Below are 56,006 nucleotides of genomic sequence, written 5' to 3'. Positions count from 1 at the left end.
AGCACCAGCATCCGCCGGGACCGCAGCAGCACCAGCCGCTCGGGGAGTTCCATCTTGCGGCGCTGCAGGGCGACCGAGGTCAGTTCCTGGGTCAGGAAGCAGCCGGAGACGCAGAAGCCGAGCGCCGGGACGACGGTCTGGCCGATCACGGGGACGAAGCCGAGCACGAAGAGCCCGATGCCGTACAGCACCACCCGCCCGAGCACCTTCACGCTGTCCCGTGCCGAGATCCACAGCTCCCGCCAGAGCGGCAGGCCGGACTGCGGGACCTCGCCGCCCTCGCTGCGGTCGACCTGCTCCGAGAGGGACTCGTAGAAGGGCTGGCCGATCAGCAGCGTCACGGCGGTGAAGGTGATCACCGCGAGGAAGAGCCCGAGGCCGAGGAAGAGGGCCGTGAGGAAGCCGCGGAAGAGGCCGGTCCAGGGGGCGGACCAGTCGTCGGCGAAGGGGGTCGCCCAGGCGGTCAGGTCGTCGGCGCCGTAGCCGAGCCCGATGAGCGCGCCGGCGTAGAGGGCGAGCGAGACCAGCCCGGGCAGCAGCCCGAAGCCCAGCCATCGCCCGTGTCGCAACACCCATCGCTGTCCGGCCAGCAGGTACCGGAAGCCCCCCGCAAGATCGTGCATGGCGCCAGTCTACGGCGAGGGCCGCACCCCGATCGGGGTGCGGCCCTCGTCGTGCGGCTGCCGGATCAGACGGCGAGCTCGACGGTGATGTTGCCGCGGGTGGCCTTGGAGTACGGGCAGACCTCGTGGGCCTTCTCGATGAGTTCCTTGGCGGTGGCGGCGTCCACGTTCGGGATCACGGCGGAGATCTTGACGATCAGGCCGAAGCCCTCGTCGTTCTTGCCGATGCCGACCTCGGCGGTGACCGTGGAGCCGGAGATGTCGGCGTTCACGTTCTTGGCGACGACGCCCAGGGCGCCCTGGAAGCAGGCGCTGTAGCCGGCGGCGAAGAGCTGCTCCGGGTTGGTGCCGGCGCCGGAGCCACCGAGCTCCTTGGGCGGGTTCACGACGACGTCGAGCTGGCCGTCGTTGGTGGCGACGCGGCCGTCGCGGCCGTTCTCGGCGGTCGCCACGGCGGTGTACGCGACGTCGGACTGCTGGATGGACATGAAGAATGTTCCTCCTGGTAATCGCCGCGACTCGCGCCCACGGTCACGACGGTTGTGGGGTGAGCCTAACCGGTGAAGGAAACGATCATCTTTCCGGTGTTCTCTCCGCGGAGCATGCCGAGGAAGGCGGAGGTCGCGTTCTCGACGCCCTCGACGACCGTCTCGTCGTAGTTCAGCTCGCCGGAGCGCAGCCACCCGGCGACGTCCTGGACGAACTGCTGCTGGAGGCCGGCGTGGTCGCTGACGAGGATGCCCTGCAGGCGCAGGCGCTTGCCGATGACCTGCATGAGGTTGCGCGGGCCGGGGGCGGCCTCGGTGTCGTTGTAGTGGGCGATCGCACCGCAGAGGGTGGCGCGGCCGCCGACGTTCATGGAGGAGATCGCGGCTTCCAGGTGGTCGCCGCCGACGTTGTCGAAGTAGACGTCGACGCCCTCGGGGGCGGCCTCGCGCAGCTGCTCGGCGACGGGGCCGTTCTTGTAGTTGAAGGCGGCGTCGAAGCCGTACTTCTCCGTGAGGAGCTTCACCTTCTCGTCCGAGCCGGCGGAGCCGATCACCCGGGACGCGCCCTTGATCTTCGCGAACTGACCGACGAGGCCGCCGACCGCACCCGCGGCGCCGGAGACGAAGACGGAGTCGCCCTCCTTGAAGGAGGCGACCTCGAAGAGGCCGGCGTAGGCGGTCAGGCCCGGCATGCCGAGGACGCCGAGGTATGCGGAGAGCGGGGCGAGGGAGGCGTCGACCTTGGTGGCGTGCTTCGCGTCGAGCTCCGCGTACTCGCGCCAGCCCAGGCCGTGCAGGACGTGGTCGCCGACGGCGAAGCCCTCGGCGCTGGAGGCGACGACCTCGCCGACCGCGCCGCCGTCCATGGGCCGGTCGAGCTGGAAGGGCGGGACGTAGGACTTCACGTCGTTCATCCGGCCGCGCATGTACGGGTCGACGGACATGTGCAGGTTGCGCACGAGGATCCGGCCGGCCGCGGGCTCGGCGGACAGGGGTACCTCGCGCAGGGCGAAGTCCTCGGCGACGGGCCAGCCCTGCGGGCGACGGACGAGGTGCCACTCGCGGCTCACGGCGGGAATCTCAGACATTGCGGCGCTCCTGGTAAGAACGAAATTGCTTCACTAGGTGAAACAACCATGCGCCTGGATATTTCATGTTGTCAAGTAAACGGGTACGCTGGATCCATGCCCAGTCGTCGTGTAGACCCAGTGACCGTCGAGGTCGTCGAACTCATCGGTGACGTCGTGACGCGGTACCACACGGAGTACGAGCACGCGGCGGCCAGCCAGCAGCTGACCGGCGCCCAGGCCAAGGTGCTGAACCTGCTCTCGATGGAGCCGACGCCCATGCGGCGCATCGCGCAGAAGCTGCGGTGCGAGCCCTCCAACGTGACGGGCATCATCGACCGGCTGGAGGGCCGGGGCCTGGTCGAGCGCCGCCCGGACCCCGCCGACCGGCGGGTGAAGCTGGCCGCCCCCACCGAGGAGGGGCTGCGGACGGCGGAGCGGCTGCGCGAGTCGCTCGACTTCGCGCGCGAACCCCTGGCCGGGCTGTCCCCGGCGGAGCGGGCGGTGCTGCGGGACCTGCTGAAGCGGATGCTCGGCTGATCGGCCGGGTCCGCCCCGCAACCACGGGTCCGCCCTAGGTCCTGTCGTCAAGGTGGCGCCGGTCAGGCCCGCGGTGTCCGGTGCCGTGCATCGCAAGGCGGAGGGGCGCCCGAGTACTGGACGTACGTGGGCGCCCCGACAACGCGGCGAGGTGCGGTGCCGGGCGCCGCGGGCCAGGTGCAACTTTGACGACAGGGCCTAGAACCAGCAGAAGAGCCAGCAGTCCTTCGTCGGCGTAGGAGTGGGGGTGGCGGTCGGGGTCCTGGACTGGGTCGGCGTCGGATTCTGGCTGCCGACGGGCCCGCCCGGTGAGGGTGAGCCGGAACCGCTGCCCTGCACGGACGGCTTCGGACCCGGGCTGCGTGAGGCCCGCCCGGACGTGGTGGGAGCCGGTTCGGGCTCCGCCTCCGTCGGGCCGGGTTCGCCGGCGGCCGTGGGCGCGCCGGTCCCGGACTTCTTCGTGGTCGAGCCGCCCGCCTTCGCGGTGGCCCGGCCGGACCCGGTGGGCGCACCGAGCGTCGGCGCGTCCGGCAGTGGAGCGGGATCCCGGGGCGCGTCGTCGGTCAGGACGACGTCGGAGGCGCGGTCGGTGGTCTCCCCGTCGGCCGCCATGCCGGCCACCGTCACGGAGCCCGCGGCCGCGAGCAGCACGCCGAGCGAGAGGGTCAGCACGGTCCGGCGGCGACGCCGGTTCGTGGCCCGCCGCCGGGCGCCGGCCCTGCGTTCGTCCGGGGCGGAGAGCACCACGAGCGAGTCGGCGAACACATCGGCCAGCACGGCCGGCGGGTCCGCGGCGGGCCCTTCCACGACGGGCGGCCCGGGCGGCCCGGCGGCGGGCGCTGCGGGTATCAGGTACTCGGCAGGCGTTCCGCATCCGGCGCACGCCAGCGCGCCGTTGAGGTGCCTCCGGCAGGCGTGGCAATAGTTCATGGCGCCCGCAGGCTACGCCGTGTGCGGCAACATCCGGATCCCGAGAACGTAAGGATCCTGTGTGGAATCGTTCCCTCCATGACATCTTTCGGGCCGGCCGCGTTCCAGTTGGTGCTGCTGCGGCGGATGGCCGACTTCCAGCCCGACCTGGCCGACGAGGCCCGCCGCCGGCTGGGCGCCTCGCTCGCCGACCAGCGGGAGGCGAACAAGCGCTGGCAGGCGATGGGGCGCTCGCCGCGCGCCCGCGGGGCGCTGTCCCGCTACCGCTCGGTGCTGGGGGCGCCGGAGTCCGCCGAGCCCCGCTCGATCGGCGACCTGGAGTGCGAGGCCCTGCTGTGGCCGCTGCCGCTCTGGCCGGACCTGCGCTTCGAGGTGCTGGCGGCGCCGGACGGGGCGGTGTGGAACGAGTGGCTCGTACGGGCCCCGGGCGCGCGGGGGCCCGTACTGGCGACTGCGGACGACCTGCTGCCCTGGTCGGCGACGGTCGACGAGGTGGCGCGGGCCTTCGCGCCGGTCCGGCCGATGGAGGGCACCGCGCCGACGCGCTGGCGCCTCGCCTTCACCGCGCAGGACCGGCACCACGTGGCCGAGTTCACCTACGGCCTGCTCCAGCGCGTGGCCACGCCCCTGGGAGCGTCCTAGCACCGTGTCCGCGAAGTCCCGCCTGCCGGCGGGCGGCCGGCGCTACTTCGCGGACGCTCCCTGGCGGTAGGCGTTTCGGGCGGTGCGGGTGATCCGCCTGAGCGGGGACAGGGCGTACCCGGCCGTCACGTACCCCGCGCCGGCCGACAGGGGTGCGAGCGCGCCGAGGACCAGCAGTACGGAGGAGCCCAGCGGATCGTGGGACCTCTCCCGCCCGGCGGCGCGGCAGGAGGGCGGCCCGCCGTCCGCCGGTCCCGCGCAGCCGGCGGGCGCCAGGACGACCTGCTTCTCCGGCCCCAATTCGAAGAGGGGGCCGTTCCCCCTGCTCACGGCTTGTTCCGCGAGCAGGAACACGACGGCGAGCAGCGCCGTCCCGGCCATCATGAACACCCCGCCGTAGAGACAGGTGAGGCGCAGGCGGGTGACGGGCCGGCGCCGCGGCGCAGGCCGCCCGCCGGTGTCGCGGGCGCGGACCCGGTCCGGCATCGGCACTTCCCCCCTCGGGCACGACGACCTCCCCACTGTCGCCCGCGCCCCCTAAGCAGCGCGTCAGCACCGGCCGCCGCCACCCCCGGCGGCACGGCCTACGAGGCGAGGAAGGCCCGCACGCCGGCGGAGGTCCCGTCGTCGCCGAGCAGGTCGTTGTGCGCCAGGCAGCCGACCGGGGTGTTGGTGGCACCGGCGAGCGGGACGCTGTCGTCGGGGTTGATCACCTCGTCGCAGTTCGACCAGAACGTCGCGTACTTCACCGCGCCCGGGGTCGGGTCCCCGCCGCCCAGGTTCTTCACGACGTACGAGCCGGGGGTCATGTCCCGGCACGCCTGGTCCCACAGGGCGCAGGCCCAGGCGGTGGAGGTGCCCCGGTTGGGGCCGGCGAGCGAGACCCAGTGGCCGACGGCCGCCGCTCCCCCGCCGAACTTGACGTACCAGCGGCTGACCAGCGAGCCGAAGGAGTGCGCCACGACGTCCACCTTGGCGGCGCCGGTGTCCCGGCGGACCTGCTCGACGTAGGCGGCGAGCCGGCCGGCGAGGACCTCGTTGACGGACTGGTGGGTGTCGTAGCCGAAGGAGAAGAGCTCCGCGTCGGCGTACCCGTCCGCGCGCAGGTCGGCCCTCAGGGACCCCCAGACGCCCGGGTCGGCGTTGTAGCCGTGCACGAAGACCACCGGGCTGCGCGGTGATGCCCGGTCAGGGGTCGGGGCGGACGCCGGCGCCGGACCCCGGCCGGCGGCATGGGCCGCGGCGGGCGCCATGAGCGCCAGGCAGAGCGTCAGGAGCGCGATCAGTCCCTGTCGAGCCGTCAGCATCCGGTCCCCCTTACCTTGTTACGCGCGAGTAGCGCGTGCGGTGCGGGCATGCTGCTGCCTGTCGGTACAGAAATCCACCCCCATGCAGCCGCGACACACCCACGGCCGGAGCATTCCAACGGGCGAAGAGTCCGAAATGCCCGAGATGATAGGACAAGCGACCGGCACTTCCGCCGGTCCTCTTGCGTCAGCGCTCTCGGGAGGTTCTGCCGTGACCGTCAGTCTTGAGCAGTTGCGCCGCTGCCACGTCGCCGTCGACCTGGGGGCGGCCAGGACCCGCGTGTACGTCAAGGGGGCCGGCCTCGTGGTCGACGAACCCAGCGTAGCCGCGGTCAACACGCGCACCGGCGCACTCATCGCCGTCGGAACCTTCGCCGAGCGGATGACCGGCCGCACGCCCGACTACATCAGGGTCGTGCGCCCCGTCTCCGGCGGCACCGTCGTCGACATCGAGATGGCCCAGCGGATGCTGCGCCACCTCCTCGGCGAGAAGCTGCGGCGCGCCCTGCGGCGCAAGCCGCGGCTGCGGGCCGCCGCCTGCACCCCGCACGACGCGGACCCGCTCGCCCAGCGGGCGGCCGTGGAGACCCTGGTCGGACTCGGCGCCCGGCGCGTCGAGCTCGTCGACACCCTGATCGCGGCGGCCGTCGGCTGCGGACTGCCCGTGGAGCAGCCGACCGCGACGATGATCATGGTGTGCGGAGCCGCGGCCACCCAGGTCGCCGTCCTCTCCCTCGGTTCGATCGTCACCGCCCAGCGGATCCCCGTCGGCGGCGAGGCCATCGACCACGCCGTCGTCCAGCACCTGCGGCACGCGCACGAGCTGATGCTCCCCAGCCAGGCCGTCCGGCCGCTCCAGCTGGCGCTGCACGGCAACGGCCTCACCTCCGGCGGGCCCGCCTCCACCCTCATCCACGGCCGGGACGTGGCCACCGGACTGGCACGTTCGGTCCACGTGGACACCGCGGCCGTACGCGACGCCATCCACACGCCGCTGACCGCCGTCCTCGACGGGATCGGCAAGGTCCTGCGGGACTGCCCGCCCGACCTGGTGGCCGACCTGACGGACCGGGGGATCATGATGGTGGGCGGCAGCGCCCTGCTGCCGGGCCTCGACCAGATGCTGCGGGACGCCACCGGCATGCCCGTCGCCATCGCCGAACGGCCCGACGTGTGCGCCGTGATGGGTCTCGGCGCGATGCTCGAAGGGAAGATCGCCCCCATGGTCCTCAACCCGCTGGCCGGATGACGGACGCCGCACGGGAACCGGCCCGGGAACCCGACGGCCCTCCCCACGAGCACAACGAGGACAACGGGGACAACGGGGACAGCGGGGACAGCGGGGACAGCGGGGACGACGCCGACGGCGCCGACGACCCGCACCACGGGGGCCACGGCCGCGGGAACCACGTGGAAGGGCACGTCGCAGGACACGGGAGGCCCGCCGACCCGTCCGACGAGGACGCGGCGAGCCTCCCGGTGCTGCTGGAGGCCGTACTGAGCGTCGGCTCCGAACTGGAACTGCGCGCCACCCTCCAGCACATCGTGGATTCCGCGGCCGAGCTGTGCTCGGCCCGCTACGTCGCGCTCGGGATCGTCGATCCCGAGCGCGTCCTGGTGACCGCCCTGTTCACCGCCGGGCTGACCGAGGAGGAACGGGCGGCCGTCCCCCACCTGCCGGACGGCCGCTCCGGCCTGCTCGGCGTCCTCGTCGAGGACCCCAGGCCGCTGCTCCTGGACGACCTCTCCCAGGACCCGCGGGCCGCAGGCTTCCCGCCCGGCCACCCGCCGATGCGCAGCTTCCTGGGAGTCCCGATCCGGGTGCACAGCGAGGTCTTCGGCAACCTGTACCTCACGGAGAAGCGCGGCGGCGGCTCCTTCACCGAGGACGACCTCGCCCTAGTACGCGTCCTGGCCGCGCAGGCGGGCATAGCGATCGGCAACGCCAGGCTCTACGAGACCGCCCGCCGCCGCGAGCGCTGGATCGACGGGGCCGCCGCCGTGACCACGGCCCTGCTGGCGGGCCGCCCCGCGGCGGACGCCCTGATGTGCGTGGCCGAACGCGCCCGGCTGCTCGCCGACGCCGCCGCCGGGGTGGTGCTCCAGCCGACCCCCGAGGGCGGCATGGAGATCGTCGCCGCCTCCACCCAGGGCGACCCCGGGGACCTGGTCGGGACGGCGATCGCCCCCGGATCACCGGTCCTGGAACAACTCCTCGGCGGCGAACCGGTCTTCATCGACGACTCGGCCACCGACCCGCGCATGACCACCCCCGTCCGGGAACGGTTCGGGCCGAGCATGATGCTGCCGCTCCAGAGCGGCGGCCGGCTGATCGGCACCCTGGCCCTGCCGCGCGCCCGCGGCGGTCCGGCGTACGACGCCGTGGACCGGCTGCTCGCCTCGCAGTTCGCCTCCCAGGCCGCGCTGGCCCTGGTCCTGGCGGACGCCCAGCACGACCGGGAGCAGCTCGCGGTGTACGAGGACCGCGACCGGATCGCGCGCGACCTGCACGACCTGGTCGTCCAGCGGCTGTTCGCCACCGAGATGATGCTGGAGAGCACGCGGCGGCGCGCCGAGAACGCCCCCTCCGGGGACACGGTGGGCGACGAACTCACCCGCGCCGTCGACGAACTGGACTCCACGATCCAGGAGGTCCGCACGGCCATCTTCGCCCTCCAGCAGCCGCCGACCGACGCCCCGACCGCTTTCCGCGGGCGGGTCCTGCGCGAGACGGGCGGCGCGGCGGTGCTGCTCGGCTTCCAGCCGTCGGTGCAGTTCGCCGGCGCGGTGGACGCCCTGATCCCGGCGGCCGTGGCGGGCGACCTGCTCACGGCCCTGCGCGGCGCCCTGGCCGCGGCGCACCGGCGCAGCCGGGTCACCTCGATCGAGGTGCTGGTGGACGCGTCGCCGGAGCGGGTCCGGCTGACCGTGACGGACGACGGCCGCACGGAATCGGGGGCGCGGGGCACGACGGTGACGTGGGAGGCGGCGCTCTGACGCCGGCCCCGCGTCAGAGCGCGCCCGGGCGGCCGGCCGCGCGCAGGGCGATCCGGGTGTTGGACTGGGCCACCCCCGCCTCCCGCTTCAGGCGGCGCAGCAGCCCGTCGAGGGCCGCGGGATCGGCGGCCCGGGCGCGTACGAGGTAGTCGTGCGCGCCGGTCACGTGGACGACCTCGGTGATCCCGGGGAGCTTGTCGACCTGCCGCTCGAACTCCTCGTTGGTGGTGTCCTGGCGCAGGGTGACGTCGATGAAGACGACGAGGCCGCCGGCCGTGTCGGCGGCCGGATCCACCACGACGGTGAACCCGCGGATCACCCCGTCCCGGCGCATCCGCCGCACCCGGTCGGCGGTGGCGTTGGCGCTGAGGCCGACGCGGACGCCGAGGTCGCGGTACGAGATCCGCGCATCCTCCTGCAGGATGCCGAGGATTTCCCTGTCGAGGCGGTCCATACCGCGATTCTCGCAGCCGGAGCCGATATGCGCGTTCGTACCGCGGAGGTGAGGTCCGAGGCTGCCCCCATGAGCGAACTGATGACGCCGGCCCTGGCGGGCGCCGCCGCAGGCCTGGGCGTGGCGATGCCGATGGGTGCGATGAGCGTGCTGCTGCTCCAGGAGGCGATGCGGCACCGCCGGGCGGCCATGGCCGCGGCCACCGGCATCGCCGTGGTCGACCTCGGCTACGCGGCGCTCGCCACGGCCCTCGGCCCCTGGGTGGCTTCGCACGTCTCCCCGATCGAGGCGTGGGTCCGGCTGGCCTCGGCGGCGATCCTGCTGGCCATCGCGGCCCACGGCCTCGCCGGATCCCGGGCGACACCCCCCGACCCGACGACCGGGGCGGACGATCCGGCGCCTCCCGCGGCGGCCGGCTCCGCCGCGGCCGGTCCCGCAGGAGTCGGGCGGACCGTCACCGGCCTCCGCCCCGCCAGGACCTTCGCCCGCTACGTGGCCCTGACCGCGATCAACCCCACCACCGCCCTCTACTTCGCCGCCCTCACCACGGCCCAGGGCGCCACCCTCGGCTCCGGCCCTGCGGGGGCCGCCTTCCTCGTCGGCGTCGGCGTCGCCTCCCTCCTCTGGCAGCACTCCCTCGTCGCGCTCGGCTCGCTGGCGGGCGCCCGCATCTCCGCCACCGCCCGCATCTGGACCTTCCGCCTCGGCTACGGCCTGGTCGCCGCCTACGCGCTGAAGATCGCCTTCCCGCTCCCGTGACCACCCCGCCCTCCGGGCCGGCCACGGGCCGCGGCGATACTCGGTCCCGTGAAGATGGGGATCCAGGGTTTCGAGCCGTCCTTCCTGGTCGGAACCGACACGGTCCGGCAGGCGCACGGAGCGCGGCTGGCGGCACTCGTCGGCCGTCGGCTGACGGGCTTCGCCCTGGTGCGCTTCGCCGAGGACGGGGACCCGTACGCCGACTGCCCGGTGGTGCTGGACTTCGAAGGCGTCCAGGTGGAGATCTGCCACTGGAAGTTCGACGAGCTCTCGATCGGCTGGGACACGATCAGCACGTCCGCCGCGATCGCGGGGTGGGAGGAGTCCGGCCTGACACCCCAGTGGTCCCACCGGGACGAACGGCTCGAACCCTTCGTCGGCCGCGAGCTGTGCGACGTCGCGCTCCTCGAATGGCGGCCGGAAGCGGCACACCGCGACCTGGCCGCCGGGGCGGTCACGGTGGAGTTCGTCTTCGACGCCGGAAGCCTGCGCATCGCCAACGGCATGGACGAGAACAGCATCGAGACCGGTGCGGCCCCGCCGGAGTACGTCCGGCACCGACCGGTTCGCTGAGCGGCCGCGGCCGCGGCCGCGCCGCACGCCGTCCGGTTCCCGCGCGGACCACGGGGGCCGGCCGAAGTACTGTCGCCCGGACATGACTTCGACCGAACCGACCTGGGGTGAACCCGTGACGACGAACCGCCTCTCGGCCCGCGCGGCCATCGCCTCCGTGACCGACACCGGCAGCTTCGCCGAGCTGGCCGCACCATCGCGGGAGTCCCCCGCCGACGGCCCGCTGGGCTGGGCCGGTTACGACGACTCCCGCGCCCGCGCCACCGCACGCACCGGCGAGGACGAGTCCGTCGTCACCGGCACCGCCAGCATCGGCGGGAGCGAAGCCGTCCTCGTCTCCTTCGAGTTCGGTTTCCTCGGCGGTTCGCTGGGGCAGCGCACCGGAGACCGGCTCGAAACCGCGTACGCGCACGCCCGCGAGCGCCGTCTGCCCCTGGTCTCGCTCATCGCCACGGGCGGCTCCCGCATGCAGGAGGGCATGCTCGCGCTCACCCAACTCCAGCGCGTGGCCCGCCAGTCCGTACTGACCAGGGCCGCCGGAATCCCCCAGATCGCCGTCCTGCGCGATCCGACCACCGGCGGCGGCTGGGCCACCCTGGGCGCCGGGGCCGACGTCGTCCTCGCGCTGCCCGGTGCCCAGGTCGGCTTCGCCGGGTCCCGGGTGCGCCCGGCGGACGCCGACCCGGCGGCCTACACCGCCGAGGGGCAGTACGCCGCCGGGCACGTGGACGCCGTGGTGCCCGCCGCGCACCTGCCGGGCACCCTCGCGAACTGGCTGCGCGTCCTCGCCGCGCCCCGCTCCGCCGATCCGGTCGACCCCCCGGCCGCGCCGGCCGACGTACGCCCGCCCGCCACCGGCTGGGACGCGGTACGGCAGGCGCGCGACCCCGGCCGGCCGCACGCCGAGGCGTACCTGGACGCGTACTTCGAGCTGCGCCTGCACCTCTCGGGGGACCGGGCCGGCGGCATCGACCCGGGGACGCTGTGCGGCTTCGGGCTGCGGGAGGGCCGGGCCGTGGCCTACACCGCCCAGTGCGGCACGGCCACCCGCCCGGCCGGATACCGCACGGCCGCCCGCGTGGTCCGGCTCGCGGACCGGCTCGGGATCCCCGTGCTCACCCTGGTGGACACCCCCGGCGCGGCCAACGACGCCGCCGCGGAGCACGCGGGCGCCGGCGCGGCCATCGCCGACACCTTCGCCGCGCTGGCGGCGGCCACCGTCCCCGTCACCACCCTCCTGATCGGCGAGGGCGGTTCGGGCGGCGCCCTCGCGCTGGCCGCGCCGGGCAACACCTGGGTGACCCCGGACAGCTACTTCTCGGTCATCGCCCCGGAACTGGCCGCGGCGATCCTCAAGCGCCCCCCGTCGGCCGCCCCCGCCACGGCGGACCAGCTCCGCATCCGCCCCCAGGACCTGGTGGCCCTGGGCGTCGCCCGCGGCATCGTCGGCCCGGAGGGCCCGCGGGACACCCCCTAGCCCCGGCGGTCGGAGCGGCACGGCAGGCGGCACGGCAGGCGGCGCGGCAGCGGCTACGCCTGCGGGGACCGGGCGTCGTAGCGGGCGAAGTTGCGCCAGCGCAGGGCCAGCAGGCCCACCACCAGCACGCAGGCCAGGCCGCCGCACGTGACGGCGACGGCCGGTGAGGTCAGGTCGGCGGCGCTGCCGGCGAGGAAGTCCCCGAGCCGGGGTCCGCCCGCGACGACCACGATGAAGACGCCCTGGAGGCGCCCGCGCATGTCGTCGGGGGTCGCGGCCTGGAGCATGGTGGTGCGGAACACCATCGAGACGGTGTCCGCGTACCCGGCCAGGGCGAGGAAGAACAGCCCGAGCCACAGGTTCCGCGTGAGGCCGAACACCGCGATGGCCAGCCCCCATCCGGCGACGGCGAGCAGGATCGCCAGCCCGTGCCGCCGGATGCGGGACTGCCAGCCGGAGAACAGCCCGCCGAGCAGCGCCCCGGCGGCGATCGCGGCCACCATCAGGCCGACCGTCTTGGCGTCGTCCCCGTACCAGAGGGCGGCGATGGCGGGGAACAGCGCCTTCGGCTGGGCCAGCACCATCGCGGCCATGTCGGTGAAGAACGTCATCCGGATGTTGGGCCGGGTCCCGAGGAAGCGCAGGCCGTCGGCGACGGAGGCCCTCCCCCGCGCGCCGTCGGCCCGGTCCGGCTTCATCGACGGCAGCCGCCACATCGCGTAGAGCGCGGCGGTGAAGGTGACGGCGTCGACCAGGTACGCCCACTCGTAGCCGCCGACGGCGACGATCAGCCCGCCCAGGGCGGGGCCGACCATCGTGCCGAAGGTCATGGTCACGGAGTTCAGGGCATTGGCCGCGGGCAGCTGTTCCGCGGGCAGCAGGCGCGGGATCATGGCGGACCGGGCCGGTCCGGTCAGTGCCCCGCAGACGGCCTGGAGCGCGACGACGGCGTACAGGAACCAGACCCGGTGGTAGCCGAGCAGGGCCGCCCCGGCGAGCGCGACCGACAGCGCGGCGGCGCCGAGCGAGCTGTAGAGGCCGAGCTTGCGCCGGTCCACGGTGTCGGCGATGGCCCCGCCGTAGAGGCCGAAGACGATCAGCGGGACGAGGGAGAAGAGCCCCACGAGACCGACGGCGAAGCTGGACCGGGTGATGTCGTAGACCTGGAGCGAGATCGCGAGGGCGGTCATCGCCTGGCCGACCCAGGAGATCGTCCCGCCGAACCACAGTCTCCGGTAGTCCGGGGACGTGCGCAGCGGGGTGAGGTCGGCGAATATTCGCCGCCGGGGGCGGGGCGGCGCACTAGTACGAGTCACATCGGATGATAAGCATCAGCCCGGTGGCGTCCCCAGGTCGCCGTCCGCCTTCTTCGCACACCGGCAACAGTCGCCCCACCCTGCTCCGGGCCCCCGGCGCGGGTGGCCCATTACCGGTAACTCGCCACTATCACCGGACATTTGACTGATTAGACGTGCGCTCCTCGCCGCGTGTTCAGCTCATGATGAAAAGACTCGTATGTCCAGGGAGGCGTAGTGATCGAACCTGGCAACAGCACCACGAGCACCGGCACGACGCAGAACACGGTGCGCCCCACCGTGCCCCTCACGGTCGGCGTCGAGGAGGAGTTCCTGCTCGTCGACGCCCGCACGCTCCGGGTGGTCCCCGCCGCCCCGCAGGTCCTGGCGACCGCCGCCGGACTGCCGGGCGAGATGCACCCCGAAGGCACCCGCTACCAGGTGGAGATATCCACCCCGGTCGCGGACTCGGCGGCGTCGCTGCGCGCCGAACTCGTCGCGCTGCGGCGCAACCTCCAGCGGGCGGCCCGCACCCACGGCTGCCGGCTGCTGGCCGCGCCCTCGCCGGTCGTCGCCGTGGAGGGGCCGCTGCACCTGACGGATGACGAGCCGCGCCAGCGCGAGCAGCACCGCCGCTTCGGCGCGCTCACCGACACCCTGGTCAGCTGCGGCCGCCACGTCCACATCGGCACGCTCGACGTGGACACGGCGGTGGCGGTGTCCAACCGGATCAGACCGTGGCTTCCCACGCTGATCGCGCTGGCCGCCAACTCGCCGTTCTGGGGCGGACGTGACACCGGTCACTCCAGCTGGCGGGCGATGGCCTGGTCCGGGTGGCCCTCGGCGGGCCCGCCTCCGCACTTCACGTCCACGGCCCACTTCCGGCGCTCCGTGCAGACCCTGCTCGGTTCGGGGGCGGCCCTGGACACCAAGATGGTCTACTGGGACCTCCGGCCGTCCGGGCACTGGCCGACGCTGGAGTTCCGGGCGCCGGACATGTCCCCGGCCGTCGACTCGGCGGTCCTGCAGGCCGAACTGGCCCGCGCGCTGGTGGCCACGGCGCTGCGCGAGATCCGCGAACAGCGCCCCGAGCCGGCCCTGCGGGACGACGTACTGCGCCTCGCGCGCTGGCGGGCGGCCCACGACGGCCTGGAGGGCTTCGGCCTCGACCCGTACACCGGCGCGGAACTCCCGGCGGCCGACCTGGCGGAGGCCCTGCTGGACCTGGTCGCCCCGGACCTGGCCGCCGCGGGCGACCTGGACCACGCGGCCAAGACCATGGCCGGCCTCCTGCGCGACGGCTCGGGCGCCCACCGCCAACGAGCGGCCTACGCCCGCCGCCAGGACCTGACCGACGTCCTGCGCCACCTCGCGGACGAAACGGAGGACTTCTAACCGGACCGCACCGGCCCACTGGGGCGGCCGGGAGGCAGTCGAGCCGTCGCGGCGGGGCCGGAAACGCCAAAGCCGCAGGTGCGATCGTTTCTGCACCTGCGGCTTGCGGTGGGGCGGGTGGGACTCGAACCCACGGCCGACGGATTATGAGTCCGCTGCTCTAACCGGCTGAGCTACCGCCCCTTCACGGCGTGGCGCGTACACGTGTGCGCGCCGTCTGCCGCAGCATAGCCGCTCATACGATCTCCTGCTTCGGATGCCTCGCATGATCGGCTTCGCCTGTTCAGAGAGACCGCGCTGAGGGCTGCCCGGTTCCCGAAAAGGGCTACAAAGCGAAAAGAGGACCCCGTGGGGTCCTCTTCTCTGCTTTGCTCCCCCGGCTGGACTCGAACCAGCAACCCTCCGGTTAACAGCCGAATGCTCTGCCAATTGAGCTACAGGGGACTGCGCTCCCCCGACTGGACTCGAACCAGTAACCTGCCGGTTAACAGCCGGCTGCTCTGCCAATTGAGCTACAGGGGATTGCTGCGGTGCATCGAACAGCCCACCTCCGGCCTTGCCGGGGGGCGAGCGCTCGCTGCGAGACATAGATTAGCGCAAGCAGGGGGGTGCTCCGCCAATCGGTATCGACAGCAGGCCGGGCACCACACGACGAAGGGTGACAGGCATGCGGTACAAGGTCACGTTCGTGGTCGGACTGGCTCTCGGGTACGTGCTCGGAACGCGGGCCGGACGCGAGCGCTACGAGAAGCTGAAGAAGTCCGCCCGGCAGGTCGCGCAGAACCCCGCGGTGCGCAACGCCGCCGAGACCGCGGGCCACACCGGGCGCGAGTACGCCGGTAAGGCCTTCGCCGTGGTGAGCGACAAGGTCGGCGACGCCGTACCGGAATCGCTCGCCGGACGGGTGCGCGGACTGCGCGGCCGGGCCGGCGGCGGCACCGCCGACGACGAGTGGGGCACCAGCAACACCTGACCCACCACGGGCCACGCCCGGAGCCCCTGGGACCCATGAGGTTTCAGGGGCTCCGGGACGTCGACACCGGCTCCGCGTGCGGCAGAATTCTCCGCATGGGGATAGTCGCCGGGCTGGACAGCTCTTCCGCCTTCACACGCATCGTCGTCTGTGACACCGAGACCGGCGCGGTGCTGCGCCAGGGGTACGCGCCCCATCCGCAGCCCGTGGGCGAACCCGACGGCGCCAGCCCCCACGAGACCGATCCGCAGGCCTGGCTGCTCTCGCTGGGCGAGGCCGCCGGCGGCGGGATCCTGGAGGGGGTCCAGGCCATCGGGGTCTCCGCCCAGCAGCACGGCCTGCTCCCGCTGGACCCGCAGGGCGCCCTGGTGCGCCCGGCTCTCGTCGGCAACGACAAGCGCGGCCAGGTCGCGGCCGCCGACCTCACCGAAGCCCTCGGCGGGCGGCACGCCTGGGCCGAGGCGGTGGGCTCGGTCCCGCATTCCGCGCAGCCGGTCGCGAAACTGGCCTGGCTGGCCCGCACCGAGCCCGAGGCGGCCCGCCGGGTGGCCGTACTGATGTCCCCGCACGACTGGCTGGTCTGGCAGCTGCTGGGCCGGCCGGCGCGGCGGACCACCGACCGCGGCGGCGCCTCCGGCACCGGTTACTGGTCGGCGGCGACCGGAGCCTGGCGGCCCGACCTCGTCGAGCTCGCGCTCGGACACCGGGCGCTGCTGCCCGAGGTGCTCGGCCCGGCCGACGCCGCCGGGACCACGCCCGAGGGCCTGCTGATATCCGCCGGCACCGGCGAGACGATGGCGGCCGCGCTCGGCCTGGGGCTGGGCCCCGGCGACGCGGTGGTCTCCCTCGGTGCCTCCGGCTCGGTGATGGCGGTGCACCACGAGGCGCTGTCGGAGCCGGGCGGGCTGATCACCTCCCTGGCCGACGCCACCGGCATGCACCTGCCCGTGGTGAACACCTCCAACGCCGTACGGGCCCTGCGCGGCACCGCCGAGCTGCTCGGCACGGACCTGGAGGGGCTGTCCGAGCTCGCGCTGAAGTCGACGCCGGGCGCGCACGGCCTCGTACTCCTGCCGTACCTGGAGGGCGAGCGCACGCCGAACCTGCCGCATTCCGCCGGAACCCTCAGCGGTCTTCGCCGGGACTCGATGAAGCCGGAGCACCTGGCCCGGGCGGCCTTCGAAGGCATGCTGTGCGGCCTGGTGGACGCCCTCGACGTGCTGCGCTCGCGCGGGGTCGAGATCCGCCGGGTCTTCCTGCTGGGTGCGGCGGCCGAGCTGCCCGCCGTGCAGGCGGCGGCCCCCGGGCTGTTCGGCACGCAGATCGTCGTACCGGCGCCGGCCGACTACGCCGCGCTGGGCGCGGCCCGCCAGGCCGCATGGGCCCTCGGTGTGGCGCAGGGCACACTGGCCCCGCACACCCCGCCCGTGTGGCCCGCCCCTTCGGCGCAGGTCTTCGAGCCGGACGAGGAGTTCGCGGCCTGGCAGGGCGTCCGCCAGCAGTACGTCGCGACGCGCGAGCAGATCCACCCCGGGGCCTTCTGACGGGGCGGCGGCGGGGGTCGTAGGACCCTCGCGGCGCGGCTGGTCCTTTTGACCGGCCTTTGCGAAATCCGGTGGGGATCACAGGGCCGATTGGCCGAAGATGGGTTGAACCCCTCGATCGTGCCGACCGGAGCCTGCGCGTGCTCATACGACTTCTGCGGACCCACCTGGGTCCGTACCGGAAACCCATCGCGGCGCTGGTCCTGCTGCAACTGCTGCAGACCAGCGCCAGCCTCTACCTGCCCACCCTGAACGCCGACATCATCGACAACGGTGTCGTCAACGGCGACACCGGCTACATCCTGCGCTTCGGCGCACTGATGCTCGGCGTGTCACTCGTCCAGCTCGTCTGCAACGTCGGGGCCGTCTACTTCGGCGCCCGCACGGCCGCGGCCGTCGGCCGTGACGTCCGCGCCGCCGTCTTCGACCGGGTGCAGAGCTTCTCCGCCCGGGAGCTCGGCCACTTCGGCGCCCCGTCCCTGATCACCCGTACGACCAATGACGTCCAGCAGGTCCAGATGCTGGTGCTGATGACCTTCACCCTGATGGTGTCGGCTCCCATCATGTGCGTCGGCGGCATCGCCATGGCCCTCTCGCTGGACGTACAGCTGTCGGGCGTCCTGCTGGCCGTGGTCCCCGTGCTCGGGATCTCGGTCGGCGCCATCGTCTACCGGACACGGCCGCTGTTCCGCCTGATGCAGGACCGCCTGGACACTGTGAACCGGGTACTGCGCGAGCAGATCACCGGCAACCGCGTGATCCGCGCCTTCGTCCGCGACGACTACGAGAAGGACCGCTTCCGCGAGGCCAACGCGGACCTGACGGGCGTGTCGCTGGCCTCGGGCAAGCTGCTGGCCCTGATGTTCCCGACCGTGATCGTCGTCGTGAACATCTCCAGCGTCGCCGTCATCTGGTTCGGTGCGATGCGCGTCGACAGCGGCGGCATGGAGATCGGCCAGCTCACGGCCTTCCTCGCCTATCTGATGCAGATCGTCATGTCCGTGATGATGGCCACCTTCATGTTCATGATGGTGCCGCGCGCCGAGGTCTGCGCGGAGCGCATCCAGGAGGTGCTGGACACCGAGTCCAGCGTCGTCCCGCCCGCCGACCCGGTACGCGCACTCGCCCGCCGCGGGTTCCTGGAGCTGCGCCGCGCCGACTTCGGCTACCCGGGTGCCGAGGCGCCCGTCCTGCGCGGCGTGGACCTGGTGGCCCGCCCCGGCGAGACCACGGCCGTGATCGGCTCCACCGGAAGCGGGAAGTCCACGCTGCTGGGCCTGGTCCCGCGGCTGTTCGACGCGACCGGCGGCGAGGTCCTGGTCGACGGTGAGGACGTACGCCGCCTCGACCCCGCACTGCTGGCGAAGACCGTCGGCATGGTGCCGCAGAAGCCGTACCTGTTCTCGGGCACCATCGCCTCCAACCTGCGCTACGGGCGCCCCGACGCCAGCGACGAAGAGCTGTGGCAGGCCCTGGAAGTCGCCCAGGCCAAGGACTTCGTCTCGGCGCTGGAGGGTGGTCTGGACGCTCCCGTCACCCAGGGCGGAACGAACGTCTCCGGCGGCCAGCGCCAGCGTCTGGCCATCGCCCGGACGCTCGTCCAGCGCCCGGAGATCTACCTCTTCGACGACTCCTTCTCGGCCCTGGACTACGCGACGGACGCGGCGCTGCGCGCGGCGCTCGCCCGCGAGACCGAGGACGCGACCGTGGTCATCGTCGCCCAGCGGGTCGCCACGATCCGCGACGCCGACCGGATCATCGTCCTGGACGAGGGTCAGGTCGTGGGCGAGGGACGCCACCACGAGCTGATGGCCGGCAACGAGACCTACCGGGAGATCGTGCTCTCCCAGCTGACGGAGGCGGAGGCCGCATGAGCGGGCCCGGAGGACGGATGATGATGGGGCCGGCCGCGCGGTCCCTGGACTTCAAGGGATCGGGCAAGCGGCTGCTGGCCCAGCTCGCGCAGGACCGGGCCAAGCTGTGGGGCATGGTCCTCGCCGTCGTCGGCAGCGTGGCCTGCGCCGTCGTCGGCCCGAAGATCCTCGGTGAGGCGACCGACCTGGTCTTCGCGGGGATCGTCGGCCGGCAGATGCCGGCCGGTGTGACCAAGGAGCAGGCTCTGGAGGGGATGCGCGCCCGTGGTGACGAGGGCATGGCGGACATGCTGTCCGGCACCGACTTCACCCCGGGCCAGGGCATCGACTTCGGCGCGGTCGGGGTCGTGGCGATCTGGGCGCTGGTGGTCTTCACCCTGGCCGGCCTGCTGATGCTGGTCGCGACCCGGCTGTCGAACCACGTCATGAACGGCACCCTGTACCGGATGCGCGAGGAGCTGCAGGCGAAGCTGTCGCGGCTGCCGCTGTCGTACTTCGACCAGCAGAAGCGCGGCGAGGTGCTGAGCCGGGCCACCAACGACATAGACAACATCGGCCAGACCCTGCAGCAGACGATGGGTCAGCTGCTGAACTCGCTGCTGACGATCGTCGGCGTGCTGGCGATGATGTTCTGGATCTCGCCGTTGCTGGCGCTGGTCGCGGTGGGCACCGTCCCGGTCTCGGTCTACGTCGCCGCGAAGATCGGCAAGAAGTCGCAGCCGCAGTTCGTGGAGCAGTGGAAGACGACCGGCACGCTCAACGCCCACATCGAGGAGATGTACTCGGGGCACAACCTGGTCAAGGTCTTCGGCCGGCAGGAGGAGTCCGCGGCGGTCTTCGCCGAGCAGAACGAGGCGCTGTACCGGGCCTCGTTCAAGGCCCAGCTGGTCAGCGGCATCATGCAGCCGGTGATGTTCTTCATCTCGAACATCAACTACGTGCTGATCGCGGTGGTCGGCGGCCTCCGGGTCGCCTCCGGCACCCTGTCCATCGGTGACGTGCAGGCCTTCATCCAGTACTCGCGGCAGTTCTCGATGCCGCTGACGCAGGTCGCGTCGATGGCGAACCTCGTGCAGTCCGGCGTCGCCTCGGCGGAGCGGGTCTACGAGCTGCTGGACGCCCCGGAGCAGGAGCGCGACGCGGACGTTCCGGAGCGTCCGCAGGAGCTGCGCGGCCAGGTCACCTTCGACAAGGTGGCCTTCCGCTACGAGCCGGACCGGCCGCTCATCGAGAACCTCTCGCTCTCGGTGGAGCCGGGCCACACGGTCGCGATCGTCGGCCCCACAGGTGCCGGCAAGACGACCCTGGTGAACCTGCTCATGCGGTTCTACGAGGTCACGGGCGGGGAGATCGCCCTGGACGGGGTGGACATCGCCAAGATGACCCGCGAGGAACTGCGCGGCGGCATCGGCATGGTGCTCCAGGACACCTGGCTGTTCGGCGGCACCATCGCGCAGAACATCGCCTACGGTGCCTCGCGCGAGGTCACGCGTGCCGAGATCGAGGAGGCGGCGCGGGCCGCCCACGCGGACCGGTTCATCCGGACCCTGCCGGACGGCTACGACACCGTGCTGGACGACGAGGGCGCGGGCGTCAGCGCGGGCGAGAAGCAGCTGATCACCATCGCCCGGGCGTTCTTGTCGGACCCGGTGATCCTCGTCCTCGACGAGGCGACCAGTTCGGTGGACACCCGTACCGAGGTGCTGATCCAGAAGGCGATGGCCCGGCTCGCGCACGGCCGTACGTCCTTCGTGATCGCGCACCGGCTCTCCACCATCCGTGACGCCGACCTGATCCTGGTGATGGAGAGCGGTTCGATCGTGGAGCAGGGAACGCACGAGGAGCTGCTGGCGTCGGGCGGCGCCTACGCCCGGCTGTATGCGGCGCAGTTCGCCCAGGCGGTCGCGGAGGTCGACTGACCGCGGCACGTGCGGGTGGGGGCGTCCTCCGGGGCGCCCCCTTCCGGTTTGTGCTTCCCCTTCCCTGCGTCAGTCGAGGTAGCCGCGCAGCTGGTCGGCGAAGGCGTGGTCGCGCAGCTTGTTGAGGGTCTTGGACTCGATCTGGCGGATGCGTTCGCGCGTCACGCCGAAGATCCGGCCGATCTCCTCCAGGGTGCGCGGCCTGCCGTCCGCGAGTCCGTACCGCAACTGCACGACCTTGCGCTCGCGTTCGCCGAGGGTCGACAGGACCGCTTCCAGGTGCTCGCGCAGCAGGAAGAAGGCGGCCGACTCCACGGGCGAGGCGGCGTCCCCGTCCTCGATGAGGTCGCCGAGCGCGACGTCGTCCTCCTCGCCGACGGGGGCGTGCAGGGACACCGGCTCCTGGGCGAGGCGCAGCACCTCCAGGACCCGCTCGGGGGTCAGTTCCAGGTGAACGGCGACCTCTTCGGCGGTGGGTTCGTAGCCGCGTTCCTGGAGCATGCGGCGCTGGACGCGCACGACGCGGTTGATCAGCTCGACGACGTGGACGGGCACGCGGATGGTGCGGGCCTGGTCGGCGAGGGCCCGGGACATCGCCTGCCGGATCCACCAGGTGGCGTAGGTGGAGAACTTGTACCCGCGGGCGTAGTCGAACTTCTCAACGGCCCGGATCAGCCCGAGGTTCCCCTCCTGGACCAGATCGAGCATGGTGAGCCCGCGGCCCACGTACCGCTTCGCGACGGAGACGACCAGGCGCAGGTTCGACTCGATGAGACGGCGCTTGGCCATGCGTCCCATCACGACGAGCCGGTCGAGGTCGAGGGCGAGCTGGGAGTCGAGGTCGGGGGTGGTGCCGAGCTTCTCCTCGGCGAACAGCCCGGCTTCGACGCGCCGCGCCAGATCCACCTCCTCCGCGGCGGTGAGCAGCGGGATCCTGCCTATCTCGCGCAGGTACTGGCGGAACAGGTCGGCGGAGGGGCCCGCTCCGCCCCCGTTCTCGCCGCTGTCCCGCCTGCGCTGCACGGGCACCGGCTCGATCAGCTCCAGTACCTCGGGCTCTTCGTCCACGGCTTCGGCCTCCGAGGACTCGCTCGCGTTCACGGTCAGGGTCCGGGTCTGCACGGGGGCGACCTCCAGGGCTCCGAGGACGGGGGCACCGCTTTCAGTGTGGGGTAAGACACATCGCTGCCACGAGGGGCGTGCGAGTACTTTCTGAGTCCGGTGCGTGACCGATGGTTACCCCCGGGCGGGAACGCCGATGCGGATCGGATGCATGTCCGAGCGGATCGGCTCCATGCCCGAGTGCGCGACCCACGGGACGGTGCGCTGCGCGGGCGCGGCAAGCCGCCACGGCTCGATTCCTCTTCGCCGTGCGGGAGTTGGAGCCGCCCCGCAGCGTGCCGGCCGAGAGGGAGCACTGCGCGGCGGAGTGACCGGAGCCGGTCGCCCGCGGTGACGGGGACATTGCGGCCCGGCCGGTGGAGCCCCGCGTCCGGCCTTCGAGGAGGCCCGTAGCGGGACGTCGTGTCGATCAGGCCGGCTCGACGCGGACCGCGCACACCTTGAACTCCGGCATCCGGGAGGTGGGGTCCAGGGCCGGGTTGGTCAGGGTGTTGGCGCGGCCCTCGCCCGGCCAGTGGAAGGGCATGAAGACCGTGTCCGCGCGGATGGCGTCCGTGATGCGCGCCGGGGCCACGGCGCGGCCGCGCCGGGACGTGACCGCGAGGGGGCTCCCGTCGACCGCGCCGATGCGGGCGGCGAGGCGCGGGTGGAGTTCCACGAAGGCGCCGGGGGCGGCCTCGTTGAGCTCGTCCACCCGGCGGGTCTGGGCGCCGGACTGGTACTGGGCGACGACGCGGCCGGTGGTGAGCAGGAGCGGGAACTCCGCGTCGGGGACCTCGGCGGCGTCGCGGTGCGCGACGGGGACGAAACGGGCCCGGCCGTCGTCGGTGGCGAAGCGGTCGAGGAAGAGGCGTTGGGTGCCCGCCGAGCCCTCCGGGCAGGGCCAGAAGACGCCCTGTTCGGACTCGATGCGGTCGTAGGTGATGCCCGAGTAGTCCGCAGGTCCGCCGGCCGAGGCGCGGCGCAGCTCGTCGAAGACCTCCTCGGGGGCGGTGGGGAAGCCCTTCTCGACGCCGAGGCGGGCGGCGAGGCCGTGCAGGACGTCCAGGTCGCTGCGGACCCCCGGGGGCGGGGTCAGGGCGCGGCGCCGGAGCAGGACGCGGCCCTCCAGGTTGGTGGTGGTGCCGGTCTCCTCCGCCCACTGGGTGACGGGGAGGACGACGTCGGCGAGGGCGGCCGTCTCGGAGAGCACGACGTCGGCGACGGCGAGGAAGTCCAGCGAGCGGATCCGGTCCTCGACGTGCGCGGCGCGCGGGGCCGAGACCACGGGGTTGGAGCCCATCAGGAGGAGGGACTTCACGTCGGTGCCGAGGGCGTCGAGGAGTTCGTAGGCGCTGCGGCCGGGCCCGGGGAGGCTGTCGGGGTCGACGCCCCAGACCTCGGCGACGTGCGCCCGCGCCGCCGGGTCGGTCAGCTTGCGGTAGCCGGGGAGCTGGTCGGCCTTCTGGCCGTGCTCGCGTCCGCCCTGGCCGTTGCCCTGGCCGGTGAGACAGCCGTAGCCGGACAGCGGACGGCCGGCCCGGCCGGTGGCCAGGCACAGGTTGATCCAGGCGCCGACGGTGTCGGTGCCCTTGGACTGCTGCTCCGGGCCGCGGGCGGTCAGCACCATCGCGGAGTCCGGGGCGCAGAACAGGCCGACGGCCTCGCGCAGGGCCGGGACCGGAACGCCGGTGATCCGTTCCACCAGCTCGGGCCAGTGGGCCATGGCGGCGGCCCGGGCCTCTTCCCAGCCGGTGGTGCGGGCGGCGATGAACTCCTCGTCGGTGCGGCCGTCGGCGACCACGAGGTGCAGGAGGCCCAGGGCGAGCGCGAGGTCGGTGCCGGGGCGCGGGGCGAGGTGCAGGTCGGCGTGTTCGGCGGTGCGGGTGCGGCGCGGGTCGATGACGATCAGAGTGCCGCCGTTGGCCTTGAGTTCGGTGAGGTAGCGCAGGGCGGGCGGCATGGTTTCGGCCAGGTTCGAGCCGACGAGGATCACGCAGCCGGTGCGGGGGATGTCCTCCAGCGGGAAGGGCAGGCCGCGGTCGAGCCCGAAGGCCTTCTGGTGCGCGGCGGCGGCCGAGGACATGCAGAAGCGGCCGTTGTAGTCGATCTGTGAGGTGCGCAGGGCGACGCGGGCGAACTTGCCGAGCGCGTACGCCTTCTCGTTGGTGAGCCCGCCGCCGCCGAAGACGCCGACGGCGTCCGGCCCGTGGGTGCGGGCCGTGCGGGCCAGGCCCGCCGCGACGGCGTCGAGGGCCTCCTCCCAGGTGGCCGGTTCGAGCCGCCCTGCGTGGGTGCGGACGAGCGGCTCGGTGAGGCGTACCCGGGAGGAGAGCACGGCGGGCGCGGTGCGGCCCTTGCCGCACAGCGCGCCCCGGTTGACCGGGAAGTCGGCGCGCTCCTCCACCGTCACGCCCGCGCCGCCCGGCTCGGGCCGCAGGTTCATGCCGCACTGCAGCGCGCAGTACGGGCAGTGCGTGGCGGTGGTCGTTCCCGGGGTGTGCATACGGTCCAGCGTGCGTCGTCGGTGTTACGCGCGCCGCCGCCCCGCGTTACGTCCCGGGGTGCTCCGCCTCAGCGCGGGACGCCGCCGCCGGTGAGGGCCGCGGTGAGGCGGAGCCGCGGCGGGCGCCGTGGGCGGGAGCGGCGGGGGTCAGTGCCTGGTCGGGTGGTGGGGGGGCAGGCCTGCGGTCCAGCCGCCGTCGACGGCGAGTTCGGCGCCGGTCATGTAGGCGGCGGCGTCGGAGAGGAGGAAGGCGACGGCGGCGGCCACTTCCTCGGGGACCCCGACGCGGCCCATGGGAGCGCCCGGGTAATTGCCCTCGCCGGCCCGGATGCCGACCGGGGCGGTCATGGGCGTCAGCGTCATGCCGGGGTGCACGGAGTTGACGCGGATCCCCGCCTCGGCGAGCTCGACCGCGCCGATCTTCGACAGACCGCGCACGCCCCATTTGGAGGCGCCGTAGCCGGCGGTGAGCGCGAGGCCGGTCAGGCCGGCCGCGGAGGAGATGTTGACGATGGAGCCGCCTCCGTGGGCGCGCAGCAGCGGGATCGCGGTCCTGATCCCGATGAACACGCCGACCAGGTTGATGTCGACGACCCGGCGGAAGTCCTCGACGCTCTCGTGCTCCAGCAACTGGCCGGAGGCTATGCCCGCGTTGTTGACGAGGCCGTCGATCCGGCCGAACTCGGAGACCGCGCGCTCCAGCGCCGCCGCCCAGTCGGGCTCGCTCCGCACGTCGTGCCGGACGAAGCACGCAGCGTCGCCGAACTCGGCGGCGGTGGCGGCGCCCTCCGCCTCCAGCACGTCGGTGATCAGCACCCGGCCGCCGCCGTCGACGACGGTCCGGGCCGCCGCGGCGCCGAGACCACGGGCTCCGCCGGTGATGACGACGACCTTGCCGCTCAGATCCACCACAGGCACGGTTCCCCACCCCTGACGCTCGCGACCGACCGATCGACCGACCAGACAACCGACCAGACAACCGCCCAGGCATATGACTATTCGGCATATCCGACGGTGCGTCAGTCTGCCAGAGCCGCCAGGGCCTGCGACACCCCCTGTTCCTTCGGTCCCAGGAAGTGCGGTGCGGGCTTGAAGGCCGCGTCCAGGGCCGCCTTGCCGGCGGCGAAGAACTCCCGCGCCTGGCCGTAGTACCAGGTCGAGTCGTGCACGTCGGCCACCCCGACGCCGTACGAGTCCAGGCCCGCCGCCTGGCACAGGGCCACGGCCCGGCGTATGTGGAAGCCCTGGGTGACCAGCACGGCCCGGTCGACCCCGAAGATCTCCTTGGCCCGCACGCAGGAGTCCCAGGTGTCGAAGCCCGCGTAGTCACTGACGATCCGCCCGTCCGGGACCCCCTTGCCCGTCAGGTACGTACGCATCGCGTCGGGCTCGTCGTACTCCCGGCGGCTGTTGTCCCCCGTGACCAGGACGACCTTGACCTTGCCGGTGCGGTACAGCTCGGCGGCGGCGTCCAGCCGGTCGGCGAGATAGGGCGTCGGCCGCCCCCGCCACAGACCGGCCCCGAACACGACCGCGACATCGGCGGCGGGGGCGTCCGCCGTCGTCCGCAGCCGGTCCGCGGCCGACGCGTGCGTCCACGCCGACGGGAGCAGCGCCAGCACGCAGGCCGCCATCACCACCTGCACCGCCAGCCGTCTGCCCCGGACCCCGCGCAGCCTCCGTGCCCACTCCGGCCGCCCCGACCGCCCCGACCGCCCCGGCCGCACGTCCGCCACCGCCCCCACCAGCGCTCGCGCCCGCACCCTCAGCCGCGCCACCGCCCGCACCCGCGCCCGGCTCCTGATCTCCATGACCGCCCCTCCCGCACACCACCCGCACCGCACACCGTTCGCACACATTGACGATCACCACCCGGCGCGGAGTTCCGCCACCGCCCCCTTTCACCCGTACGAATGACCGAGTGAGCACCCCGCAAACACCTGTCACGCCGGCGCAACGCACCCGCAACGTCCGGCCCGCAGGATCGGTTCATGACGGAGCCGGTGCACCCTCCCGACAGCCCCTCCCTCCCGTTCGGCAGCGCGGCCGAGCTGCTGACCCGGATCACCGCCCAACTCGGCACGCAGCTCAGCGGACTGCGACCGCCCCGCACCCGCACCCCCGGAGACCGCCCATGCAGCAGCCCACCCTCGTCGCCGTGGCCCACGGCAGCCGCGACCCGCGCGCCCTGCGCACCGCCCTCGCCCTCCTCGAACGGGTCCGCGAGCTCCGCCCGCGCCTCGACGTACGGCTCGGCCACATCGAGCTGAACGAGCCGCTGCTCGACGACACCTTGCGCACGGTGTCCGGCGCGGCCGTACTTGTCCCGCTGCTGCTCGGCCGGGGGTACCACGTCAAGCGCGACCTCCCTGCGGCCGCCGCCCGGGCCACCCACCTGGAGACCCGCGTGGCCGTCCCGCTGGGCCCCCACCCGCTGCTCGTCGAGGCCCTGTGCGAACGGCTCGCGGAGGCGGGCTGGACCCCCGGCACCGCCGTCGTGCTCGCCGCCGCCGGCTCCCGCGACCCCGATTCGGCCACCGACACCCGCCGCACCGCCGCGCTGCTGTCCGCACGCCTGGGCGGCGTCCCGGTGGTGCCCGCCTACGCCTCGGCCGCCGCGCCCGGCGCCCCCGAGGCCGTCCGGTCCCTCGCCGCCCGCGGCCACCACCGGATCGCCGTCGCCTCGTACTTCGCCGCTCCCGGCCGGTTCGCCACCCAGACCGCCGCGGCCTCCCCCGCCCTCGCGGCCGACCCGCTGGGCGACCACCCCGCCCTGGCCCGGCTGGTGCTGCGCCGCTACGACGAGGCCCTGGACCGTCCCACCACCCGCCACCGGCCGGAACTCGTCTCCGCCTGATCCCGGTTTGTCAGTCGTTGCGGTTACCGTCTTGTCATGGAAGGCACCGCGCACGCCCCCGCAGACGACCTCTACCCGCCCTACGACCCGGCCGCCACCGAGCGCTTCGCCGCCGAGCCCGACAAACGGCCCGGGCGCACCGCCTTCCAGCGCGACCGGGCCCGCGTGCTGCACTCCGCCGCGCTGCGCCGTCTCGCCGGGAAGACCCAGGTGGTCACCCCCGGCACGCGTTCGTACGACTGGGACGCCAGCCCGCGCACCCGCCTGACCCACTCGCTGGAGTGCGCCCAGGTCGGACGGGAACTCGGTGCCGCGCTCGGCTGCGACCCCGACCTCGTCGAGGCCGCCTGCCTCTCGCACGACATGGGCCACCCGCCCTTCGGCCACAACGGCGAGGAGGCGCTCAACGAGTTCGCCAAGGACTGCGGCGGCTTCGAGGGCAACGCCCAGTCGCTGCGCCTGCTGACCCGGCTGGAGCCCAAGCGGTTCGTGCCCGACCCGGCGACCGGGCAGCCGGTCAGCGTCGGCCTCAACCTCACCCGGGCCTGCCTGGACGCCGCCACCAAGTACCCGTGGGCCCGCGGCGGCCACCCGACCGACCCGGACTCGGTCAAGTTCGGGGCGTACGAGGACGACCTGCCCGTCTTCGAGTGGCTGCGGCTCGGCGCGCCCGCCGACCGCAAGTGCTTCGAGGCCCAGGTCATGGACTGGGCGGACGACGTCGCCTACTCCGTCCACGACTTCGAGGACGGTCTGCACGCCGGGCACCTCGACCCCAACCTCCTCTTCGCCGAGCCCGAGCGGGCCGCGATCTGGCAGGTCGCCATCGGCCGGTACGTCCCCGCCGGCACCTCCCCCGAGGAGCTGCGCGCCGCCCTGGACCGGCTGATGGAGCAGGAGTGGTGGCCGCACGGGTACGACGGCTCCGCCGTCGCCCAGGCCCGCCTGAAGGACGCCACGAGCCAGCTGATCGGCCGCTTCTGCCTGGCCGCCGAAGGAGCCACGCGGGAGGCGTACGGCTCCGGCCGCCTCACCCGGTACGGTGCCGAGCTGGTCGTCCCCCGGGAGGCGCGCAACGAGTGCGCGGTCCTCAAGGCCGTCGCCGACCTGTACGTCATACAGCGCGACGAGCAGGAGCGCATCCGCGCCGACCAGCGCATCGTCCTGGCCGAACTGGCCGAGGCCCTCAGCGCCCGCGCCCCCGAAGGCCTGGACCCGCAGTTCCGCGCCATCTTCGACGCGGCCGAGGACGACAGGGCCAGGAAGCGGGCGGTGGTCGACCAGATCGCGTGTCTCACCGACGCTTCCGCCCGTTCCCTCCACGCACGCCTCACCCGGCGCACCCGACGCGCCGAAGGGTGAGCTGATCGAGCCACTCCCCCTTCACGCGGCAGGCTCAGTGCGGGACGCTCGCATGTGGTCGCATGTGGCGTAGAAGTTATGAGGAGGCATCAGGTGGTCGACGCACACCGGACATTCGTCATCGTCGGCGCGGGGCTCGCCGGGGCGAAGGCGGCCGAAACGCTGAGGTCGGAGGGGTTCACGGGGCGGGTGATCCTGATCGGCGACGAGCGTGACCATCCCTACGAACGCCCCCCGCTGTCCAAGGGCTACCTGACGGGCAAGGAGGAGCGCGAGAGCGTCTTCGTGCACGAGCCGTCCTGGTACGCGGCCTCCGACATCGAGCTGCACCTCGGCCAGCCGGCCGTCCACCTCGACCGGGAAGCCAAGCGGGTGGTCCTCGGGGACGGCACCGTCGTGCACTACGACAAACTGCTCCTGGCCACCGGCGCCGAGCCGCGCAGGCTGGACATCCCCGGCACCGGGCTGGCCGGGGTGCACCACCTGCGGCGGCTCGCGCACGCCGAGCGGCTGCGCCACGTGCTGGCCGGCCTGGGACGCGACAACGGCCACCTGCTGATCGCGGGCGCCGGATGGATCGGGCTGGAGGTCGCCGCCGCGGCCCGCGGGTACGGCGCCGAGGTGACCGTCGTCGAGCCGGAGGCCACCGCGCTGCACGCCGTGCTCGGCCCCGAGATCGGCCGGCTCTTCGGCGACCTGCACGCCGATCACGGGGTGCGCTTCCACTTCGGGGCCCGGCTCACCGAGATCGTGGGTCAGGACGGCATGGTGCTGGCGGCCCGTACGGACGACGGCGAGGAGCACCCCGCGCACGCCGTGCTCGCCGCGATCGGGGCGGCGCCGCGGACGGCGCTCGCCGAGACCTCCGGGCTCGCACTGGTCGACCGGGAGCACGGCGGCGGCATCGCCGTGGACGCCTCACTGTGCACGTCCGACCCGGACGTCTACGCGGTCGGCGACGTGGCCGCCGCCCACCACCCGGCGCTCGGGACCCGGCTGCGGGTCGAGCACTGGGCCAATGCCCTGAACGGCGGCCCGGCGGCCGCCCGGGCGATGCTGGGCCAGCCGGTCAGCTACGACCGGGTGCCGTACTTCTTCTCGGACCAGTACGACGTGGGCCTGGAGTACTCGGGCTACGCCCCGCCCGGCGGCTACGACCAGGTATTGATCCGCGGTGACGCCGGCAAGCGGGAGTTCGTCGCCTTCTGGTTGTCGCAGGGGCGGGTCCTCGCCGGAATGAACGTCAACGTGTGGGACGTCACCGAGCACATCCAGGCCCTGATCAGGTCCAAAGCACCCGTGGACCGCGAGGCGCTCGCGGACCCGTCAATTCCGCTTGCCTCGCTGATTCCGGCGGAGGGGGCCTGACGGGTTCGTCCGCGCCCGGCCGTAGACTTCACGGGTGGCAGGACGGATCAACGACGACGACGTGAAGGCGGTACGGGACGCGGTCCCGATCGACGCCGTGGTCTCCGACTACCTCCAGCTGCGCAACGCGGGCGGCGGGAACCTCAAGGGCCTGTGCCCCTTCCACGACGAGAAGTCCCCTTCCTTCCAGGTCAGCCCCAGCAAGGGCCTTTACCACTGCTTCGGCTGCCAGGCGGGCGGGGACACCCTCGACTTCGTCATGAAGATCGACCACCTCTCCTTCTCCGAGGCGGTCGAGCGCCTGGCCGGCCTGGCCGGGATCACCCTGCGGTACGAGGAGGGCGGCTACACCGCCGGCACCAGCGGCCGCGGTGAGCGCATCCGGCTGGTCGAGGCGCACAGGGCGGCCGCCCTGTTCTACGTCGACCAGCTGGGCGGCCCCGAGGCCGAGATCGGCCGCAAGTTCCTCGCGGAGCGCGGCTTCGACCAGGCCGCGGCCGCCCACTTCGGCGTGGGGTACAGCCCGGCCGGATGGGACCACCTGACGCGCTTCCTGCGCGGCAAGGGCTTCACCGACAAGGAACTGATCACCTCCGGGCTCGCCCAGGACAGCCGCAGCGGCAAGCCGATCGACCGGTTCCGCGGCCGGCTCATGTGGCCGATCCGCGACATCAGCGGCGAAGTGGTCGGCTTCGGCGCGCGCAAGCTGCGCGACGACGACAACGGACCGAAGTACCTGAACACCCCCGAGACGGCGATCTACAAGAAGTCCCAGGTCCTCTACGGCATCGACCTGGCGAAGAAGGAGATCGCGAAGACCTCGCGGGCCGTGGTCGTCGAGGGCTACACGGACGTGATGGCCTGCCACATGGCCGGCGTCACCACCGCGATCGCGACCTGTGGCACCGCGTTCGGCGGGGACCACATCAAGATCCTGCGGCGGCTGCTGATGGACAACGCCACCGCCGAGGTGATCTTCACCTTCGACGGTGACGCGGCCGGCCAGAAGGCCGCCCTGCGCGCCTTCGAGGACGACCAGAAGTTCGCGGCCGAGACCTCGATCGCGATCACCCCCGGCGGGATGGACCCTTGCGACCTGCGCCTCGCGCAGGGCGACCAGGCCGTGGCCGCCCTGGTGGACTCCCGCACTCCGCTGTTCGAGTTCGCGCTGCGCCACATCGTCGCCCGGCACAACCTGGAGAACCCGGCCGGGCGGGCCGCCGCCCTGGACGAGGCCGCCCCGGTCGTCGCCAACATCAAGAACATCGCCATCCAGCACGAGTCCGCGGTCCAGCTCGCGGGCATGCTGGGCATCCGCGACGAGCAGTTCGTGGTCAAGCGTGTCGCGCAGCTCGCGCGGTGGGCGCGCGAGCGCGGCCAGGGCGGCGGACCCCAGGGCGGGCAGCCCGGCGGCCCCCAGCGGGGCGGCCCGCAACGCGGCGGTCCGCAGCGCGGCCGGTCCTCGTACGAGGCCGTGGAGGCACCCCCGGCCCAGCCCGCCGGCGGTCCCGCGCTGAACCTGCGCAGCCCCGCCCACCGCACGGAGCGCGAGCTGCTCAAGCTGGCCCTCCAGCGGCCCGCCCTGGTCTCCCCCGCCTTCGACGCGTACGGGATGGACGAGTTCACCGCCCCGCCGTACGCGGCCGTGCGCCAGGCGATCCTGGACGCGGGCGGCGCGGCGCTCGGCACCGACGACTATCTGGCGCGGGTGCGCGAGGCCGCCCCGAACGACACCGTCCGCGCCCTCGTCACGGAGCTGGCGGTCGAGGCCATCCACGCCAAGACGGTCGACGAGGTCTACGCCGGGGTCCAGCTGGTCCAGGTCCGGCTGCGCGCGGTCGACCGCCGGGTCCACGAGATCCAGGGGACGCTGTCCCGGCTGGGCGCGCAGGGCGCGCCGGAGCAACTGGCGGCGGTCCAGGAGGAGCTGTGGGTCCTCCAGCAGTACGGCCAGCGCCTGCGCAACCGCGGCGCCGAAGGGCTCTAGAGCGGCAGGACGCTCCCTGGGTCCTGTCGTCAAAGTGGCGCCGGTCAGGCCCGCGGTGTCCGGTGCCGTGCATCGCAAGGCGGAGGGGTGCCCGAGTACTGGACGTACGTGGGCGCCCCAACAACGCGGCGAGGTGCGGGGCCGGGCATCGCGGGCCAGGTGCATGACGACAGGGCCTAGAGGGAGTCCGGTCCGAAGAACGGCCGGGGCGGCTTGCCCGGGCGGTTGAACCAGTCGCCGCCGGGTATCTCGGTACCCCGTTCCCGCAGGTCGCGGGCGATCAGCGGGGACGCCAGGTAGACCCAGGCGCGCACGGCGGTGCCGTCGGGGCGCAGAGCCTCGCGGGCGAACCGGTCGTAGACGTTCCCGGGCCGCCCGGGGCCCTCGTACTCCTCCAGCTGGTCCAGGGCGGCCAGCAGCGCCGTGTAGCCGCCCGGCGCGGCGGTGATCAGCTCGCCGACGACCGTCGTGCCCGGCCGGTGGACCGCGTACGGGTAGCCGGGTCCGTCGTAGAGCACCGCGTCCGGCAGGACGGCGGGCTCCTCGGCGGTGGTGCGGCCGCGCAGGAACAGGTCGTGGTTGACCTCGCCGGGACGCAGGGTCCCGTACACGAAGAAGGGGAGTGCGGCGCTGGTCGTCCCTCGCGGCCGTTCGACCGATGTCACGGAGCCCTCCCTCGGCTGTGGCGCGGCGCTCCGCGGCCGGGCCGGGCTCCCGGCTCCGCCGCGCGCCCCACCACGGTACGCACCGCCGCCGCGCGGCGGCCCGACGGGTGACCCGGTGGCGGTCTGCGGCCGTCCGGGTCAGTCGGTCACCCGGACGGCGCGGGCGGCCCCGATAGCCACACGCGGGCACTGACCTGCGGCAACGCCTCCTGGCGGCGGGCGCCGGGGCAGACCTGACGGGACATCAGCAGGCGGGCGGCGGCCGGGCCGGGTTTCCTCGGACACACGAGCCCGTGCCTCCAGGGAGAGTCCCATGCGCCGACGTACCGCACACGTGCTGACCGCGACCGCGCTGACCGCCGTCGCGTTCGCCGGCCCGGTCGCCGGCGCGGTCGCCGCCGCGGACCTCGGCATGGTGGGCTTCGCGCCCGGGGACTTCGCCGCGCTGGAGGTCTGGCCGAAGTCGGCCGCGCCCGGTGCGACGGTCACCGTGAACACCACCGCGTGCGGCTCCGGCAGCCACGCCGACGGCGATGCCACCACGGTCGGCGGCGGCCGGTTCAAGCTGGTCCCGGGCACCCACAAGGAGGTGGTCGTGGGGCAGTTCCAGGTCGCCCGCGGCACCCGCCCCGGCACCTACGGCATCGGCGCGACCTGCGCGAACGGCAAGTTCGCGACCGGTGACCTGGTGGTCACCGAACGCGGCCCGCAGGGCCACGTCAACACCGGGGTGGGCGGTGGCACGACCACCACCGCCGACCCCACCAAGATCGCGGCGGGAGCGGCCCTGCTGGCCGCGACCGCCGTCGGCGGTACCTGGCTCCTGCGTCGCCGGGCGAGCGGCACGCGGAGCTGACGGACGCCCACCGCGGCTCCGGCCGCGGTCCGACCGGTACCGTCCCCCGTCGCCCGCCCCGCGAGGTCCCCCCGTTCGCGGGGCCGGGCGACGGCCAGTCACCTCGGACGAGAGGCGGAGGGGGTACGCATGCCCGGCGACTTCCGCCCGACCGCCCGCCACGGGGGACTCGTCGCGATCGCCGCCTGTGTCGGCATCTGGCTCGTGACCAGCGGCTCCCGAGAGCCGGTGGGGCCACCGCTGCCCTCCCCCGCCGAGGCCCTGACCGCCGCCGGCGTCGTCGGCCCCGGCATCGCCCCGCTCCCCGGCTCGCCGCCGGGCCGGATCAGGATCCCTTCCATCCGGGTGGACGCCCCGCTCGTCGGGCTCGGGCTGGACCGCGCCGGGCATCTCGAAGTGCCCCCGCCCGACCGGCGGGACCTCGCCGGCTGGTACCGCGAGGGCACCACCCCGGGCGCCACCGGTACCGCCGTGATCGCCGGGCACGTGGACGACGCCGCCGGACCGGCCGTCTTCTACCACCTGGGCGCGCTGCGCCGCGGCGCAGCGATCGAGGTCTCGCGGGCGGACGGCCGTACGGCGGTGTTCACCGTCCACGCCGTCGAGGTCCACGACGCGCGGACCTTCCCCGACACCCGCGTGTACGGCCCCTCGTCGCGCGCCGAGCTACGGGTGATCACCTGCGGCGGCGGATTCTCGCCGCGGACGGGCTACCGCGGCAACGTGGTCGTGTTCGCCCACCTCACCGGGACCTACTGAGGCCGGTCAGCCCCACTGCTCCAGGCCGAGCTTGACCACCAGCGCGCCGACCACGGTCAGCAGCACCCCGCGGACGAAGCCGCTGCCCTTCTTGAGCGCCATCCGGGCACCGATCATGCCTCCGGCCAGGTTGAACACCGCCATCAGCGCGGCCAGCTGCCACAGCACCATGCCCTGGTAGGCGAACATCGCGAGCGCCCCCGCGTTGGTGCAGCAGTTGACGATCTTGGCAGTGGCCGAGGCCGTGACCAGGTCGAGGTGGAGCAGGGCCGTGAGCGCGAGCACGAGGAAGGTGCCGGTGCCCGGTCCGATGAGGCCGTCGTAGAAGCCGATGCCGAGGCCGGCGAGGCCGATGGCGAGCAGCACCCGGGACCGGCTGACGGGCGAGGTGGAGGGGGCGGTGCCGAAGCCGGGCCGGAAGAGCACGAAGCCGGCGACGATCACCAGCACCACCATGATCATCGGCCTGAGGGCGTCCTTGCTGATGCCGCCGGCGAGTGCGGCGCCGCCCATCGATCCGGCGAGCGCGGCCAGGCCGATGCGGACGGCGAGCTTCACGTCCACGGGCGCCTTGCGCACGTACGTCACGGCCGCGCCGGCCGTGCCGACGATGGCCACGGCCTTGTTGGTGCCGAGGACGGTGGCGGGGTGCGCGTGGGGCAGACCCAGCAGGAGCGCGGGCAGGAGCAGCAGGCCGCCGCCGCCCACCACCGCGTCGATCCAGCCCGCCGCCGCGGCCGCCACGCACAGCACGATGATCATGGTCGTTGATATGTCAGGCACGTACCGACCCTATGGAGCTGTCGGTGCAGTGGCCATTCATTCCCCGGAAACTTGCGCAAAGGTTGAGCTTTGCCCGGCCGGGACCCGGTCCGGGGCCACCGGAGCGGCCGGGTCCACGACCGCGGTGAGCACGCTGGCGGCCAGCACGCCCGCCGCCCCCAGCCCCGCCGCGAGCCGCCCCGCGGGGGGTACGCGCGCCAGTGCGGCCAGGGCGGCCCGCACCGGCGAGGGTCTGCGGGGCTTGCGGTGCCGGGCGGCGGGCGACGGGGACGGGCACGGAGCCGTGACGCCCACGGGCACGGACAGGGCGACGTGCAGCGGGTGACGCATGGGACGGGAACTCCTCGGGCGGGGGGAACGACAACGATGCGGGACGGCAACGATGCGGGACGGCAACGATGCGGGACGGCAACGGCGGGGGGACGACAACGACGGAAAACGGCATCGACGACGGGGGCGGGCGCGGCTCGGCAGCTGTCAGAAGCTGAACGCCTCCGAATGGATCCGCCCGGACGGCACCCCGGCCCGCAGCAGCGAGGCCCGCGTCGCCCCGGCCATCCCCGGCGGCCCGCACAGGTAGACGTCGTGCTCGGCCAGGTCGGGCACCAGCGCGGCCAGCGCCTGCGGGGCCAGCGGGTCGTAGGCGGCGTCCGAAGGCCCGAGGAGGTAGTGCAGCCCCGCCTGCCGCTCGGCGGCGATGGCCTCCAGCTCGGCGCGCAGCACCAGGTGCTCCTCGGCTCCGGCCCGGTAGAGCAGGGTGATGTCCCCGGGCCCGCCCGGCAGCGTCTCGAACAGCGCCCGCATCGGGGTGATCCCGACCCCGCCGGCGATCAGCAGCACCTTGGGCCGGGTCCGCCGCGCGGCCGTCAGCGCACCGAACGGCCCGGTGGCGAGGACCCGCGTGCCGGGACGCAGCCGGCGGATCCGACGGGAGTGCCCGCCGAGCCCCTTCACGGTGATCCGCAGCACGTCGCCCCGGACCGGCGCGGACAGGGAGAACGGCAGGGCGGTCGGCCACAGCCCCCGCCGCAGGAACCGCCAGCGCAGGAACTGCCCCGGCTCCGCCCGCAGTTCCGCCAGGTGCTCGCCCCTGACGACGACGGAGACGACCCCGGGCCCCTCGAAGCGGACCTCCGCGACCCGCAGCGCGTGCCGCAGGGCCTGCCGTACGGGAACCACGAGGCGGTACCAGACCAGCAGCACGGCGACCATGGTGTGGGCCAGCGCCCAGAACCAGGCCGCGGCGGCGAGGTCGGGCCCGGCGAGCTGGTGGCCGAAGCCGAGCGCCGCAGCGAGGTGGACGAGCAGGTGCACCCCGCGCCAGGTTTCGTACGACATCCGGCGGCGTACCGCCCGGGCGGAGCTCGCACCGACCGCGGCCAGGAGGACGGTCCCGGCCGCGGCGGCGGCTATGGCCGGGTAGCCGAGCAGCTCCCGGACGGCGCGCACCAGGTCGGCCCCGGTGTGCACGGCGTACCCCAGCAGGGCGAAGAGCCCGTGGCCGAAGCAGAGGAGCAGGACGTGGCGGCCGCCGAACGCGTGCCAGCGGGCCAGCCGGTCTGCGCCGACCCCGTGCTCGACCGCGGGCACCCGGGCCATCAGGAAGAGCAGCACGAGCACCCCGTACCCGGCGAGCAGGCCGGTCAGGTGCGCGGCGGTGGCGAACAGCGCGTCGGGGCGCGCCGAAGGCCGGACCTGTACCGCCCAGAGCAGGACCACCACCCCCGCCCCGCCCAGGATCCCGCCCCTGACCCGCACCGCCGCATCTCGCATGCGAATCACGCTAAGGGCCCCGGCAGCGCCCGCGATGATCCTTAAGGCGGCCTTGAGGAAGGCCTCACCGACCCTTAACCGCGCCGCTGAGGTCGGCGTTCCGTCCGGGTAACAGAGGCGATGCGGCGGGGAAACAGCGGCCGCGCACCCTCATGGCATGACCTCGGAAAAGCGTGTGGTGGTGATCGGCGGCGGCCTCGCGGGCCTGCGGCTCGCGAACCGGCTGGGCCCGGCCGCCACGGTGACCGTCCTCGGCGAGGAGACCCACGCCCCGTACAACAGGGTCCTGCTCGCCGAAGTCCTCGCGGGCCGGTACGCGCCGGAGGTGACCGCCCTCCCGGCACCCGGCCCGGCGCTGCGGCGCGGGGTCCGGGCGGTGCGCGTGGACCGCGCGGAGCGGACCGTCCACTGCGACGACGGCACGGTCGCCCCGTACGACACGCTGGTCCTGGCCACCGGCTCGAACGCGGTGCTCCCCCCGCTGCGCGGGCTGTTCGAGCCCGAGGGGCGGGAACTGCCCGACGGGGTGCACGCGTTCCGCACGATGGACGACTGCCTGGCGCTCTCGGCGGCCGTACGACCCGGCGTGCGGGCGGTGGTGATCGGCGGGGGCCTGCTGGGCGTCTCGGCCGCCCGTGCGCTGGCCGCGCGCGGAGCGGTGGTGGTCCTGGCGCAACAGGGCGAGCGCCTGATGGAGCGCCAGCTGGACGCCGACGCCTCCGCCCTGCTGGCGACGCACCTGACCGAGCTGGGGGTGGAGATCCACACGGAGTGCCGGGTCCGGGGCCTGACGACGACCGCGGCACCGCTGCCGGGGGACGTGCCCCCGGACCCCGGCGCCTCGAACGCCGGCGGGGCGGACGTGGCCGCGGCGCGGCTGCCCCGCACCCCAGCAGCCGGCCGGCCCGCACCGGCCCGACGGCACGTCACCGGCGTCGAGCTCGCCGACGGCTACCACCTCGGCGCCGACGTCGTCGTCCTCGCCTGCGGTGTACGCCCCCGCACGGGCCTCGCACAGGCCGCAGGCCTGGAGACCCGCAAGGGCATCCTCGTCGACGACGAACTGCGCACCAGCGACCCCCGCGTCCACGCCATCGGCGACTGCGCCGAACACGCCGGCCAGGTCTACGGTCTGGCCGGCGCCGCCCTGGAACAGGCCGACGCCCTCGCGGCGGTCCTGACGGGCGGCTCCGCCCCCTACACCGGCACCCGCGCCCTCACCCGCCTCACCCTGGGCGGAGCCGGCGACGGCTCCCTGGACCTCGCCGCCTTCGGCGAGACCACCCCCCGGCCCGGCGACGACGTGGTCCGTCTCGCCGACGCCACCCGGCGCACCTACCGCAAGGTCGTCGTGCGCGGCGACCGCCTCGTCGGCGGGGTACTGCTCGGCGAACTCTCCACGGTGGGCGCCCTCGCCCGCACCTGGGAGGGCGGGGAAGCACCGCACGACCTGTTCCACCTGCTCACCGACGACGGAGGCCACTGACATGACCGAGCCCCTGCCCACGATCGTGCTCATCGGGCACGGCATGGTCGGCCAGCGCTACCTCGAAGCGCTCGCCGAGCGCGGAGCCACCGCCACTCACCGGATCACCGTGCTCTGCGAGGAGCCCCGGCCCGCCTATGACCGCGTGCACCTGACCTCGTACTTCTCCGGCAGCACCCCCGAGGACCTGTCCATGACGCCCGCCGGGTTCATGGCCGAGCACGGCATCACCCTCCACCTCGACGACCCGGCCGAGCACATCGACCGGGCCGCCCGCACCGTCACCAGCCGCTCCGGACGGGTCCTCCCGTACGACGTCCTGGTCCTGGCCACCGGCAGCTACCCCTTCGTGCCGCCCGTCCCCGGCAAGGACGCCCCCGGCTGTTTCGTCTACCGCACCATCGAGGACCTCCTGGCCATCGAGGAGTACGCGAAGGACAAGACCACCGGAGCGGTCGTCGGCGGCGGACTCCTCGGCCTGGAGGCCGCCGGCGCCCTCCAGGGCCTCGGTCTCGCCGCCCGCATCGTCGAATTCGCCCCGCGCCTGATGCCCGTCCAGGTCGACGAGGGCGGCGGCGCCGCCCTGCTGCGCACCATCGAGTCCATGGGCCTCACCGTCCACACCGGTGTCGGCACCCAGGAGGTCGTGACCGGGGAGGACGGACACGTCAGCGGCATGCGGCTCTCCGACGGCTCCACCGTCGACACCGACCTCGTCGTCTTCTCCGCCGGCGTCCGCCCCCGCGACCATCTCGCCCGCGACGCCGGCCTGGACGTCGGCGAACGCGGCGGCATCGCCGTCGACGCCCGCTGCCGCACCTCCGACCCGCACGTCTACGCCATCGGCGAGTGCGCCCTGGCTGTCGACGGCCGGGTCTACGGCCTGGTCGCCCCCGGCTACGAGATGGCCGAGACAGCGGCCGACGACCTGCTCGGCCGGGAGAAGGAGTTCACCGGGGCCGACCTCTCCACCAAGCTGAAGCTGCTCGGCGTGGACGTGGCCTCCTTCGGCGACGCCCACGGCAACGCCCCCGACAGCCTCGACGTCGTCTGGTCCGACTCCCGCTCCGGCGTCTACAAGAAGCTGGTGGTCTCCCCCGACGGGGTCCTCCTCGGCGGGGTCCTGGTCGGCGACGCCGACGCCTACGGCCTGCTGCGCCCGCTCACCGGCAGCGTGCCGCCCGTGGCCCCCGAGCAGCTGGTCCTGCCCGCGGGCGTCGGCGCACCGGTCGCGCTGGGGCCGTCCGCCCTGCCCGACACCGCGGTGATCTGCTCCTGCCACAACGTCACGAAGAAGGCCATCACCGCCTGCACCACCCTCCCCGAGGTCAAGAAGTGCACCAAGGCGGGTACCGGCTGCGGCAGCTGCGTCAAGGTCATCGGGCAGCTCCTCCCGGCCGCCGCCGACAAGGGGCTGTGCGGCTGCTTCCCGTACACCCGGGCCGAGCTCTACGAGATCGTCCGCACCCGGCGGCTGACCTCCTACGAGCAGATCCTCGACGGCCACGGCCGCCCCGAGGCCCGCGGCGGCGACGGCTGCGAGGTCTGCAAGCCGGCCGTCGGCTCGATCATCGCCTCGCTCGCGGCGACGCTGGGCGCGAGCGGCTACGTCCTGGACGGGGAGCAGGCCGCCCTCCAGGACACCAACGACCACTTCCTCGCGAACCTGCAGCGCAACGGCTCGTACTCGGTCGTCCCGCGCATCCCCGGCGGTGAGATCACCCCCGACAAGCTGATCGTGATCGGCGAGGTGGCCCGCGACTTCGGGCTCTACACGAAGATCACCGGCGGTCAGCGCATCGACCTCTTCGGCGCGAGCGTGGACCAGCTCCCGCGGATCTGGGCGCGGCTCGTCGACGCCGGCTTCGAATCCGGACACGCCTACGGCAAGGCCCTGCGCACGGTGAAGTCCTGCGTCGGACAGACCTGGTGCCGCTACGGCGTCCAGGACAGCGTCCGGATGGCCATCGACCTGGAGCTGCGCTACCGGGGCCTGCGCGCCCCGCACAAGCTGAAGTCGGCGGTGTCCGGCTGCGCCCGCGAATGCGCGGAGGCGCAGAGCAAGGACTTCGGGGTCATCGCGACGGCGAGCGGCTGGAACCTCTACGTCGGCGGCAACGGCGGTGCCACGCCGCGCCACGCCGACCTCCTCGCCCAGGACCTCTCGGACGCGGAACTGGTCCGGCTGATCGACCGGTTCCTGATGTTCTACATCCGCACCGCCGACCGGCTGGAGCGGACATCCACCTGGCTGGAGCGGCTGGAGGGCGGCCTGGACCACCTGCGGGACGTGGTCGTGCACGACTCGCTGGGGCTGTGCGCGGAGCTGGAGTCCCTGATGGCCGACCACGTGGCCAACTACCGGGACGAGTGGGCCGAGACGCTGCAGGACCCGGAGCGGCTGCGCCGGTTCGTGTCCTTCGTGAACGCGCCCGGTGCGCCCGACCCGACCGTGAGGTTCGTCCCCGAGCGCGACCAGGTCAAGCCCGACCTGGCCGTCCTGACCATAGGAGGTGCCGTCCGATGACCGTGGAACTGCAAGTGGCGCAGGGCTGGCTGACGGTGTGCGAGCTGTCGGCGCTCATCCCCGGACGCGGGGTCGCGGCGCTGCTGCCCGACGGCAGCCAGGCGGCGGTGTTCGTCGACCGCGCGGGGCGGGCGTACGCCATCGGCAACCAGGACCCCTTCACCGGGGCGCAGGTGCTCTCGCGCGGTCTGGTGGGAGCCACGGCGGGCCGGCCCTTCGTGGCTTCCCCGTTGCTCAAGCAGCGCTTCGACCTGGAGACGGGGCGCTGCCTGGACGACGAGGAGGTGGCGGTCCTCACCTACCCGGTGCGGACCGCCGCGACCTCCTGACCGGCAGGGGGTGGGCCCGGTGGGCCCGGTGGTCAGTCCTGCTTCTGGACGACGGCCGGGTCCATCCACATGATCTCCCAGGTGTGGCCGTCGAGGTCGTCGAAGGCACGGCCGTACATGACGCCGTGGTCCTGGGCCGGACGGGGTTCGGTGGCGCCGGCCGCCAGGGCCCCGTCCACCAGCTCGTCGACCGCGGTACGGCTGTCGGCGCTCAGACACAGAAGGACCTCGGACGTCCGGGTGGCGTCCGCGATCTCCTTGTGGGTGAAGTCCTTGTAGCGGGCCTCGGTGAGGAGCATCGCGACGATGGTGTCGCTGATGACCATCGAGGCGCAGTTCTCGTCGGAGAACTGGGCGTTGAAGGAGTAGCCCAGCTTGCCCCAGAAGGCCTTGCTGGCGTCCAGGTCCTTGACGGGCAGGTTGACGAAGATCATGGTCGCGGACATCGAGGTCCCTCTCTGTACTGCTCGGTCGGTGCTGTCGAAGAGGTAGACCACGGGGCCGGGGAAAACTCATCGCCCCGCGCGAAGTTTTCTGAACTTTTCTTTCGCCCCGACGAATCCGCAGGTCAGGGCGGGGCCCAGGGCTACGGTCGGCACCCGGACCCCGGCCGCCCGGAGGGCCGGTGGCTAAACCCCGGCCACCGAGAGAGGCCGGAACTGGCGGGTACGGCCCGCCGGGCGGTCAGCGGGGCGGGCGCCGGGCGGCGGCGGTCTTCGCGGACGCGGCGCAGTGCGAACGCGCTCCACCGTTCGCGGAGCCGGTGGCGGAGAGCCGTTCGCGGAGCCGCTCGCGGACCCGTGCGCGGACGGGCCGCGGTAATCCGCCCGGCGCCGGTGCGGCCGGTTTCGGCGAAAGCCTCCGGGAAAGAAAGCCGCGGGCGCGCGGAAATCCCCGCCGCGGGTTTGAACGCCGACCGGTCGCCCGGACGTCATGCGGATTTGGCGCCGCGTCAACTGGCGTCTCCTAGGTTCCTCGACGCGTGCGACCCCGCGTCCGTCCGGCCGCGGGGCCTTCCTCCCACAGGAGTGACCGTGGAACGTCGTACCTTCCTGCGCGGCGCAGTGATCGGTTCGTCGGCCGCCGCCTTCGGCGGCACGTTGATGCACGGGGCGGCCTACGCGGCTCCCGCCCAGCCCGGTGCCGGCCCCTACGGGGCGCTCGGCGCGGCCGACGCCAACGGCATCATGCTCCCGGCCGGCTTCACCAGCCGGGTGATCGCCCGCTCGGGCCAGACCGTCAGCGGTACCTCCTACACCTGGCACAGCGCCCCCGACGGCGGTGCGTGTTACGCCGACGGCTCGGGGTGGATCTACGTGTCCAACTCGGAGATCAACCCCTCCGGCGGCGCGAGCGCGGTGAAGTTCAACTCCTCCGGCACCGTCACCGGCGCCTACCGGATCCTGTCGGGCACCCGGCAGAACTGCGCGGGCGGGAAGACCCCGTGGAACACCTGGCTGTCCTGCGAGGAGGTCGACCGCGGCTTCGTCTACGAGACCGACCCGTACGGCGTGAACGCGGCCGTCCAGCGCCCGGCGATGGGCCGCTTCAAGCACGAGGCGGCCGCGGCGGACCCGGTCCGCCAGGTGATCTACCTGACCGAGGACGAGACGAGCGGCTGCTTCTACCGCTTCATCCCCACCACCTGGGGCAACCTCTCCTCCGGCACCCTCCAGGTCCTCAAGGCCGGCACGGCCACCTCCGGCTCCTTCACCTGGCAGAACGTCCCGGACCCGGACGGCTCGCCGACCGCCACCCGCAGCCAGGTCTCCGGCTCGAAGAAGTTCAACGGCGGCGAGGGCTGCCACTACGCCAACGACACCGTCTGGTTCACCACCAAGGGCGACAACCGGGTCTGGCAGCTCAACCTCACGAACAGCACGTACGAGCTGGCCTACGACGACTCGCTCGTGCCCGGCGGAGCTGCCCCGCTGACGGGCGTCGACAACGTCACCGGCTCCTCCTACGGCGACCTGTACGTCGCCGAGGACGGCGGGAACATGGAGATCTGCGTGATCACCCCCGACGACGTGGTGGCGCCCTTCCTGCGGATCACCGGGCAGTCCTCCTCGGAGATCACCGGCCCGGCCTTCTCGCCCGCCGGCAACCGGCTCTACTTCTCCAGCCAGCGCGGTACGAGCGGCAGCTCCTCCGGCGGCATCACCTACGAGGTGACGGGCCCGTTCCGCACCTGACGGAGGCCTCCCGGCGGCCCCCGGCCCCTTCCCGGGCCGGGGGCCGCCGGCGTGTCACGAGGCCACGGCCCCGCCCTTGAGGAGCGCCGCTCCCAGCGGGGTCACGGTGTGCAGGACCGCGTTGCCGCGGCGCAGGGTGGTGACCAGGCCCGCCTCGCGCATCACGCAGGCGTGCTGGCTCGCGGAGGCCAGCGAGACGCCGGCCCGGCGGGCCAGCTCGCTGGTGGTGGCGCCGTCCCCTATGGCCCGCAGCACGACCGAGCGGGTGTGCCCGACCAGCTTGCCCAGGGTGCGCTGGCGCTGGTCCTCCACGGGCCGGGCCGCCTCGCCGCTCCCCGGGGCGGAGGCGAGCTGCGCCGCGGCGGGGTAGACCAGCACCGGCGGCAGCTCCGGGTCGTGCAGGGTCACCGCGGTGCGCCGGCAGAAGAAGGACGGCTGGAGCAGCAGCCCGCGCCCGCGCAGCCGTACGTCCCGGTCCACGGGGTAGTCGCACTCCAGCACCGGGGCCCGCCAGCGCAGCATGGGCGGCAGCGAGGCCAGCAGCTCGTCGGCGCCGCCGTCGAGCAACGCGCGGCCGCGTGCCGCCCGTTCGGCTTCTATCTGGGCCTGTATATGGGTCCAGTACGGCTCCACGGCCGCCCGGTGGTAGGCGCGCAGCTCGCCCATCAGCCTCGGGAGCTGTTTGGTACCGCCCTCCATGAAGTCCCGCAGCCGCGGCGTGGTGGGCGCTCCGGCCCCCAGCAGCTGGAGCTCACGGCGCATGCGCTCGGGACGGATCCCGCGCAGCGCGTCGAGCCCCACGTCCCACCCGTACTGCCCCTCCACAGGGGTCAGGAAATCGGGGAAATAACCGCGACTCGGTATGAGCATACCGAGGGTGCGTGTTTCACTATTCAACCGGCTCCGGGTTTCCGTACGCCATTCACCGAACAACCGGGCGTCACGCCGGTCTCTTAAGCGGTGAAAGCTGAGAATCGTCTCCCACAACGCATCGGGACGCCCTGCCATCCGTACGCGTGCCAGGTCCACTCCAGTGAAATGGATACGCAGCACCGAACCCCCACCTGTGCAACCGCAATCCCCCCGCCCCATGAGTATGCACGCAGTCACACGTGGTCACCACGCCCTTTCGGCCACAGTTGAAACCCCTTTCGGCAGGGGCGTGACAACCGAAATCCTGTACTCCGCCGGGCACACTCCGGTGCGACCGAAACGCTCCGCGAAGGCCGTGGGGGGCTTTGCGGGGCCTGGCGGTCGGTCGCACTGGGAAGCGCCGACGTGCCCGGCAGAATGACAGCGGCGGTGGACGGGTGGGGATCCGTCCACCGCCTGCTGGCGTAAAGACTTGTTGAACAGAAAAAATGAGGCGCGCCCGCCCCCGGGCAGTCAGGGAACCCGGGGACAGGCGCGGTCTATGGGGCCCTTGGGGCCCGGCGGGGTCAGCGGCTGTCGCTGCCCTTCGCCTCGGCGGCCGCACGGCCGGCCTCCAGGCGCGCCACCGGAATCCGGAAGGGCGAGCAGGAGACGTAGTCGAGGCCGACCTCGTGGAAGAAGTGGACGGACTCGGGGTCACCGCCGTGCTCGCCGCAGACGCCGAGCTTGAGGTCGGGGCGGGTGGCCCGGCCCAGCTTGGCCGCGTGCCGGACCAGCGAACCGACGCCGTCCTTGTCGATGGTCTCGAAGGGCGAGACCCCGAAGATGCCCTTCTCCAGGTACGCGGTGAAGAAGCTGGCCTCGACGTCGTCGCGGGAGAAGCCCCACACCGTCTGGGTCAGGTCGTTCGTGCCGAAGGAGAAGAACTGCGCGGCCTCGGCGATCTGGTCGGCCGTCAGGGCGGCGCGCGGCAGTTCGATCATCGTGCCGATGGAGAGCTTGAGGGTGGTGCCGGTGGCGGCCTCGACCTCGGCGATGACCGCGTCGGCCTCCTCGCGGACGATCTCCAGCTCCTGGACGGTGCCCACGAGCGGGATCATGATCTCGACGCGGGGGTCGCCCTTGGCGTTCTTGCGCTCGGCCGCGGCCTCGGCGATCGCCCGGACCTGCATGGCGAACAGACCGGGGATGACCAGGCCCAGGCGGACGCCGCGCAGACCCAGCATCGGGTTCTGCTCGTGCAGCTTGTGGACGGCCTGGAGCAGGCGCAGGTCGTTCTCGTTGGCGTCCTTGCGGGACTCGGCGAGGGCGACGCGCACGGACAGCTCGGTGATGTCGGGCAGGAACTCGTGCAGCGGCGGGTCGAGCAGGCGGACGGTGACGGGCAGGCCGTCCATCGCCTCGAACAGCTCGGTGAAGTCCTGCTTCTGCAGCGGCAGCAGGGCACTGAGTGCCTCGTCGCGCTCACCGTCGGTGTCGGCGAGGATCAGGCGCTCGACCATCTCGCGGCGCTCACCGAGGAACATGTGCTCGGTGCGGCACAGGCCGATGCCCTGGGCACCGAAGCGGCGGGCGCGCAGCGCGTCCTCGGCGTTGTCGGCGTTGGCGCGCACCCGCAGGCGGCGGACACGGTCCGCGTACGCCATGATCCGGTGCACGGCGGCGACGAGCTCGTCGGCGTCGTCGGCGCCGGCGTGCATGCGGCCCTCGAAGTACTCGACGACCGGCGACGGTACGACGGGTACCTCGCCGAGGTAGACCTTGCCGGTGGAGCCGTCGATGGAGACGACGTCGCCCTCTTCGATGACCGTCTCGCCGACCGTCATGCGGCGGCGCTTGGTGTCGACGTCGAGCTCCTCGGCACCGCAGACGCAGGTCTTGCCCATGCCGCGGGCCACGACGGCCGCGTGGGAGGTCTTGCCGCCGCGCGAGGTCAGGATGCCCTCGGAGGCGATCATGCCGTCCAGGTCGTCCGGGTTGGTTTCGCGGCGGATCAAAATGACCTTCTCGCCGGAGCGGGACCACTTGACGGCCGTGTAGGAGTCGAAGACGGCCTTGCCGACCGCCGCGCCCGGGGAGGCGGCGATGCCGCGGCCGAGCAGGGTGGTCCTGGCGCCCTCGTCGAAGCGGGGGAACATCAGCTGCGCGAGCTGGTGGCCGCTGACGCGCTGGAGGGCCTCGGCCTCGTCGATCAGGCCCTGGTCCACGAGCTGGGTGGCGATGCGGAAGGCGGCGCCGGCGGTGCGCTTGCCGACACGGGTCTGGAGCATCCACAGCTGGCCGCGCTCGATCGTGAACTCGATGTCGCAGAGATCCTTGTAGTGGGTCTCCAGCGTGGTCATGATCGTCATGAGCTGGTCGTACGAGGCCTTGTCGATGGACTCCAGGTCCGCGAGCGGCACGGTGTTGCGGATGCCCGCGACGACGTCCTCGCCCTGGGCGTTCTGGAGGTAGTCGCCGTAGACGCCCGCGTGGCCGCTGGCGGGGTCGCGGGTGAAGGCGACGCCGGTGCCGGAGTCGGGGCCCAGGTTGCCGAAGACCATGGAGCAGACGTTGACGGCGGTGCCCAGGTCGCTCGGGATGCGCTCCTGGCGGCGGTAGAGCTTGGCGCGGTCGGTGTTCCACGAGTTGAAGACGGCCTCGACGGCGAGGTCCATCTGCTCGCGGGCGTCCTGCGGGAACTCGCGGCCGGCCTCCTTCGCCACGATCTTCTTGAAGACCTTGACGAGCTTCTTCAGGTCGGCGGCGTCGAGGTCGGTGTCGACCGTGACCTTCTTGGCGGCCTTGGCCTCGTCGAGGGCGTCCTCGAAGAGCTCGCCCTCGACGCCGAGGACGGTCTTGCCGAACATCTGGATCAGGCGGCGGTAGGAGTCCCACGCGAAGCGCTCGTCACCGGCCTGGGAGGCGAGGCCGGTGACCGACTCGTCGGAGAGGCCGATGTTCAGGACGGTGTCCATCATGCCGGGCATCGAGAACTTGGCACCGGAACGCACGGAGACCAGCAGCGGGTCGTCCGACTGACCGAGCTTCTTGCCCATCTTCGACTCGAGGGCGGCAAGGTGGGCGCTGACCTCGTCGCGCAGCGCGGCCGGGGCCGAGCCGCTGTCGAGGTAGACCTGGCAGGCCTCGGTGGTGATGGTGAAGCCGGGAGGGACCGGCAGACCCAGGTTGGTCATCTCGGCGAGGTTGGCACCCTTGCCGCCGAGAAGGTCCTTGAGGTCGCGGTTGCCCTCGGTGAAGTCGTAGACGAACTTCTGATCTTTGTTTTCCGACACGGGTCTCGACTCCTCGAGGCTCGGTGGCTGCCCTGACGGCCAGGAACATACCCAGATCGAAGGCTTCTGGGTACGTCCACTTGGCCGTCATGCGGCCGTAACCACCCGTGCGCCAGCAGATCGAAAGTAACTCAAGGGTAACCAGAAAGCCCGAAGAGCGTTCAGATCCCGAAGGGTGAGGGGGCTCCTGAGGCTTGTTCACGCTCGGATGAGCGATCATCGATACATTTGCGTTCAAGTATTGAACGCACAAAGGGTGGCACCCAGTGCCACCCTTTGAAAGTCTTACCCGTGACTTATCTGCTCATCTGAGCGAAACCTCTCCCATGCGTGGCGTATATCACGCACCACGGAGGGCGATTTGTCAGCCTCCGGAGGTGTCCAGTTCCGCGTCCTCGCTCACACCGGCGCAGTCGTACGGATCCTTCAGCCAGCCGTCCGGCAGGACAACTCGGTTGTTTCCGGACGTCCGGCCGCGCGGACCATCGGCGCTCTCCGGCCATGCTTGATCCAAGTCGAGCTCGCTCAGATGAGCGTTCAACTCGGCCAGCGACGAGGTCACCGCGAGCCGCTTGCGCATCTCGGACCCGACCGAGAAGCCCTTGAGGTACCAGGCGACGTGCTTACGGAAGTCGATCACGCCGCGCGTCTCGTCGCCGATCCACTCCCCCAGCAGCTGGGCGTGCCGGTGCATGGTGCCGGCGACCTCGCGCAGCGTGGGCCGGTGGAAGTCCTCGGGCCGCCCCTCGAAGGCCGCCACCAGGTCGTTGAACAGCCACGGCCGCCCCAGGCAGCCGCGCCCCACGACCACGCCGTCGCAGCCGGTCTCGCGGACCATGCGCAGCGCGTCCTCGGCGCACCAGATGTCGCCGTTGCCGAGGACCGGTATCTCCGGCACGTGCTCCTTGAGCCGCGCGATGGCGTCCCAGTCGGCGGTACCGCCGTAGTGCTGCGCGGTGGTCCGCCCGTGCAGGGCGATGGCGGTGACCCCCTCCTCGACCGCGATGCGGCCGGCGTCGAGGTAGGTGAGGTGGTCGTCGTCGATGCCCTTGCGCATCTTCATGGTCACCGGCAGGTCGCCGGCCCCGGCGACGGCCTCGCGCAGGATCGCGCGCAGCAGGTTGCGCTTGTAGGGCAGTGCGGAACCGCCGCCCTTACGGGTGACCTTGGGGACGGGGCAGCCGAAGTTGAGGTCGATGTGGTCGGCGCGGTCCTCCTCGACGATCATGCGGACCGCCTTGCCCACCGTCACCGGGTCCACCCCGTACAGCTGAATCGACCGGGGCTTCTCGGTCTCGTCGAAGTGGATCAGCTGCATGGTCTTCTCGTTGCGCTCGACCAGGGCGCGGGTCGTGATCATTTCGCTCACGAACAGCCCCTTGCCGCCCGAGAACTCCCGGCAGAGGGTACGGAACGGGGCATTGGTGATGCCGGCCATGGGCGCGAGCACCACCGGGGGCTGCACGGTGTGCGGGCCGATCGCGAGAGGCGGGGGGAGCGTGGTCATCCGCCCATTGTCCCGCATGCCGAGGGGGTCGTGCGGACGTAGCATCGGCGCATGATCGAGCCGAGTCACCGGCAGCGCACGATCGTCCTGGCGATCTGCTGCATGAGCCTGCTCATCGTCAGCCTCGACAACACCGTGCTGAACGTCGCGCTCCCGTCGATGCGGCGCGAGCTCGACGCCTCGGTCGCGGGGCTGCAGTGGACCATCGACGCGTACACGCTCGTGCTGGCCTCGCTGCTGATGCTGATGGGCTCCACGGCCGACCGGATCGGCCGCCGGAAGGTGTTCGTCGCCGGTCTGCTGACCTTCGGCCTGGGCTCCCTGCTCTGCTCCCTGGCGCCGAGCCTGGACTGGCTCATCGTCTTCCGGATGGTGCAGGCCGTCGGCGGCGCGATGCTCAACCCCGTCGCCATGTCGATCATCACCAACACCTTCACCGATCCGGCCGAACGGGCCCGGGCCATCGGCGTGTGGGGCGCGGTCGGCGGCGTCTCCATGGCCGCGGGCCCCCTGATCGGCGGGGTGCTCGTGGACTCCGTGGGCTGGCGCTCGATCTTCCTGATCAACCTGCCCATCGGCCTGGCGGCGCTCGTACTGACCCTGCGCCACGTCCCGGAGTCGCGGGCGGCCCGGCCGCGCCGCCCCGACCCGCTGGGTCAGGTGCTGGTCGTCGCGCTGCTCGGCAGCCTGACGTACGGGATCATCGAGGCGCCCGCGGCCGGCTGGCGCTCGCCGCTGATCATGGGCTGCGCGGTGGTGGCCGTCGCCTCGCTCGTGGGGCTGCTGGTGCACGAGCCCCGGCGTGCGGAGCCGCTGATCGACCTGCGGTTCTTCCGGAGCGCGCCCTTCAGCGGCGCGACGGTGATCGCGATCAGCGCCTTCGCCGGACTGGCCGGCTTCCTCTTCCTGAACACGCTCTACCTCCAGGACGTACGGGGACTCAGCGCCCTGCACGCGGGCCTGTACATGCTGCCGATGGCCGGCCTGACCGTGCTGTTCGCGCCGCTGGCCGGGCGGCTGGTGGGCAGTCGGGGCCCACGGATCTGCCTGCTCATCGCGGGCGTGGCGATGGCGGTGAGCGGGCTGCTGTTCGCCCTGTTCGAGGCGGAGACGTCCAACCCGCTCCTGTTCACCGGGTACGTGCTGTTCGGGCTCGGCTTCGGCATGGTGAACGCGCCGATCACCAACACGGCGGTGTCCGGGATGCCGCGCTCGCAGGCGGGGGTCGCGGCCGCCATCGCCTCCACCAGCCGGCAGACGGGCGGCACGCTGGGCGTCGCGGTCATCGGCTCGGTCCTGGCGGCCGGGCTGGCCGGCGGCCGGGACTTCTCCGGGGCGGCCCAGCCGGCCTGGTGGATCATCACGCTGTGCGGGCTGCTCGTCCTGGTCGTGGGCGCGGCGACGAGCGGCGCCTGGGCCCGCGGGACGGCGGAACGCACCGCCCGCACCCTGGAGGAGTCACCGGGCCCCGCGGCGGCCGTGGGATCCCCCCGCATCTGACCGGCCCGCGCCGGGCGAGGCGCGGACCCGGTCCGGCACCCGGCTCGTTCACCGTCGAGGCAGCTCCGCACTCCCGACGAGTGACAGATATTGAAATCTGTCACTCGTCATGTCATTGTCGTTCCATGACCAAGAACGAGAGCATCCACACGACCACGGCCACGCCCACGACCACCTCCGCCACCTCCGCCACCTCCCGCACCCGCGCCGCCTCCCGGCGCCTCGGCCGCACCGGCCCCGCGGTCTTCCCGCTCGGGCTGGGCTGCATGGGCATGTCCGCCCTCTACGGGGAAGCCGACCGCTCCGAGTCCATCGCGACCATCCACGCATACCTGGACGCCGTCCCCGAGGGCTCGGCCGCGCTGCTCGACACCGGCGACTTCTACGGCATGGGCCACAACGAGCTGCTGATCGACGAGGCATTGCGCACGGCGCCCGCGGCGGCCCGCGACCGGGCGCTGACCAGCGTGAAGTTCGGCGCGCTGCGCACGGTCGAGGGCGGCTTCGCCGGCTATGACGGCCGGCCCGATGCGGTCAGGAACTTCCTGGCCTACTCCCTCCAGCGGCTCGGCCGGGACCACATCGACATCTACCGGATCGCCCGCGTGGACCCGGACGTACCGATCGAGGAGACGGTCGGAGCCATCGCCGAGGCGGTCCAGGCGGGGCACGTGCGCCACATCGGCCTCTCCGAGGTCGGGGCCGAGACCCTGCGCCGGGCCGCCTCCGTGGCCCCGATCTCGGACCTGCAGATCGAGTACTCGCTGATCTCCCGCGGGATCGAGGAGGAGATCCTGCCGACCGCCCGTGAGCTCGGTATCGGCGTCACGGCGTACGGCGTGCTGTCCCGCGGTCTGATCAGCGGCCACTTCGCGCGCGACCGCGCCCTGGCCCCGGGCGACTTCCGCGGGATGAGCCCCCGTTTCCAGGGCGAGAACCTCGACCGGAACCTCGACCTCGTCGACGCCCTGCGCAAGGTCGCCGACGACAAGGGCGTGAGCGTCGCCCAGACGGCCATCGCCTGGGTGCTCTCGCGGGGTGAGGACATCGTGCCGCTGGTGGGCGCCCGGCGCCGGGACCGCCTCACCGAGGCACTGGGTGCCATGGACGTCACGCTCGACCCGACGGACCTGGCCGCCGTCGAGGAGGCCGTGCCCGCCGGCGCCGCGGCGGGCGAGCGCTATCCGGCAGCGCAGATGGCCCACCTCGACAGCGAGCACTGAGCGGGCGGTACGGTCGTACCCATGCCACCCGCTGCCGCCGAGCCCCTCACCCCCGAGCGCATCCTCGAGACCACCGAGGAAGTGCTGCGGCGCTTCGGCCCCACGAAGGCGACCGTGGTGGACGTGGCGCGCGCCCTGGGAGTCAGCCACGGCAGCGTCTACCGGCACTTCCCCTCGAAGGCCGCACTGCGCGAGGCCGTCACCGACCGCTGGCTCGCCAAGAGCGTCGTCGCACTGGAGCAGATCGCCTCGGCCCCGGCCGAGGGCGCGCCCTCCAAACTGGAGGCGTGGCTGGGGGCGCTGTTCGAGGCCAAGCGCCACAAGGCCGGTGACGACCCGGAGCTGTTCGCGACGTACACGGTGCTCCTCGCCGAGAACAGCGGCACGGTGGAGCAGCACCTGGCCGAGCTGATCGAGCAGTTGGCCCGGATCATCGCCCAGGGGGTCGCCGACGGTTCGCTCGCGGCGCCCGACGTGCCGGCGGCCGCCCGTGCCGTCTTCGACGCCACCGGCCGCTTCCACGATCCGCAGTACGCGGCGGAGTGGTTCTCCCCCACCATCGTCGCGGAGTTCGAGGCGGTCACCGCCCTGGTGATCCGGGGCCTGCGCGCCTGACGCGGTCCCGGCCGCACCGCCGGATCCTCCCGGACCGGCCACCCGGCACGGCTTTGTGATCATTTTGGGCACGCCAGCCTTGTCCGTACGCAATCAAGATTCCTACGGTTCCCCTACCGGCTTCAACAGGCACATCACGGGGGAACCATGTCCACACCACAAGCTCCGACAGAACGACCCGCGCCTCCGGCGCGTTCGGGCGGCGCCGCCGCGCTCGGCTGGATCCTGACCATCGGGCTCAACGTGGTCGCACCGATCATCACCTACAACCAGCTGCACGACCACGGGTGGAGCGAGTTCAGCGCGCTCCTGATCAGCAGCGCGTGGCCCGTGCTCGACAGCGCCATCCATCTGGCCTGGCGCCGCAAGCTCGACGAGTTCGCCGTCGTCACCCTGGTCTTCCTGGTGATCACGGCGGCCGTCTCGCTGGTCGGCGCGCACTCGGCACGGGCCCTGCTGATCAAGGACTCCGGCGTGACCGGGCTCTTCGGTCTGCTCTGCCTGGCCACCCTGCTCGCACCGCGGCCGCTGATGTTCTACTTCGGGCGGAAGTTCGCCACCGACGGCACCCCCGAGAGCACGGCCTGGTGGAACGGGCTGTGGCAGTACGAGGGCTTCCGCCGGACGATGACCGTGATGACCACCGTCTGGGGTGTCGTCTACCTCCTCGAAGCGGGCGTCCGGATCGCCCTGACCTTCGTGGTGGACACCGACACGATGGTCGTGGTGAGCCCGGTCATGATCTACACGGTCCTCGGCTGCCTGGGCGTGTGGACCGCGCTGTACGGCAAGCGCTCGCAGGCCGAGGGCGAGAGGCGGGCCGCCGAGGCCGAGGCGCGGGCCCGGGCCGACGCCGATGCCGCGGCCGACGCCCCGGCGGGCTGACCGCGGCACGCGCGGCAGGACGCAGAACGGCCGGTGCCCCGGCGCGCGGTGTGCGCGCCGGGGCACCGGCCGTTCGTGCGAGGACCGTCAGCAGCCGAGCAGGCGGCTGCCGAGGTAGGTCTGGATCTGGTCCAGGGAGACGCGCTCCTGCTTCATGGTGTCGCGCTCGCGCACGGTCACCGCGTTGTCGTCCAGGGTGTCGAAGTCGACGGTGACGCAGAACGGCGTACCGATCTCGTCCTGGCGGCGGTAGCGGCGGCCGATGGCGCCCGCGTCGTCGAACTCGATGTTCCAGTTCTTGCGCAGGTCGGCGGCCAGGCCCTTGGCCTTCGGCGACAGCTGCGCGTTGCGGGACAGCGGCAGGACGGCGACCTTGATCGGGGCCAGGCGCGGGTCGAGGCGCATCACGGTGCGCTTCTCCATGACGCCCTTGGCGTTCGGGGCCTCGTCCTCGTTGTACGCGTCGAGCATGAAGGCGAGCATGGCGCGGTTCACACCGGCCGCCGGCTCGATGACGAACGGGGTGTAGCGCTCACCGGCCTCCTGGTCGAAGAAGGTGAGGTCCTGGCCGGAGGCCGCGGAGTGCGCCTTGAGGTCGTAGTCGGTGCGGTTGGCGACGCCCTCCAGCTCGGAGAACTCGCTGCCACCGAAGTTGAAGCGGTACTCGATGTCGGCGGTGCGCTTCGAGTAGTGGGACAGCTTCTCCTTCGGGTGCTCGTACCAGCGGATGTTCTCCTCGCGGATGCCGAGGTCGCGGTACCAGTTCCACCGCTCCTGCATCCAGTACTCCTGCCACTGCTCGTCCTCGCCCGGCTTGACGAAGAACTCCATCTCCATCTGCTCGAACTCGCGGGTGCGGAAGATGAAGTTGCCCGGCGTGATCTCGTTGCGGAAGGACTTGCCCATCTGCGCGATGCCGAAGGGCGGCTTCTTGCGCGAGGTGACCTGGACCTGGGCGAACTGCGTGAAGATGCCCTGCGCGGTCTCGGGGCGCAGGTACGCCTTGGAGCCGGTGTCCTGGGTCGGGCCGAGGTGGGTCTCCAGCATGCCGGAGAACTGCTTGGGCTCGGTGAACTGGCCCTTCACACCGCAGTTGGGGCAGTTGACGTCGGCCAGGCCGTTGGCGGGGACGCGGCCGTGCTTGGCCTCGTACGCCTCTTCCAGGTGGTCGGCGCGGTGACGCTTGTGGCAGGAGGTGCACTCGGTCAGCGGGTCCGAGAACGTGGCGACGTGGCCGGAGGCCACCCAGACCTCGGGGGCCAGGATCACGGACGAGTCGAGACCGACGACGTCCTCACGCCCGGTGACCATGGCCTTCCACCACTGGCGCTTGATGTTCTCCTTGAGCTCGACACCGAGCGGGCCGTAGTCCCAGGCAGCCCGGGAGCCGCCGTAGATCTCACTGCACGGGAAAACGAAGCCACGGCGCTTGCTCAGGCTGACGATGGTTTCGATCTTGTCGGCGGCCACGGTGCTCTCTTCATTACGAGGACGAACGGCGAAGTCTTTAGGTTACCGGCGCCCGCACCCCCCCTTTCAAATCGGTTCCCCTTCCACGCCCGCCCACCCCGCCCTCCCACCTGGGTTTTTGACAATCGTTTCCATCTTTGATGAAAATGGATGTCATGAACGTACGACGCCTCATACCCACCGCCGCCCTCGCCGGCGCCGTCGCCCTCGGCGCCACGGCCCTGACCTCCTGCTCCGGAGCGAGTGCCGCCGGCGGCAAGGACGGCAAGCTCGGCGTGACGGCGTCGTTCTACCCCCTGCAGTTCATAGCCGAGCAGATCGGCAAGGAGCACGTGAAGGTCGACGGCCTGACCAAGCCGGGCGTCGAACCGCACGACCTGGAGATCACTCCCAGGCAGACCGGACAGCTCGGTGAGGCCGACGTGGTCCTCTACCTGAAGAACCTGCAGCCCGCCGTCGACAAGGCAGTCGCCCAGTCCGGCGTGAAGAACATCGTGGACGCCGCCACCCTCACCGAGCTGGAGACCCACGGCGCCCACGGCCACGACCACGGCGGCGAGGAGGCCCACGCCGAGGGCGAGGGCCACGCCGAGGGCGAGGGCCACGCCGAGGGCGAGGGCGAGGGCCACGACCACGGACACGACCACGCCGAGGGCGGCACCGACCCGCACGTCTGGCTCGACCCCGTCAAGTACGCGGAGATCGCCAAGGGCGTCGGCGCGGCCCTGGCGAAGGCCGACCCCGGCCACGCGGCGGACTACGAGAAGAACACCGACGAACTGGTCGGCAAGCTGGCCGCGTTGGACACCGAGTTCAAGGACGGCCTGAAGAACACGGCCTCCAGGACCTTCATCACCACCCACTCCGCCTTCGGGTACCTCGCCGAGCGCTACGGCCTCGACCAGGAGGGCATCTCCGGCGTCGACCCCGAGTCCGAGCCGAGCCCGGCCCGGATGAAGGATCTCCAGGCGGTCGCGAAGAAGGACAATGTCACCACCGTGTTCTTCGAGACGCTGGCCAGCGACAAGACGGCCAAGACCCTCGCCACGGACACCGGCCTGAAGACCGACGTCCTCGACCCGATCGAGGGCATCACCGACACGTCCCAGGGCGCCGACTACTTCGAGGTCATGCGGTCCAACCTGAAGAACCTCCAGAAGGCACTCGGAGCCAAGTGATGACAGCAGCAACGGAGGCGCGAACCATGCAGTCCCCGCCCCGACCGGCCGACGACCGGCCCGTCATAT

49 protein-coding genes and 3 tRNA genes (2 of these 52 cut by a window edge) are annotated in these 56,006 nt (G+C 72.5%); 28 read left to right on the top strand and 24 right to left on the bottom strand.

Features of this window, described 5'->3' with window-relative positions:
• The 3 genes from AC2RP6_RS26695 to AC2RP6_RS26685 all read right to left on the bottom strand — a co-directional run.
• Nucleotides 1-623, bottom strand: partial view of an EI24 domain-containing protein gene (locus tag AC2RP6_RS26695; protein ID WP_486448486.1) — the 5' portion only. It extends 175 nt beyond the left edge of the window; 623 of the gene's 798 nt are visible here — the first part of the coding sequence; the start codon lies at nucleotides 621-623; its stop codon lies beyond the left edge, outside the window.
• A gap of 65 nt (nucleotides 624-688) precedes the next feature.
• A complete protein-coding gene (locus AC2RP6_RS26690) occupies nucleotides 689-1,111 on the bottom strand; it encodes an organic hydroperoxide resistance protein (RefSeq protein WP_030657091.1) in 423 nt (140 codons plus the stop codon).
• Nucleotides 1,112-1,176: 65 nt separating this feature from the next.
• Nucleotides 1,177-2,199 (bottom strand): NADP-dependent oxidoreductase, encoded by a 1,023-nt coding sequence (locus AC2RP6_RS26685; protein ID WP_486448485.1) that lies wholly within the window; start codon nucleotides 2,197-2,199, stop codon nucleotides 1,177-1,179.
• 96 nt (nucleotides 2,200-2,295) lie between these two features.
• On the opposite strand from AC2RP6_RS26685, the gene AC2RP6_RS26680 reads away from it, so the two are divergent.
• Nucleotides 2,296-2,718 carry a MarR family winged helix-turn-helix transcriptional regulator gene (locus AC2RP6_RS26680; protein ID WP_486448484.1) on the top strand — a complete coding sequence of 141 codons (423 nt, stop codon included), beginning with the start codon at nucleotides 2,296-2,298 and terminating at the stop codon, nucleotides 2,716-2,718.
• A 198-nt stretch (nucleotides 2,719-2,916) separates the two neighbouring features.
• Here the strand turns inward: AC2RP6_RS26680 and AC2RP6_RS26675 are convergent, their stop codons facing one another.
• The gene (locus AC2RP6_RS26675; RefSeq protein ID WP_486448483.1) at nucleotides 2,917-3,648 is read right to left on the bottom strand and encodes an SCO2400 family protein; all 732 of its coding nucleotides are present in this window, start codon (nucleotides 3,646-3,648) and stop codon (nucleotides 2,917-2,919) included.
• A gap of 78 nt (nucleotides 3,649-3,726) precedes the next feature.
• Between AC2RP6_RS26675 and AC2RP6_RS26670 the strand changes: the two genes are divergently transcribed.
• Nucleotides 3,727-4,290, top strand: a complete 564-nt coding sequence (locus tag AC2RP6_RS26670; RefSeq protein WP_486448482.1) for a hypothetical protein — start codon at nucleotides 3,727-3,729, stop codon at nucleotides 4,288-4,290.
• A gap of 42 nt (nucleotides 4,291-4,332) precedes the next feature.
• Here the strand turns inward: AC2RP6_RS26670 and AC2RP6_RS26665 are convergent, their stop codons facing one another.
• A complete protein-coding gene (locus tag AC2RP6_RS26665) occupies nucleotides 4,333-4,776 on the bottom strand; it encodes a hypothetical protein (RefSeq protein WP_486448481.1) in 444 nt (147 codons plus the stop codon).
• A 98-nt stretch (nucleotides 4,777-4,874) separates the two neighbouring features.
• A complete protein-coding gene (locus tag AC2RP6_RS26660; protein WP_486448480.1) occupies nucleotides 4,875-5,597 on the bottom strand; it encodes an esterase/lipase family protein in 723 nt (240 codons plus the stop codon).
• Nucleotides 5,598-5,808: 211 nt separating this feature from the next.
• Between AC2RP6_RS26660 and AC2RP6_RS26655 the strand changes: the two genes are divergently transcribed.
• On the top strand, nucleotides 5,809-6,846 hold the full coding sequence (locus tag AC2RP6_RS26655) for a rod shape-determining protein (RefSeq protein ID WP_030037471.1): 1,038 nt from the start codon (nucleotides 5,809-5,811) through the stop codon (nucleotides 6,844-6,846).
• The gene (locus tag AC2RP6_RS26650) at nucleotides 6,843-8,594 is read left to right on the top strand and encodes a sensor histidine kinase (RefSeq protein ID WP_486448479.1); all 1,752 of its coding nucleotides are present in this window, start codon (nucleotides 6,843-6,845) and stop codon (nucleotides 8,592-8,594) included. Before AC2RP6_RS26655 ends, AC2RP6_RS26650 begins: the two co-directional genes overlap by 4 nt.
• A 13-nt stretch (nucleotides 8,595-8,607) precedes the next feature.
• Here the strand turns inward: AC2RP6_RS26650 and AC2RP6_RS26645 are convergent, their stop codons facing one another.
• Entirely contained in the window at nucleotides 8,608-9,048 is a 441-nt protein-coding gene (locus tag AC2RP6_RS26645; RefSeq protein WP_486448478.1) for an Lrp/AsnC family transcriptional regulator, read from the bottom strand.
• Nucleotides 9,049-9,117: 69 nt separating this feature from the next.
• Here AC2RP6_RS26645 and AC2RP6_RS26640 point away from each other — a divergent pair, with 69 nt between their 5' ends.
• The 3 genes from AC2RP6_RS26640 to AC2RP6_RS26630 all read left to right on the top strand — a co-directional run bounded on the left by AC2RP6_RS26640 (nucleotide 9,118) and on the right by AC2RP6_RS26630 (nucleotide 11,857).
• Nucleotides 9,118-9,807: a hypothetical protein gene (locus AC2RP6_RS26640; RefSeq protein WP_486448477.1), complete on the top strand. Its 690-nt coding sequence runs from the start codon at nucleotides 9,118-9,120 to the stop codon at nucleotides 9,805-9,807.
• A 54-nt stretch (nucleotides 9,808-9,861) separates the two neighbouring features.
• Nucleotides 9,862-10,380 carry a hypothetical protein gene (locus AC2RP6_RS26635; protein ID WP_486450456.1) on the top strand — a complete coding sequence of 173 codons (519 nt, stop codon included), beginning with the start codon at nucleotides 9,862-9,864 and terminating at the stop codon, nucleotides 10,378-10,380.
• Nucleotides 10,381-10,462: 82 nt separating this feature from the next.
• Nucleotides 10,463-11,857, top strand: a complete 1,395-nt coding sequence (locus tag AC2RP6_RS26630) for a carboxyl transferase domain-containing protein (RefSeq protein ID WP_486448476.1) — start codon at nucleotides 10,463-10,465, stop codon at nucleotides 11,855-11,857.
• 53 nt (nucleotides 11,858-11,910) lie between these two features.
• Here the strand turns inward: AC2RP6_RS26630 and AC2RP6_RS26625 are convergent, their stop codons facing one another.
• Complete coding sequence (locus AC2RP6_RS26625; RefSeq protein WP_486448475.1) at nucleotides 11,911-13,173, bottom strand: MFS transporter; 1,263 nt, start codon at nucleotides 13,171-13,173, stop codon at nucleotides 11,911-11,913.
• 216 nt (nucleotides 13,174-13,389) lie between these two features.
• On the opposite strand from AC2RP6_RS26625, the gene AC2RP6_RS26620 reads away from it, so the two are divergent.
• Entirely contained in the window at nucleotides 13,390-14,547 is a 1,158-nt protein-coding gene (locus AC2RP6_RS26620; protein WP_486448474.1) for a carboxylate-amine ligase, read from the top strand.
• A 109-nt stretch (nucleotides 14,548-14,656) separates the two neighbouring features.
• On the opposite strand, the gene AC2RP6_RS26615 is transcribed toward AC2RP6_RS26620, so the two are convergent.
• The 3 genes from AC2RP6_RS26615 to AC2RP6_RS26605 form a co-directional block, all read right to left on the bottom strand.
• Nucleotides 14,657-14,730, bottom strand: a tRNA-Ile gene (locus AC2RP6_RS26615).
• Nucleotides 14,731-14,918: 188 nt separating this feature from the next.
• Nucleotides 14,919-14,991 (bottom strand) — tRNA-Asn (locus AC2RP6_RS26610).
• Between the two features lie 5 nt (nucleotides 14,992-14,996).
• Nucleotides 14,997-15,069: transfer RNA gene (locus tag AC2RP6_RS26605), tRNA-Asn, on the bottom strand.
• 145 nt (nucleotides 15,070-15,214) lie between these two features.
• Here AC2RP6_RS26605 and AC2RP6_RS26600 point away from each other — a divergent pair.
• From AC2RP6_RS26600 to AC2RP6_RS26585, 4 genes are all read left to right on the top strand, one after another.
• Nucleotides 15,215-15,520, top strand: coding sequence for a YtxH domain-containing protein (locus AC2RP6_RS26600; protein WP_486448473.1), 306 nt, complete (start codon nucleotides 15,215-15,217; stop codon nucleotides 15,518-15,520).
• Nucleotides 15,521-15,615: 95 nt separating this feature from the next.
• A complete protein-coding gene (locus AC2RP6_RS26595) occupies nucleotides 15,616-17,064 on the top strand; it encodes an FGGY family carbohydrate kinase (RefSeq protein WP_486448472.1) in 1,449 nt (482 codons plus the stop codon).
• A gap of 140 nt (nucleotides 17,065-17,204) precedes the next feature.
• Nucleotides 17,205-18,938, top strand: a complete 1,734-nt coding sequence (locus tag AC2RP6_RS26590; RefSeq protein ID WP_486448471.1) for an ABC transporter ATP-binding protein — start codon at nucleotides 17,205-17,207, stop codon at nucleotides 18,936-18,938.
• Entirely contained in the window at nucleotides 18,935-20,857 is a 1,923-nt protein-coding gene (locus AC2RP6_RS26585) for an ABC transporter ATP-binding protein (protein WP_486448470.1), read from the top strand. Before AC2RP6_RS26590 ends, AC2RP6_RS26585 begins: the two co-directional genes overlap by 4 nt.
• 69 nt (nucleotides 20,858-20,926) lie before the next feature.
• On the opposite strand, the gene AC2RP6_RS26580 is transcribed toward AC2RP6_RS26585, so the two are convergent.
• The 4 genes from AC2RP6_RS26580 to AC2RP6_RS26565 all read right to left on the bottom strand — a co-directional run bounded on the left by AC2RP6_RS26580 (nucleotide 20,927) and on the right by AC2RP6_RS26565 (nucleotide 26,098).
• A complete protein-coding gene (locus AC2RP6_RS26580; RefSeq protein WP_486448469.1) occupies nucleotides 20,927-21,979 on the bottom strand; it encodes an RNA polymerase sigma factor in 1,053 nt (350 codons plus the stop codon).
• Nucleotides 21,980-22,388: 409 nt separating this feature from the next.
• Entirely contained in the window at nucleotides 22,389-24,464 is a 2,076-nt protein-coding gene (locus tag AC2RP6_RS26575; protein WP_486448468.1) for a molybdopterin oxidoreductase family protein, read from the bottom strand.
• A 147-nt stretch (nucleotides 24,465-24,611) separates the two neighbouring features.
• Nucleotides 24,612-25,376: a glucose 1-dehydrogenase gene (locus AC2RP6_RS26570; RefSeq protein WP_486448467.1), complete on the bottom strand. Its 765-nt coding sequence runs from the start codon at nucleotides 25,374-25,376 to the stop codon at nucleotides 24,612-24,614.
• A gap of 107 nt (nucleotides 25,377-25,483) precedes the next feature.
• Entirely contained in the window at nucleotides 25,484-26,098 is a 615-nt protein-coding gene (locus AC2RP6_RS26565) for a SanA/YdcF family protein (protein WP_486450455.1), read from the bottom strand.
• 500 nt (nucleotides 26,099-26,598) lie between these two features.
• Between AC2RP6_RS26565 and AC2RP6_RS26560 the strand changes: the two genes are divergently transcribed.
• The 4 genes from AC2RP6_RS26560 to dnaG all read left to right on the top strand — a co-directional run bounded on the left by AC2RP6_RS26560 (nucleotide 26,599) and on the right by dnaG (nucleotide 32,038).
• Complete coding sequence (locus AC2RP6_RS26560; protein WP_486448466.1) at nucleotides 26,599-27,321, top strand: sirohydrochlorin chelatase; 723 nt, start codon at nucleotides 26,599-26,601, stop codon at nucleotides 27,319-27,321.
• A gap of 36 nt (nucleotides 27,322-27,357) precedes the next feature.
• Nucleotides 27,358-28,683 carry a deoxyguanosinetriphosphate triphosphohydrolase gene (locus AC2RP6_RS26555; RefSeq protein ID WP_486448465.1) on the top strand — a complete coding sequence of 442 codons (1,326 nt, stop codon included), beginning with the start codon at nucleotides 27,358-27,360 and terminating at the stop codon, nucleotides 28,681-28,683.
• Nucleotides 28,684-28,776: 93 nt separating this feature from the next.
• Entirely contained in the window at nucleotides 28,777-30,051 is a 1,275-nt protein-coding gene (locus AC2RP6_RS26550; protein WP_486448464.1) for an NAD(P)/FAD-dependent oxidoreductase, read from the top strand.
• A 34-nt stretch (nucleotides 30,052-30,085) separates the two neighbouring features.
• Nucleotides 30,086-32,038 (top strand): DNA primase, encoded by a 1,953-nt coding sequence (dnaG, locus tag AC2RP6_RS26545; protein ID WP_486448463.1) that lies wholly within the window; start codon nucleotides 30,086-30,088, stop codon nucleotides 32,036-32,038.
• A gap of 176 nt (nucleotides 32,039-32,214) precedes the next feature.
• On the opposite strand, the gene AC2RP6_RS26540 is transcribed toward dnaG, so the two are convergent.
• Entirely contained in the window at nucleotides 32,215-32,703 is a 489-nt protein-coding gene (locus AC2RP6_RS26540; protein WP_486448462.1) for a gamma-glutamylcyclotransferase family protein, read from the bottom strand.
• Nucleotides 32,704-33,016: 313 nt separating this feature from the next.
• Here AC2RP6_RS26540 and AC2RP6_RS26535 point away from each other — a divergent pair, with 313 nt between their 5' ends.
• Both AC2RP6_RS26535 and AC2RP6_RS26530 read left to right on the top strand, forming a co-directional pair.
• Nucleotides 33,017-33,559 carry a hypothetical protein gene (locus AC2RP6_RS26535; RefSeq protein WP_486448461.1) on the top strand — a complete coding sequence of 181 codons (543 nt, stop codon included), beginning with the start codon at nucleotides 33,017-33,019 and terminating at the stop codon, nucleotides 33,557-33,559.
• Nucleotides 33,560-33,688: 129 nt separating this feature from the next.
• Nucleotides 33,689-34,318, top strand: a complete 630-nt coding sequence (locus AC2RP6_RS26530; protein ID WP_486448460.1) for a class F sortase — start codon at nucleotides 33,689-33,691, stop codon at nucleotides 34,316-34,318.
• A 6-nt stretch (nucleotides 34,319-34,324) separates the two neighbouring features.
• Here AC2RP6_RS26530 and AC2RP6_RS26525 read toward each other — a convergent pair whose 3' ends face one another.
• The 3 genes from AC2RP6_RS26525 to AC2RP6_RS26515 all read right to left on the bottom strand — a co-directional run bounded on the left by AC2RP6_RS26525 (nucleotide 34,325) and on the right by AC2RP6_RS26515 (nucleotide 36,874).
• A complete protein-coding gene (locus AC2RP6_RS26525) occupies nucleotides 34,325-35,101 on the bottom strand; it encodes a sulfite exporter TauE/SafE family protein (protein ID WP_486448459.1) in 777 nt (258 codons plus the stop codon).
• Nucleotides 35,102-35,137: 36 nt separating this feature from the next.
• The gene (locus tag AC2RP6_RS26520; RefSeq protein WP_486448458.1) at nucleotides 35,138-35,431 is read right to left on the bottom strand and encodes a hypothetical protein; all 294 of its coding nucleotides are present in this window, start codon (nucleotides 35,429-35,431) and stop codon (nucleotides 35,138-35,140) included.
• Nucleotides 35,432-35,578: 147 nt separating this feature from the next.
• On the bottom strand, nucleotides 35,579-36,874 hold the full coding sequence (locus tag AC2RP6_RS26515; protein WP_486448457.1) for a ferredoxin reductase family protein: 1,296 nt from the start codon (nucleotides 36,872-36,874) through the stop codon (nucleotides 35,579-35,581).
• A 157-nt stretch (nucleotides 36,875-37,031) separates the two neighbouring features.
• Here AC2RP6_RS26515 and AC2RP6_RS26510 point away from each other — a divergent pair, with 157 nt between their 5' ends.
• Genes AC2RP6_RS26510 through nirD form a run of 3 tightly spaced genes read left to right on the top strand, consistent with a single transcriptional unit; the run spans nucleotide 37,032 to nucleotide 41,216 of the window.
• Entirely contained in the window at nucleotides 37,032-38,360 is a 1,329-nt protein-coding gene (locus AC2RP6_RS26510; protein ID WP_486448456.1) for an NAD(P)/FAD-dependent oxidoreductase, read from the top strand.
• Nucleotide 38,361: 1 nt separating this feature from the next.
• On the top strand, nucleotides 38,362-40,887 hold the full coding sequence (gene nirB, locus AC2RP6_RS26505) for a nitrite reductase large subunit NirB (protein WP_486448455.1): 2,526 nt from the start codon (nucleotides 38,362-38,364) through the stop codon (nucleotides 40,885-40,887).
• A complete protein-coding gene (gene nirD, locus AC2RP6_RS26500; protein WP_030819359.1) occupies nucleotides 40,884-41,216 on the top strand; it encodes a nitrite reductase small subunit NirD in 333 nt (110 codons plus the stop codon). The genes nirB and nirD overlap by 4 nt, the downstream gene beginning before the upstream one ends.
• 32 nt (nucleotides 41,217-41,248) lie before the next feature.
• On the opposite strand, the gene AC2RP6_RS26495 is transcribed toward nirD, so the two are convergent.
• Complete coding sequence (locus tag AC2RP6_RS26495; RefSeq protein ID WP_486448454.1) at nucleotides 41,249-41,662, bottom strand: VOC family protein; 414 nt, start codon at nucleotides 41,660-41,662, stop codon at nucleotides 41,249-41,251.
• 588 nt (nucleotides 41,663-42,250) lie between these two features.
• Here AC2RP6_RS26495 and AC2RP6_RS26490 point away from each other — a divergent pair.
• The gene (locus AC2RP6_RS26490) at nucleotides 42,251-43,411 is read left to right on the top strand and encodes an alkaline phosphatase PhoX (protein WP_486448453.1); all 1,161 of its coding nucleotides are present in this window, start codon (nucleotides 42,251-42,253) and stop codon (nucleotides 43,409-43,411) included.
• 54 nt (nucleotides 43,412-43,465) lie between these two features.
• Here AC2RP6_RS26490 and AC2RP6_RS26485 read toward each other — a convergent pair whose 3' ends face one another.
• From AC2RP6_RS26485 to dusB, 3 genes are all read right to left on the bottom strand, one after another.
• Nucleotides 43,466-44,464, bottom strand: a complete 999-nt coding sequence (locus tag AC2RP6_RS26485) for an ArsR/SmtB family transcription factor (protein WP_486448452.1) — start codon at nucleotides 44,462-44,464, stop codon at nucleotides 43,466-43,468.
• 386 nt (nucleotides 44,465-44,850) lie between these two features.
• Nucleotides 44,851-47,559, bottom strand: a complete 2,709-nt coding sequence (ppdK, locus tag AC2RP6_RS26480; RefSeq protein WP_486448451.1) for a pyruvate, phosphate dikinase — start codon at nucleotides 47,557-47,559, stop codon at nucleotides 44,851-44,853.
• 364 nt (nucleotides 47,560-47,923) lie between these two features.
• Complete coding sequence (gene dusB, locus AC2RP6_RS26475; protein WP_486450454.1) at nucleotides 47,924-49,084, bottom strand: tRNA dihydrouridine synthase DusB; 1,161 nt, start codon at nucleotides 49,082-49,084, stop codon at nucleotides 47,924-47,926.
• Nucleotides 49,085-49,117: 33 nt separating this feature from the next.
• On the opposite strand from dusB, the gene AC2RP6_RS26470 reads away from it, so the two are divergent.
• From AC2RP6_RS26470 to AC2RP6_RS26455, 4 genes are all read left to right on the top strand, one after another.
• Nucleotides 49,118-50,566: an MFS transporter gene (locus tag AC2RP6_RS26470; protein ID WP_486448450.1), complete on the top strand. Its 1,449-nt coding sequence runs from the start codon at nucleotides 49,118-49,120 to the stop codon at nucleotides 50,564-50,566.
• A gap of 125 nt (nucleotides 50,567-50,691) precedes the next feature.
• Complete coding sequence (locus AC2RP6_RS26465) at nucleotides 50,692-51,789, top strand: aldo/keto reductase (protein WP_486448449.1); 1,098 nt, start codon at nucleotides 50,692-50,694, stop codon at nucleotides 51,787-51,789.
• Nucleotides 51,790-51,810: 21 nt separating this feature from the next.
• Nucleotides 51,811-52,404 (top strand): TetR/AcrR family transcriptional regulator, encoded by a 594-nt coding sequence (locus AC2RP6_RS26460; RefSeq protein WP_486448448.1) that lies wholly within the window; start codon nucleotides 51,811-51,813, stop codon nucleotides 52,402-52,404.
• Between the two features lie 147 nt (nucleotides 52,405-52,551).
• Nucleotides 52,552-53,289, top strand: a complete 738-nt coding sequence (locus tag AC2RP6_RS26455) for a VC0807 family protein (RefSeq protein WP_486448447.1) — start codon at nucleotides 52,552-52,554, stop codon at nucleotides 53,287-53,289.
• Between the two features lie 87 nt (nucleotides 53,290-53,376).
• Here the strand turns inward: AC2RP6_RS26455 and AC2RP6_RS26450 are convergent, their stop codons facing one another.
• A complete protein-coding gene (locus AC2RP6_RS26450) occupies nucleotides 53,377-54,759 on the bottom strand; it encodes a glycine--tRNA ligase (RefSeq protein WP_486448446.1) in 1,383 nt (460 codons plus the stop codon).
• A 155-nt stretch (nucleotides 54,760-54,914) separates the two neighbouring features.
• Between AC2RP6_RS26450 and AC2RP6_RS26445 the strand changes: the two genes are divergently transcribed.
• Nucleotides 54,915-55,937: a metal ABC transporter substrate-binding protein gene (locus AC2RP6_RS26445; protein WP_486448445.1), complete on the top strand. Its 1,023-nt coding sequence runs from the start codon at nucleotides 54,915-54,917 to the stop codon at nucleotides 55,935-55,937.
• A protein-coding gene (locus AC2RP6_RS26440; protein ID WP_486448444.1) for a metal ABC transporter ATP-binding protein crosses the window boundary here: on the top strand, nucleotides 55,937-56,006 show its start. The gene runs 749 nt beyond the window's last position; the window shows 70 of its 819 coding nt (coding positions 1-70); its start codon is at nucleotides 55,937-55,939; its stop codon lies off the right edge, out of view. The genes AC2RP6_RS26445 and AC2RP6_RS26440 overlap by 1 nt, the downstream gene beginning before the upstream one ends.

The organism is Streptomyces sp. WAC03905 (assembly GCF_057371075.1).
The sequence above is the reverse complement of the archived record's forward strand: the minus strand, read 5'-3'. Positions and strand labels throughout refer to the sequence as shown.

Bases quoted from the DNA above. Each gene is read 5' to 3' on its own strand.
- AC2RP6_RS26690 (WP_030657091.1), bottom strand. From the start codon at position 1,111: ATGTCCATCCAGCAGTCCGACGTCGCGTACACCGCCGTGGCGACCGCC.
- AC2RP6_RS26685 (WP_486448485.1), bottom strand. From the start codon at position 2,199: ATGTCTGAGATTCCCGCCGTGAGCCGCGAGTGGCACCTCGTCCGTCGC.
- AC2RP6_RS26680 (WP_486448484.1), top strand. From the start codon at position 2,296: ATGCCCAGTCGTCGTGTAGACCCAGTGACCGTCGAGGTCGTCGAACTC.
- AC2RP6_RS26675 (WP_486448483.1), bottom strand. From the start codon at position 3,648: ATGAACTATTGCCACGCCTGCCGGAGGCACCTCAACGGCGCGCTGGCG.
- AC2RP6_RS26670 (WP_486448482.1), top strand. From the start codon at position 3,727: ATGACATCTTTCGGGCCGGCCGCGTTCCAGTTGGTGCTGCTGCGGCGG.
- AC2RP6_RS26665 (WP_486448481.1), bottom strand. From the start codon at position 4,776: ATGCCGGACCGGGTCCGCGCCCGCGACACCGGCGGGCGGCCTGCGCCG.
- AC2RP6_RS26660 (WP_486448480.1), bottom strand. From the start codon at position 5,597: ATGCTGACGGCTCGACAGGGACTGATCGCGCTCCTGACGCTCTGCCTG.
- AC2RP6_RS26650 (WP_486448479.1), top strand. From the start codon at position 6,843: ATGACGGACGCCGCACGGGAACCGGCCCGGGAACCCGACGGCCCTCCC.
- AC2RP6_RS26645 (WP_486448478.1), bottom strand. From the start codon at position 9,048: ATGGACCGCCTCGACAGGGAAATCCTCGGCATCCTGCAGGAGGATGCG.
- AC2RP6_RS26640 (WP_486448477.1), top strand. From the start codon at position 9,118: ATGAGCGAACTGATGACGCCGGCCCTGGCGGGCGCCGCCGCAGGCCTG.
- AC2RP6_RS26635 (WP_486450456.1), top strand. From the start codon at position 9,862: ATGGGGATCCAGGGTTTCGAGCCGTCCTTCCTGGTCGGAACCGACACG.
- AC2RP6_RS26630 (WP_486448476.1), top strand. From the start codon at position 10,463: ATGACTTCGACCGAACCGACCTGGGGTGAACCCGTGACGACGAACCGC.
- AC2RP6_RS26600 (WP_486448473.1), top strand. From the start codon at position 15,215: ATGCGGTACAAGGTCACGTTCGTGGTCGGACTGGCTCTCGGGTACGTG.
- AC2RP6_RS26595 (WP_486448472.1), top strand. From the start codon at position 15,616: ATGGGGATAGTCGCCGGGCTGGACAGCTCTTCCGCCTTCACACGCATC.
- AC2RP6_RS26585 (WP_486448470.1), top strand. From the start codon at position 18,935: ATGAGCGGGCCCGGAGGACGGATGATGATGGGGCCGGCCGCGCGGTCC.
- AC2RP6_RS26575 (WP_486448468.1), bottom strand. From the start codon at position 24,464: ATGCACACCCCGGGAACGACCACCGCCACGCACTGCCCGTACTGCGCG.
- AC2RP6_RS26565 (WP_486450455.1), bottom strand. From the start codon at position 26,098: ATGGCGGCCTGCGTGCTGGCGCTGCTCCCGTCGGCGTGGACGCACGCG.
- AC2RP6_RS26560 (WP_486448466.1), top strand. From the start codon at position 26,599: ATGCAGCAGCCCACCCTCGTCGCCGTGGCCCACGGCAGCCGCGACCCG.
- AC2RP6_RS26555 (WP_486448465.1), top strand. From the start codon at position 27,358: ATGGAAGGCACCGCGCACGCCCCCGCAGACGACCTCTACCCGCCCTAC.
- AC2RP6_RS26535 (WP_486448461.1), top strand. From the start codon at position 33,017: ATGCGCCGACGTACCGCACACGTGCTGACCGCGACCGCGCTGACCGCC.
- AC2RP6_RS26530 (WP_486448460.1), top strand. From the start codon at position 33,689: ATGCCCGGCGACTTCCGCCCGACCGCCCGCCACGGGGGACTCGTCGCG.
- AC2RP6_RS26520 (WP_486448458.1), bottom strand. From the start codon at position 35,431: ATGCGTCACCCGCTGCACGTCGCCCTGTCCGTGCCCGTGGGCGTCACG.
- AC2RP6_RS26515 (WP_486448457.1), bottom strand. From the start codon at position 36,874: ATGCGAGATGCGGCGGTGCGGGTCAGGGGCGGGATCCTGGGCGGGGCG.
- AC2RP6_RS26510 (WP_486448456.1), top strand. From the start codon at position 37,032: ATGACCTCGGAAAAGCGTGTGGTGGTGATCGGCGGCGGCCTCGCGGGC.
- nirB (WP_486448455.1), top strand. From the start codon at position 38,362: ATGACCGAGCCCCTGCCCACGATCGTGCTCATCGGGCACGGCATGGTC.
- nirD (WP_030819359.1), top strand. From the start codon at position 40,884: ATGACCGTGGAACTGCAAGTGGCGCAGGGCTGGCTGACGGTGTGCGAG.
- AC2RP6_RS26495 (WP_486448454.1), bottom strand. From the start codon at position 41,662: ATGTCCGCGACCATGATCTTCGTCAACCTGCCCGTCAAGGACCTGGAC.
- dusB (WP_486450454.1), bottom strand. From the start codon at position 49,084: ATGCGGGACAATGGGCGGATGACCACGCTCCCCCCGCCTCTCGCGATC.
- AC2RP6_RS26470 (WP_486448450.1), top strand. From the start codon at position 49,118: ATGATCGAGCCGAGTCACCGGCAGCGCACGATCGTCCTGGCGATCTGC.
- AC2RP6_RS26465 (WP_486448449.1), top strand. From the start codon at position 50,692: ATGACCAAGAACGAGAGCATCCACACGACCACGGCCACGCCCACGACC.
- AC2RP6_RS26460 (WP_486448448.1), top strand. From the start codon at position 51,811: ATGCCACCCGCTGCCGCCGAGCCCCTCACCCCCGAGCGCATCCTCGAG.
- AC2RP6_RS26455 (WP_486448447.1), top strand. From the start codon at position 52,552: ATGTCCACACCACAAGCTCCGACAGAACGACCCGCGCCTCCGGCGCGT.
- AC2RP6_RS26445 (WP_486448445.1), top strand. From the start codon at position 54,915: ATGAACGTACGACGCCTCATACCCACCGCCGCCCTCGCCGGCGCCGTC.